Annotated in this window: 57 protein-coding genes, 1 tRNA gene and 1 pseudogene (1 of these 59 running past the window's edge); 23 read left to right on the forward strand and 36 right to left on the reverse strand. The window is 64.6% G+C overall.

The window, feature by feature from the left end:
• The first annotated feature begins 176 nt into the window (after positions 1-176).
• Genes ccmB through FJ426_RS22215 form a run of 4 tightly spaced genes read left to right on the forward strand, consistent with a single transcriptional unit; the run spans position 177 to position 1726 of the window.
• Complete coding sequence (gene ccmB / locus FJ426_RS22205) at positions 177-842, forward strand: heme exporter protein CcmB (RefSeq protein ID WP_140514012.1); 666 nt, start codon at positions 177-179, stop codon at positions 840-842.
• On the forward strand, positions 829-978 hold the full coding sequence (locus tag FJ426_RS31475) for a hypothetical protein (protein WP_181172205.1): 150 nt from the start codon (positions 829-831) through the stop codon (positions 976-978). Before ccmB ends, FJ426_RS31475 begins: the two co-directional genes overlap by 14 nt.
• On the forward strand, positions 975-1148 hold the full coding sequence (ccmD, locus tag FJ426_RS22210) for a heme exporter protein CcmD (RefSeq protein ID WP_140514011.1): 174 nt from the start codon (positions 975-977) through the stop codon (positions 1146-1148). Before FJ426_RS31475 ends, ccmD begins: the two co-directional genes overlap by 4 nt.
• Positions 1145-1726: a DsbE family thiol:disulfide interchange protein gene (locus FJ426_RS22215; protein ID WP_140514010.1), complete on the forward strand. Its 582-nt coding sequence runs from the start codon at positions 1145-1147 to the stop codon at positions 1724-1726. The genes ccmD and FJ426_RS22215 overlap by 4 nt, the downstream gene beginning before the upstream one ends.
• Positions 1727-1740: 14 nt before the next feature.
• Here FJ426_RS22215 and ppa read toward each other — a convergent pair whose 3' ends face one another.
• The 5 genes from ppa to FJ426_RS22240 form a co-directional block, all read right to left on the reverse strand.
• A complete protein-coding gene (gene ppa, locus FJ426_RS22220) occupies positions 1741-2274 on the reverse strand; it encodes an inorganic diphosphatase (protein ID WP_140514009.1) in 534 nt (177 codons plus the stop codon).
• Between the two features lie 190 nt (positions 2275-2464).
• Positions 2465-2971: a GNAT family N-acetyltransferase gene (locus FJ426_RS22225; RefSeq protein WP_140514008.1), complete on the reverse strand. Its 507-nt coding sequence runs from the start codon at positions 2969-2971 to the stop codon at positions 2465-2467.
• A 116-nt stretch (positions 2972-3087) separates the two neighbouring features.
• The gene (locus tag FJ426_RS22230) at positions 3088-3726 is read right to left on the reverse strand and encodes a TPM domain-containing protein (protein ID WP_140514007.1); all 639 of its coding nucleotides are present in this window, start codon (positions 3724-3726) and stop codon (positions 3088-3090) included.
• 8 nt (positions 3727-3734) lie between these two features.
• Positions 3735-4544 carry a YgcG family protein gene (locus tag FJ426_RS22235; RefSeq protein WP_181165206.1) on the reverse strand — a complete coding sequence of 270 codons (810 nt, stop codon included), beginning with the start codon at positions 4542-4544 and terminating at the stop codon, positions 3735-3737.
• Positions 4545-4595: 51 nt separating this feature from the next.
• Positions 4596-5231 carry a LemA family protein gene (locus FJ426_RS22240; protein ID WP_140514006.1) on the reverse strand — a complete coding sequence of 212 codons (636 nt, stop codon included), beginning with the start codon at positions 5229-5231 and terminating at the stop codon, positions 4596-4598.
• A gap of 162 nt (positions 5232-5393) precedes the next feature.
• Here FJ426_RS22240 and FJ426_RS22245 point away from each other — a divergent pair, with 162 nt between their 5' ends.
• The 6 genes from FJ426_RS22245 to FJ426_RS22270 all read left to right on the forward strand — a co-directional run bounded on the left by FJ426_RS22245 (position 5394) and on the right by FJ426_RS22270 (position 10658).
• Positions 5394-5645 carry a hypothetical protein gene (locus FJ426_RS22245; RefSeq protein WP_140524617.1) on the forward strand — a complete coding sequence of 84 codons (252 nt, stop codon included), beginning with the start codon at positions 5394-5396 and terminating at the stop codon, positions 5643-5645.
• A gap of 7 nt (positions 5646-5652) precedes the next feature.
• Positions 5653-6537: a pyridoxal kinase PdxY gene (gene pdxY, locus FJ426_RS22250; protein ID WP_140559231.1), complete on the forward strand. Its 885-nt coding sequence runs from the start codon at positions 5653-5655 to the stop codon at positions 6535-6537.
• Positions 6534-7304 carry a DUF429 domain-containing protein gene (locus FJ426_RS22255; protein WP_140524621.1) on the forward strand — a complete coding sequence of 257 codons (771 nt, stop codon included), beginning with the start codon at positions 6534-6536 and terminating at the stop codon, positions 7302-7304. The genes pdxY and FJ426_RS22255 overlap by 4 nt, the downstream gene beginning before the upstream one ends.
• Before the next feature lie 138 nt (positions 7305-7442).
• Entirely contained in the window at positions 7443-8087 is a 645-nt protein-coding gene (locus tag FJ426_RS22260; protein ID WP_140492485.1) for a carbonic anhydrase, read from the forward strand.
• Positions 8088-8107: 20 nt separating this feature from the next.
• The gene (locus FJ426_RS22265; RefSeq protein ID WP_181168552.1) at positions 8108-8518 is read left to right on the forward strand and encodes a nuclear transport factor 2 family protein; all 411 of its coding nucleotides are present in this window, start codon (positions 8108-8110) and stop codon (positions 8516-8518) included.
• An 85-nt stretch (positions 8519-8603) separates the two neighbouring features.
• Entirely contained in the window at positions 8604-10658 is a 2055-nt protein-coding gene (locus tag FJ426_RS22270; RefSeq protein ID WP_140559232.1) for a M3 family metallopeptidase, read from the forward strand.
• Here FJ426_RS22270 and FJ426_RS22275 read toward each other — a convergent pair whose 3' ends face one another.
• The 4 genes from FJ426_RS22275 to FJ426_RS22290 form a co-directional block, all read right to left on the reverse strand.
• A complete protein-coding gene (locus FJ426_RS22275) occupies positions 10659-12164 on the reverse strand; it encodes a M81 family metallopeptidase (RefSeq protein WP_140559233.1) in 1506 nt (501 codons plus the stop codon).
• A gap of 78 nt (positions 12165-12242) precedes the next feature.
• On the reverse strand, positions 12243-13067 hold the full coding sequence (locus tag FJ426_RS22280; RefSeq protein WP_140492497.1) for a carbohydrate ABC transporter permease: 825 nt from the start codon (positions 13065-13067) through the stop codon (positions 12243-12245).
• Positions 13064-13933, reverse strand: a complete 870-nt coding sequence (locus tag FJ426_RS22285) for a sugar ABC transporter permease (RefSeq protein ID WP_140559234.1) — start codon at positions 13931-13933, stop codon at positions 13064-13066. Before FJ426_RS22285 ends, FJ426_RS22280 begins: the two co-directional genes overlap by 4 nt.
• 460 nt (positions 13934-14393) lie before the next feature.
• On the reverse strand, positions 14394-15626 hold the full coding sequence (locus tag FJ426_RS22290) for a sugar ABC transporter substrate-binding protein (RefSeq protein WP_140492503.1): 1233 nt from the start codon (positions 15624-15626) through the stop codon (positions 14394-14396).
• Between the two features lie 280 nt (positions 15627-15906).
• Here FJ426_RS22290 and FJ426_RS22295 point away from each other — a divergent pair, with 280 nt between their 5' ends.
• The 3 genes from FJ426_RS22295 to FJ426_RS22305 are packed head-to-tail and all read left to right on the forward strand — an operon-like array spanning position 15907 to position 18653.
• A complete protein-coding gene (locus FJ426_RS22295) occupies positions 15907-16677 on the forward strand; it encodes an SDR family oxidoreductase (protein WP_140492506.1) in 771 nt (256 codons plus the stop codon).
• A gap of 2 nt (positions 16678-16679) precedes the next feature.
• Positions 16680-17747 (forward strand): sn-glycerol-3-phosphate ABC transporter ATP-binding protein UgpC, encoded by a 1068-nt coding sequence (gene ugpC / locus FJ426_RS22300; RefSeq protein WP_140825525.1) that lies wholly within the window; start codon positions 16680-16682, stop codon positions 17745-17747.
• A gap of 24 nt (positions 17748-17771) precedes the next feature.
• Positions 17772-18653: a MurR/RpiR family transcriptional regulator gene (locus tag FJ426_RS22305; protein ID WP_140492512.1), complete on the forward strand. Its 882-nt coding sequence runs from the start codon at positions 17772-17774 to the stop codon at positions 18651-18653.
• Positions 18654-18656: 3 nt separating this feature from the next.
• Here the strand turns inward: FJ426_RS22305 and FJ426_RS22310 are convergent, their stop codons facing one another.
• Both FJ426_RS22310 and FJ426_RS22315 read right to left on the reverse strand, forming a co-directional pair.
• Positions 18657-18974, reverse strand: a complete 318-nt coding sequence (locus FJ426_RS22310; RefSeq protein WP_140513996.1) for a DUF167 domain-containing protein — start codon at positions 18972-18974, stop codon at positions 18657-18659.
• A 13-nt stretch (positions 18975-18987) separates the two neighbouring features.
• Positions 18988-19278, reverse strand: coding sequence for a YggT family protein (locus FJ426_RS22315; RefSeq protein ID WP_140559236.1), 291 nt, complete (start codon positions 19276-19278; stop codon positions 18988-18990).
• A gap of 136 nt (positions 19279-19414) precedes the next feature.
• On the opposite strand from FJ426_RS22315, the gene FJ426_RS22320 reads away from it, so the two are divergent.
• The 5 genes from FJ426_RS22320 to FJ426_RS22345 all read left to right on the forward strand — a co-directional run bounded on the left by FJ426_RS22320 (position 19415) and on the right by FJ426_RS22345 (position 22953).
• Positions 19415-19490, forward strand: a tRNA-Ala gene (locus tag FJ426_RS22320).
• Positions 19491-19815: 325 nt separating this feature from the next.
• Positions 19816-20562: a helix-turn-helix transcriptional regulator gene (locus FJ426_RS22325; protein ID WP_140492521.1), complete on the forward strand. Its 747-nt coding sequence runs from the start codon at positions 19816-19818 to the stop codon at positions 20560-20562.
• Between the two features lie 400 nt (positions 20563-20962).
• Entirely contained in the window at positions 20963-22057 is a 1095-nt protein-coding gene (locus FJ426_RS22335; RefSeq protein ID WP_246675581.1) for a SagB/ThcOx family dehydrogenase, read from the forward strand.
• A 68-nt stretch (positions 22058-22125) separates the two neighbouring features.
• Complete coding sequence (locus tag FJ426_RS22340; protein ID WP_140513987.1) at positions 22126-22377, forward strand: hypothetical protein; 252 nt, start codon at positions 22126-22128, stop codon at positions 22375-22377.
• 252 nt (positions 22378-22629) lie between these two features.
• Positions 22630-22953: a hypothetical protein gene (locus FJ426_RS22345; protein ID WP_140492528.1), complete on the forward strand. Its 324-nt coding sequence runs from the start codon at positions 22630-22632 to the stop codon at positions 22951-22953.
• A 74-nt stretch (positions 22954-23027) separates the two neighbouring features.
• Here FJ426_RS22345 and FJ426_RS22350 read toward each other — a convergent pair whose 3' ends face one another.
• The 4 genes from FJ426_RS22350 to FJ426_RS22365 are packed head-to-tail and all read right to left on the reverse strand — an operon-like array spanning position 23028 to position 26216.
• Positions 23028-23972, reverse strand: a complete 945-nt coding sequence (locus FJ426_RS22350) for an energy transducer TonB (protein ID WP_140559237.1) — start codon at positions 23970-23972, stop codon at positions 23028-23030.
• Entirely contained in the window at positions 23969-24436 is a 468-nt protein-coding gene (exbD, locus tag FJ426_RS22355) for a TonB system transport protein ExbD (RefSeq protein ID WP_140554807.1), read from the reverse strand. Before exbD ends, FJ426_RS22350 begins: the two co-directional genes overlap by 4 nt.
• Positions 24437-24448: 12 nt before the next feature.
• A complete protein-coding gene (gene exbB / locus FJ426_RS22360; protein ID WP_140559238.1) occupies positions 24449-25369 on the reverse strand; it encodes a tonB-system energizer ExbB in 921 nt (306 codons plus the stop codon).
• Positions 25370-25424: 55 nt separating this feature from the next.
• The gene (locus tag FJ426_RS22365) at positions 25425-26216 is read right to left on the reverse strand and encodes an ATP-binding cassette domain-containing protein (RefSeq protein ID WP_181172710.1); all 792 of its coding nucleotides are present in this window, start codon (positions 26214-26216) and stop codon (positions 25425-25427) included.
• A 219-nt stretch (positions 26217-26435) separates the two neighbouring features.
• On the opposite strand from FJ426_RS22365, the gene FJ426_RS22370 reads away from it, so the two are divergent.
• Entirely contained in the window at positions 26436-27110 is a 675-nt protein-coding gene (locus FJ426_RS22370) for an isochorismatase family cysteine hydrolase (protein ID WP_140559240.1), read from the forward strand.
• 98 nt (positions 27111-27208) lie between these two features.
• Here FJ426_RS22370 and FJ426_RS22375 read toward each other — a convergent pair whose 3' ends face one another.
• Both FJ426_RS22375 and FJ426_RS22380 read right to left on the reverse strand, forming a co-directional pair.
• Positions 27209-28156, reverse strand: coding sequence for an LLM class flavin-dependent oxidoreductase (locus FJ426_RS22375; protein WP_140559241.1), 948 nt, complete (start codon positions 28154-28156; stop codon positions 27209-27211).
• A gap of 137 nt (positions 28157-28293) precedes the next feature.
• Positions 28294-28449 carry a hypothetical protein gene (locus FJ426_RS22380; protein WP_140492547.1) on the reverse strand — a complete coding sequence of 52 codons (156 nt, stop codon included), beginning with the start codon at positions 28447-28449 and terminating at the stop codon, positions 28294-28296.
• Between the two features lie 292 nt (positions 28450-28741).
• On the opposite strand from FJ426_RS22380, the gene FJ426_RS22385 reads away from it, so the two are divergent.
• A complete protein-coding gene (locus tag FJ426_RS22385) occupies positions 28742-29509 on the forward strand; it encodes an SDR family oxidoreductase (protein ID WP_140492551.1) in 768 nt (255 codons plus the stop codon).
• A gap of 43 nt (positions 29510-29552) precedes the next feature.
• On the opposite strand, the gene FJ426_RS22390 is transcribed toward FJ426_RS22385, so the two are convergent.
• The 8 genes and pseudogenes from FJ426_RS22390 to FJ426_RS22425 form a co-directional block, all read right to left on the reverse strand.
• Positions 29553-30497, reverse strand: coding sequence for an ABC transporter permease (locus tag FJ426_RS22390; RefSeq protein ID WP_140559242.1), 945 nt, complete (start codon positions 30495-30497; stop codon positions 29553-29555).
• Positions 30494-31549, reverse strand: coding sequence for an ABC transporter permease (locus FJ426_RS22395; protein WP_140559243.1), 1056 nt, complete (start codon positions 31547-31549; stop codon positions 30494-30496). The genes FJ426_RS22390 and FJ426_RS22395 overlap by 4 nt, the downstream gene beginning before the upstream one ends.
• Positions 31549-33060: an ABC transporter ATP-binding protein gene (locus FJ426_RS22400; RefSeq protein ID WP_140559244.1), complete on the reverse strand. Its 1512-nt coding sequence runs from the start codon at positions 33058-33060 to the stop codon at positions 31549-31551. The genes FJ426_RS22395 and FJ426_RS22400 overlap by 1 nt, the downstream gene beginning before the upstream one ends.
• A 167-nt stretch (positions 33061-33227) precedes the next feature.
• Positions 33228-34259: a BMP family protein gene (locus FJ426_RS22405; protein WP_140492560.1), complete on the reverse strand. Its 1032-nt coding sequence runs from the start codon at positions 34257-34259 to the stop codon at positions 33228-33230.
• 150 nt (positions 34260-34409) lie between these two features.
• On the reverse strand, positions 34410-35615 hold the full coding sequence (gene pcaF / locus FJ426_RS22410; protein ID WP_140559245.1) for a 3-oxoadipyl-CoA thiolase: 1206 nt from the start codon (positions 35613-35615) through the stop codon (positions 34410-34412).
• Positions 35616-35813: 198 nt separating this feature from the next.
• Entirely contained in the window at positions 35814-37112 is a 1299-nt protein-coding gene (locus tag FJ426_RS22415; RefSeq protein ID WP_181172711.1) for an FAD-binding oxidoreductase, read from the reverse strand.
• A gap of 2 nt (positions 37113-37114) precedes the next feature.
• Positions 37115-38488 (reverse strand): glutamine synthetase family protein, encoded by a 1374-nt coding sequence (locus FJ426_RS22420; protein WP_140559246.1) that lies wholly within the window; start codon positions 38486-38488, stop codon positions 37115-37117.
• A 54-nt stretch (positions 38489-38542) separates the two neighbouring features.
• Positions 38543-38920 (reverse strand): annotated as a pseudogene (locus tag FJ426_RS22425) (nucleotide disphospho-sugar-binding domain-containing protein); the annotation flags it as partial.
• Between the two features lie 222 nt (positions 38921-39142).
• Here FJ426_RS22425 and FJ426_RS31480 point away from each other — a divergent pair.
• Positions 39143-39337, forward strand: coding sequence for a hypothetical protein (locus tag FJ426_RS31480; RefSeq protein ID WP_181167598.1), 195 nt, complete (start codon positions 39143-39145; stop codon positions 39335-39337).
• A 29-nt stretch (positions 39338-39366) separates the two neighbouring features.
• Here FJ426_RS31480 and FJ426_RS22435 read toward each other — a convergent pair whose 3' ends face one another.
• The 6 genes from FJ426_RS22435 to FJ426_RS22460 form a co-directional block, all read right to left on the reverse strand.
• Entirely contained in the window at positions 39367-40071 is a 705-nt protein-coding gene (locus FJ426_RS22435) for a hypothetical protein (protein ID WP_140559247.1), read from the reverse strand.
• 323 nt (positions 40072-40394) lie between these two features.
• Entirely contained in the window at positions 40395-41156 is a 762-nt protein-coding gene (locus FJ426_RS22440) for a glucose 1-dehydrogenase (RefSeq protein WP_140492572.1), read from the reverse strand.
• Between the two features lie 10 nt (positions 41157-41166).
• Positions 41167-41979, reverse strand: a complete 813-nt coding sequence (locus tag FJ426_RS22445) for an ABC transporter permease (protein WP_140559248.1) — start codon at positions 41977-41979, stop codon at positions 41167-41169.
• Positions 41979-42836, reverse strand: coding sequence for an ABC transporter permease (locus tag FJ426_RS22450; RefSeq protein ID WP_140554818.1), 858 nt, complete (start codon positions 42834-42836; stop codon positions 41979-41981). The genes FJ426_RS22445 and FJ426_RS22450 overlap by 1 nt, the downstream gene beginning before the upstream one ends.
• Positions 42837-42913: 77 nt before the next feature.
• A complete protein-coding gene (locus tag FJ426_RS22455) occupies positions 42914-44077 on the reverse strand; it encodes a spermidine/putrescine ABC transporter substrate-binding protein (protein WP_140492580.1) in 1164 nt (387 codons plus the stop codon).
• Positions 44058-45194, reverse strand: a complete 1137-nt coding sequence (locus tag FJ426_RS22460; RefSeq protein ID WP_140513973.1) for an ABC transporter ATP-binding protein — start codon at positions 45192-45194, stop codon at positions 44058-44060. Before FJ426_RS22460 ends, FJ426_RS22455 begins: the two co-directional genes overlap by 20 nt.
• 119 nt (positions 45195-45313) lie before the next feature.
• On the opposite strand from FJ426_RS22460, the gene FJ426_RS22465 reads away from it, so the two are divergent.
• Positions 45314-46120, forward strand: a complete 807-nt coding sequence (locus tag FJ426_RS22465; protein WP_140524652.1) for a LuxR C-terminal-related transcriptional regulator — start codon at positions 45314-45316, stop codon at positions 46118-46120.
• Positions 46121-46147: 27 nt separating this feature from the next.
• Here the strand turns inward: FJ426_RS22465 and FJ426_RS22470 are convergent, their stop codons facing one another.
• The 5 genes from FJ426_RS22470 to FJ426_RS22490 form a co-directional block, all read right to left on the reverse strand.
• Positions 46148-48220: a 3-hydroxyacyl-CoA dehydrogenase NAD-binding domain-containing protein gene (locus tag FJ426_RS22470; RefSeq protein WP_140559249.1), complete on the reverse strand. Its 2073-nt coding sequence runs from the start codon at positions 48218-48220 to the stop codon at positions 46148-46150.
• A 145-nt stretch (positions 48221-48365) separates the two neighbouring features.
• Entirely contained in the window at positions 48366-49313 is a 948-nt protein-coding gene (locus FJ426_RS22475) for an ABC transporter permease (RefSeq protein WP_140513970.1), read from the reverse strand.
• Positions 49314-49316: 3 nt separating this feature from the next.
• Complete coding sequence (locus FJ426_RS22480) at positions 49317-50291, reverse strand: ABC transporter permease (protein ID WP_140559250.1); 975 nt, start codon at positions 50289-50291, stop codon at positions 49317-49319.
• A 1-nt stretch (position 50292) separates the two neighbouring features.
• On the reverse strand, positions 50293-51756 hold the full coding sequence (locus FJ426_RS22485; RefSeq protein WP_140559251.1) for a sugar ABC transporter ATP-binding protein: 1464 nt from the start codon (positions 51754-51756) through the stop codon (positions 50293-50295).
• A gap of 49 nt (positions 51757-51805) precedes the next feature.
• Complete coding sequence (locus tag FJ426_RS22490; protein WP_140492600.1) at positions 51806-52819, reverse strand: ABC transporter substrate-binding protein; 1014 nt, start codon at positions 52817-52819, stop codon at positions 51806-51808.
• A 208-nt stretch (positions 52820-53027) separates the two neighbouring features.
• Here FJ426_RS22490 and FJ426_RS22495 point away from each other — a divergent pair, with 208 nt between their 5' ends.
• Positions 53028-55133, forward strand: the 5' portion of a protein-coding gene (locus tag FJ426_RS22495) for a glucan 1,4-alpha-glucosidase (protein ID WP_140825526.1). 312 nt of this gene lie beyond the right edge of the window; 2106 of the gene's 2418 nt are visible here — the first part of the coding sequence; it begins with the start codon at positions 53028-53030; its stop codon lies off the right edge, out of view.

Here is a 55133-nt window from a genome sequence, read left to right on the forward strand (position 1 = left end):
CCCCTCTGTCCTGCCGGACATCTCCCCCTCGAGGGGGGAGATCGGCTGCCAGCTTGGCTTTCGCCAATTACAACGGTTGAAAGATTGGCGCGCCACCGAAGCTGCCAATCTCCCCCCTCGAGGGGGAGATGTCCGGCAGGACAGAGGGGGGCGCTCAAGCGCGAGTATCTCATATCATGCTAGCCCTCCTCCTCCGCGATATCCGCCTTTCGATTCGGGCCGGCGGCGGGGCGCTGACGGGCGTGATCTTCTTCCTCGCCGTGATCGCCACCATTCCCTTCGGCGTCGGGCCGGACCTGAGACTGCTAGCCCGCATCGGCCCGGCGATCCTGTGGATCGGAGCACTGCTCTCTTGCTTGCTCGGCCTCGACCGGTTGTTCCAGGCCGACCGCGAGGACGGCTCGCTCGATCTCCTGGTGCTTGGCAACGACCGCCACATGCTGGCGCTGACGGTGCTCACCAAATGCCTGGCGCATTGGGCGGGCAGCGTGCTGCCGCTGGTGGTCGCCGCGCCGCTGCTCGGCCTGTTCATGAACATGGAGCCGATCGCCATCGGCGCCACGGCGCTTACGCTGCTGGTCGGCACGCCGGCGATCACCTTCATCGGCGCCGTCGGCGCGGCGGTGGCGGTGGCGCTGCCGCGCGGCGGGCTCCTGATTTCGGTGCTGGTGCTGCCGCTGACCATCCCGGTGCTGATCTTCGGGGTTTCGGCGAGTTACGGCGCGACGGCCAATCCCGATCCGTTCCTGCAACCTTTCCTCATTCTTGCCGCGCTGACGTTGTTTCTTGCCGTGCTCGGACCGCTGGCGGCGGCGCTGGCGCTGCGCCATGGCACGGATTGAGCCGGCCACGACCGGCAAGGGCTGCGGCGCGGCGGCCAATTGCGCGGTCACCGGCGTGGGGCTAAGGGAAGGCATGATCGAGCGCGGCGGAAGGATCGAATTGGCGGGCGGCATGCCGACGAGGCAGCCGGCATGAGCCCGCATGCGCTCTACGTCACCGCCGCCTATGCCGTCACGGCGATTGCGCTGGCCGGGCTGATCGGCTGGATCCTGCTCGATCAGCGGGCCCGCAAGCGCGAACTGGCCGAACTCGAGGCGGCGGGCGTGCGCCGACGCTCCGACAAGGGCGGGGAGCGCGCGTCATGAGCACGGATATGCCAACGCCGGCGCCGCCCCGGCGCCGCCTGTTCGTGCTGTTGCCGCTGCTGGTCTTCCTCGGGCTGGCGGGGCTGTTCCTGGCGCAACTCCTGTCGGGGCGCGACACTTCGGAGGTGCCGTCGGCGCTGATCGGCCTGCCGGCGCCGCCGACCAACCTGCCCCCGCTGGACGGCACGAACCTGCCGGGACTCGATTCGAAATCGTTTGCCGGCAAGGTGACGCTGGTCAACGTCTTCGCCTCATGGTGCGCGCCTTGCCGCGAAGAGCACCCGGTGCTTTTGGGGCTGGCGCAGGACAGGCGCTTCACCATGGCGGCGCTGAACTACAAGGACCGGCCGGAAAACGCCCGCCGGTTCCTCGGCGATCTCGGCAATCCGTTCCAGGCGATCGGCGTCGACGAGGCCGGCCGCACGGCGATCGACTGGGGCGTCTATGGCGTGCCGGAAACCTTCGTCATCGGCAAGGACGGCAAAATAGCCTACAAGCATGTCGGCCCGCTGACGGCCGAGACGGCTCAGACGCTGCTGTTGCCGCAGATCGAGAAGGCGCTGGCCGCGCCGAACTGAGGCGACTGGCCGGCCTACTTGCCTGCCTTGGCCCGCTCGATCGCGTCGACGATCATCTTCTTGGCGTATTTGGAATCGTGCCAGCCCTCGATCTTGACCCATTTGCCGGGTTCGAGATCCTTGTAGTGCTCGAAGAAGTGCTGCACCTGATCGCGGGTGATCTCGGGCAACTGCGTGTATTCGGTGACGTTCTCGTAACGCAGCGTCAGCTTCGGCGACGGCACGGCGATGACCTTCTCGTCCTGGCCGGCATTGTCTTCCATGATCAGCACGCCGATCGGCCGCACATTGATGACGCAGCCGGGCACCAGCGCGCGCGTGTTGCAGACCAGCACGTCGATCGGATCGCCGTCGCCAGACAGCGTGTGCGGAACGAAGCCGTAATTGCCGGGATAGCGCATCGAGGTGTGCAGGAAACGGTCGACGAACAGCGTGCCGGCCTCCTTGTCCATCTCGTATTTGATCGGCTCGCCGCCGATCGGCACCTCGATGATGACGTTAACGTCCTCGGGCGGATTCTTTCCGGTGGCGATGGCTTCAATACGCATGACTTATCCCTCTCTCGATTGGCAGACCGATAGCGGGCGGCGCAAAATGGTGCAATGCGGCGAATGGTGCTCAAGAACGCCCAGCAAGACGCAATGGCATTCAATGCGTTCAATCATTAGCAGAAGATGTTTCAGTGTCGTGATTGCGTAGGTTGCGCTTCGCGCCGCTTACGCGATCGTTCCTCGCCGGTCATTCCCAGACGAAAGCAACCTTCTTCAGCGCCTTCTGCTCGAATATCTCGACGCCTTCGGCGATATCGCGGCCGCCGGCGCCGGAATAGAATGCGAGCGCGTTCTGATTGTCTTCCAGCGCCCACACCACCGTGCCCTTCAATCCGTGGTCGGCAAGCCGCGCCCGTGCCGCCTTGAAAAGCCGGCTGCCGAGCCCGATGCCCTGATATTCCGGCCGAAGGTACAATTCATAGATCTCGCCCTGCTGCTTGAGTTCGCGGGCCCGGTTCTTGCCGATCGTGGCGTAGCCGGCAACCGTGCCGCCAATCTCGATCACCAGGACGATGGCGGCGCGGCGGATGGCATTGGCCCACCAGTCGGCGCCGCGACGGTTGATCATCGATGTCAGGGTGCGGTGCGGGATGATGCCGCTATAGGCGCCGCGCCAAGCCTGCAAATGCACGTCGGCGATCGCCGCGGCGTCGCGCGATTCGGCTTTGCGGATATCGATGCTCAGCGTATTCATGATTTGTTAACCATAAACCCGCATCGCTCGAATGCAAGAGTCCGGGCAGTCCGGAGGACGCTTTCTCACAGGCCGTCATCGCCTGCGCAATGCGCGTTCGAGGCTGTCGGTGGAGCTCAAATCTCGACCAGATGATCGTCGAGCTCGTTGGTGTCGCCCGACGTGACCGGGAAGTGCTCGGCGAGCACCGCTCCAACCGATCGGATCGCCTTGACGAAGCCGTCGGCAAGCCGGTCGTCGCCGGCATGTGCGGTAAGCTCGCGCACCACATCGTCCCAGACATGCTGGCCGACCTTGGCGTCGATGCCTGAATCGGCGACCACCTCGGCGTAGCGCTCGGTGACCGAGACGAAGACCAGCACGCCGGTGCGCGCGGTCGTGCGGTGGACGTTGCGGGCCAGGAACTGCTTCAGTGCGTTGTCATGCGCGGTCTGATAGCGCAGCCGTCTCGGCACCATATGGATGCGCAGCCCCGGAAAGGCCCATAACAGCAAAAGAAAGCAGGCCAGCGCCAGAAGCTGGGCAATGACGAAGTGCGGCAGACGGATGGTGAGCCACCAGGCCTCGAGCCCATAGGCGACGGCGAGGCTGACCAGCAGCGTGGCGAGAGCCGCCACGAAGGCAGCCGGAAAGAAGTAGTTGCCGCTGGCATGCGCCACCACGCAGTAGATTTCGCCGTCGGTCCTTGATTCGGCGGCGCGGATCGCCCCGGCGATGCGTTCATGGTCCTGCGGACTGATCGGTCGTATCGCCATGATCCCTCTCACCAGCTTCCCGAAGAGCCGCCGCCGCCGGAAGAGCCCCCACCGCCGGAGAAACCACCGCCGCTACCGCCCGAGGACCAGCCACCGCCGCCCGACCAGCCGCCGCCACCTGACGACCAGCCGCCACCCGACGATCGCCGGCTCGGCTCGAACGTCATGCCGAGCCAGCGGTAACGGCCGGGACCGATCTTCTGGCCGAAGATCGGCGGCAACACCGAGGCCGCTATGCTGCCGAAGAAGATGAGCGCCCAGATGCCGATGAAGATGGCGAAGAACAAATCGTCGGAATTGAACGGCGCCTGCTGGTTGCGCTTGCCGCGTGCTTCCAGCTCCTCGGGATTGCCGTTGAGCACCATGATCATGTCGTCGACGGCCTTGGTGATGCCGCCGGAGAAATCGCCGGCACGGAAGGCCGGCACCATGTCGTTTTCGATGATCAGCTTGGTGTGCAGGTCGGTCAGCGTGCCTTCCAGCCCGTAGCCGACCTCGATGCGCATCTTGCGGTCGTTCGGCGCGACCAGAAGCAGCACGCCGTTGTTCTCCTTCGCCTGGCCGAGTTTCCAGAACCGGTACAGCCGGTTGGCATAGGGCTCGATCTCCTCGCCGCCGAGACTGGGGATGGTGGCGACGACGATTTGATCGGAGCCTTTCGTCTCGAAATCGGCAAGCTTCTGCGTCAGTGCCGCCCTGGTCGCCGCATCGATGATGCCTGCATTGTCGACGACACGGCCGGTCAGCGCCGGGAGCTCGGCGGCGAGGGCCGCAAATGGCACCACGAGAACGAGGAGCAGGACAGCGACGCGATACATGGCGCGTCGTCCCTCATTGGCGAGCAGGATCACCACGTCGGAATCCGGCAATCATCCGCCCTGTTTCGTGCCGAAATCGACCTTCGGCGTCTGCAATTTGTCCTCCTCGACCGTGAAATTGGCGAAGGGCTCGTTGCCGCGGAACCAGAACGTCGCCCACAGCACCGAGGGGAAGGTCCGCAGCGTCAGATTGTAGTCCCTGACCGCCTGGATGTAGTCACGCCGCGCCACCGCGATGCGGTTCTCGGTGCCTTCGAGCTGCGCCTGCAGCGCCAGGAAGTTCTGGTTGGCCTTCAGGTCCGGGTATGCCTCCGACACAGCGAGCAGCCGCGACAGCGCGCTGGTCAGCCCTGCCTGGGCGTCCTGAAACCTCTTGAGGGCTTCGGGATCCTTCAACGTTTCTGGCGTTACCGTGACCTGCGTCGCCTTGGCGCGCGCCTCGACCACAGCGTCGAGCGTGTCCTTTTCGTGCGAGGCGTAGCCCTTGACCGTCTCGACCAGGTTGGGGATGAGGTCGGCGCGGCGTTGATACTGGTTCAGCACCTCGCTCCACGCCGCCTTGGCGTTCTCCTCCGCCGTCGGGATGGTGTTGTAGCCGCAGCCGGCAAGCAGCGGCAGCATGACGGCCATCACCAGCAAGGCGGGCAGCGTGCGGAATGTCGGGAAAGCAAGGCGCTGGGCAAACATGATCGGTCCCCTCGGTAGAAGTTGCATGCGAAGCATTACCACAATCGGCGCACAAGAAAACGACCTCGGCGCAGACGGTTGTCGATGGGATCACGGTCGGTCGCAAGGCGCTGTAATTGACGGGGCGAACGCGCTAAGGTCGCCACGAAACAGGACAGCATCATGGCGCAGCGCCAGGACAGCGACACCGAATCGCGCCGCATCCTCGAGCGCGTCGCGCGCGAGACCGATCCGGCCGCCACTTCGCTCGCGGCGCGGACCGCGAAGGCCGTTCGCGACCACGTCGCGGCGGCCGATGCCGACCGCGCGGATCCGATCGAAGTCTGGGGCACGCGCATTGGCAGGATAATTGGGCTGCTGCTGGCGCTGGGCCTGATGGTCTGGCTCGTGCTTTTCCTCGCCCGGGGCAGTTAGGAATCCAATGAGCACCGAGCAAGCCGACGCGCCGCGCGCGGTCATCGTCATTTCCAGCCATGTCGCACGCGGTTCGGTCGGCAATCGCGCCGCCGTCTTTGCGCTGGAATCGCTGGGTTTCCCGGTATGGGCGGTGCCGACAATCCTCCTGCCCTGGCATCCCGGCCATGGGCGCGCGACCCGCATCGTGCCGCCGCTCGATCAGTTCAAGGCATTGATGGCCGATCTGGAGCGCGCGCCGTGGCTGGGCGAGGTCGGGGCGGTGCTGTCGGGCTATCTCGGCGAGGCCGGCCAGGCCGAAGCCGTCGCCTCGCTGGTCGCTGCGGTCAAGGCGAGGACGCCCGACGCCGTCTATATCTGCGATCCGGTAATGGGCGATTCGGGCGGGCTCTATGTGCCGGAGCCGACGGCGATCGCCATGCGCGACCGGCTGATGCCGATCGCCGACATTGCTACCCCTAACCGCTATGAGCTGGAATGGATGGCCGGCGTGCCGTTGCCCGACCTGAAGTCGGTGATGGCCGCGGCGCTCCATGCGGGGCCTTCAACCATGCTGGTCACCTCGGCGCCGTCGATGATTTCAGGCGGCACCGGGAATCTTCTGCTCGACGGCAGCCAGGCGCTGCTCGCCGAGCACCGCGTCATCGACAAGCCGCCGAACGGTTTGGGCGACCTGACAGCGGCGGTCTACCTGGCGCGCATCCTCTCCGGCCAGCCGGCGATCAAGGCGCTGCAATCGACGACGGCGGCGGTCTACGAGATCCTGGCGCGCACGGCCAAACGCGGCGGCGACGAATTGCAGCTCGAAACCGATGCGCAGAGCCTGTCGCACCCGATGGCGATGGTGCAGCTTCGCCATCTCACGCATCCGGGGCGGGACCGCCGCGCGTGACATCGGCCGAAGTCGTTGTTGCCGGCGTCGACGGCTGCAAGGCCGGCTGGATCGTCGTTCGACGTGCACCCGGCTCATTGCCCTCCGTCGAAATTTTCGCCAGCTTCGCCATGCTGCTCGCTGCGGTTCCCGACGACGCGATCGTCGCCGTCGACATGCCGATCGGCCTGCCTGAATTTTCGAGCAAGGGCGGGCGCGGACCGGAGGCGCAGGTCAGGTCGCTGCTCGGGCCACGCCAATCCAGCGTCTTCTCGATCCCCTCTCGTGCGGCACTCTACGCCGATACCGCCGAGTTCACTTCGATCGAAGCCTGGTACGCCGCGCACCGCCGGGCGAGCGACGTGGCCAGGACGACATCCGATCCGCCGCGCGGCGTTTCGATTCAGGCATTCGGCATCTTTGGCAAAATACGCGAGATCGATACGTTGCTGATCTCGCGGCCCGAACTGCGTGGCCGCGTCTTCGAATCGCACCCGGAAGTGGCTTTCTGTCGGCTCAACGGCGGGCAGGCCATGCTGCTGCCGAAGAAGGTCAAGGGCAGCATCAATCCGGCCGGCATGGCGGAACGCAAGGCGCTGCTTAGCCGGCACGGCTATGCCATAGACTTCCTCGATCAGGCGCCGCCGCGCGGTGCGGCCGCCGACGATTTCCTCGATGCGGCGGCGATGATGCTGATCGCCGGCCGCATCGCCGCCTGCACGGCACGGCCGTTTCCCGACCCGCCACTTACCGACGGCTTTGGCATACCGGTCGCCATCTGGGCGTGACAACATTGCCCAGCTTTGCGCCTGACGCAGGGCATTTCTCACCAACCCCACAATTCTGCATTGCTCGCGACGGGCTTTTACCGCTAGAGCGTTTTCTCGACCGCAACGAGCTGCCGCCTCCAACCCGGAAAGCCGCCCATGCCTCACCTTCCCGACCACCTTCTTGCCGGCTACCGCAATTTCATGAACGGTCGCTATCTCACCGAGAGCGGCCGCTATCGCGAGCTCGCCCGGGAGGGGCAAGCGCCGGAAACCATGATCGTCGCGTGCTGCGATTCCCGCTCGGCTCCCGAGGCGATCTTCGACGCAGGGCCCGGCGAACTCTTCGTGCTGCGCAATGTCGGCAATCTGGTGCCGCCTTACGAGCCGGACGGCGAGTTCCACTCGACCTCGGCCGCGCTCGAATTCGCGGTGCAGAGCCTCAAGGTCAAGAACATCGTTGTCATGGGCCATGGCCGCTGCGGCGGTATCCGTGCCGCGCTCGACGCCAATTCCGCGCCACTGTCGCCGGGCGATTTCATCGGCAAATGGATGAGCCTGATCGCGCCGGCCGCCGAGACCGTGTCGGCCAGCACCTTCATGACTGCGACGGAGCGCCAGACGGCGCTGGAGCGCATCTCGATCCGCTATTCCCTCGCCAATCTCAGGACCTTTCCCTGCGTCTCGATCCTTGAGGGCAAGGGGCGGCTGTCGCTGCACGGTGCCTGGTTCGACATTTCGACCGGCGAGCTCTGGGTGATGAACAAGGAAACCGGCGATTTCGAGCGCCCGGTGCTGGAGTGACCGAAACGGCACGCCAGGCAATGAACATCCGGCCGGTCATGTTCACCGCCGCCGCACTGCTGATGGCGATCATGGCCGCCCGCGCCGATGACGGCGCCATCATCAGCCGGTGGTATTCGGCCCTGCTGGTCGCCGACCGCACCGAACTTTCCGACCTGCTCGCCGACAATGTGCGCATCGAACTCGACGACCTCGGCATCGTGCAGGGAAAGCAGGAGTTCATCGCCTCGCTCGACGAATGGAAAGGTGCGGTTGCTGGTGCCGCGATCCGACACCGGATCGAGAAGAACGAAGGCGGCGTCACCACGGTGATCGCCTGCTACGACTTCCCCGACAACGACATGCTGATGCATGAGACCTTCGCCATAGCGGGCGACCGCATCACGGCCAGCACGCAGAAAGCGCTTGCGGAAAGCTGCGAAGCCTACTGACCGGCAGCGCTGTTGCGCGCGCCGGACGAGCGCCCTACATCGGTGATTTCAGCCCCTCCCGACCTGCCAGCCCGAAAGACAATCCATGCCCGCCACGAAAGCCGTCGACCTCGCCGCCCATCCGCTGACCACGTGGCAAGGGCCACTCGGCCTGCCCGATTTCGCCCGATTTGGCGACGATGAATTCGCACCCGTCTTCGACGCGGCGCTGAAGGCGCATGAGGCCGAGATCGAGGCCATCGCCGCGAACGAGGATACGCCGACCATCGAGAACACGCTTCAAGCCCTGGAGCTCGCCGGCGAAGCGCTCGACCATGTCTCGTCGATCTTCTGGTGCCGTGCCGGGGCCCACACCAACGAGGACATCCAGGCGCTGGAGCGCGACATCTCGCCAAGGATGTCGAGGCATTTCTCGGCGATCTCGATGAATGAAAGGCTCTTTGCCCGCATCGACGACCTTTACCGGCGCCGCGAGACGCTCAAGCTCGATGCCGAGACGCTGCGGGTGCTGGAAAAGACCTGGAAGGCTTTTGTCCGCTCGGGCGCGAAACTCGACGCCGAGGGCAAGAAGCGGCTGGCAGGGATCAATGAGGAGCTGTCGTCGCTCGGCACCGGCTTCGGCCAGAACGTGCTTGCCGACGAGCGCGACTGGGCGCTGTTCCTGGACGAGGCCGACCTGGCCGGACTGCCGGATTTCGTGAAGAGCTCGATGGCCGAAGCCGCCGAGATGCGCGGCCAGAAAGGCCGCTACGCCGTCACCTTGTCGCGCTCGATCTACGAGCCGTTCTCGACCTTCTCGGAGCGCCGCGACTTGCGAGAGATCGCCTTCCGCGCCTTCACCATGCGCGGCCAGAATGGCGGCGCGACCGACAATACGGCCGTGGTGCGCGACATGCTGAAGCTGCGCGCCGAGAAGGCGAAGCTGCTCGGCTACGGCTCCTTCGCGGCGCTGAAGCTCGACGACACCATGGCCAAGACGCCCAAGGCGGTGCACGACCTGCTCGATCCCGTCTGGGAAAAGGCGTTGGAAAAGGCCGCCGCCGACCAAAAGGAGCTGGAACGGCTGGCGGCGGAAGCCGGCAGCAACGAAAAATTCGCCGCCTGGGATTGGCGTTTCTACCAGGAGAAGCTGCGCGCGGAGAAATTCGCCTTCGACGAGGCGGAATTGAAGCCCTATCTCCAGCTCGACCGGATCATCGATGCCTGTTTCGACGTCGCGACAAGACTGTTCGGCATCACCTTCGAAGAGAGGAAAGGCATTGCCGCCTGGCATCCGGACGCGCGTGTGTTCGTGGTGAAGAATGCCGATGGCAGCGAGCGCGGCCTGTTCCTGGCCGACTATTTCGCGCGGCCGTCGAAACGCTCCGGGGCCTGGATGAGCGCACTGAAATCAGGCTACCGCCTGGGCCCCGGCGCGAGCCCGATCATCTACAACATCATGAATTTCGCCAAGCCGCCCCTGGGCGAGCCGGCGCTGCTGTCGGTGGACGAGGCGAAGACCTTGTTCCATGAATTCGGCCATGCCCTGCACGGCATGCTGACCGACGTCACCTGGCCTTCGGTGTCGGGCACTTCCGTCAGCCGCGATTTCGTCGAACTGCCCTCGCAGCTCTACGAACACTGGCTGACCGTGCCGGCGGTGCTGGAAAAGCACGCTTTGCATGTCAAGACCGGCAAGCCGATGCCGAAGGCTCTGCTCGACAAAATGCTGGCGGCGCGCACTTTCGGGGCTGGCTTTGCCACGGTGGAATTCACCGCCTCGGCGCTGATCGACATGGCCTTCCATGCAAGGCCCGACGCGCCTGAGGAGCCACTTCGTTTCGAGGCCGAAACGCTCGAAAAACTCGACATGCCCGACACCATCGCGATGCGCCACCGCACGCCGCATTTCGGCCATGTCTTTGCCGGCGAGGGCTATTCGGCCGGCTACTATTCCTACATGTGGTCGGAAGTACTCGACGCCGACGCCTTCGCCGCTTTCGAGGAGACGGGCGACCCCTTCAATCCCGCGCTGGCCGAGCGGCTGAGAAAGAACATGTATGCCGCCGGCGGCTCGAAGGATCCGGAAGAACTCTACACCACGTTTCGCGGCAAGATGCCGTCGCCGGAAGCCATGATGGTGAAGCGGGGGCTGGTGTGATCAGCCAATTTCCCCCCTTGTGGGGGAGATCGGCTGCTTCCACGGATCCGCCACCCTTGGCCAGATCGCCCGCTTCAGTTTCCTGTAATCCGTCACCGCCGGATTGCTGGGGTACGCGCTCGGCGCCGAGAGATAGATGATCTCGGCGGCGATCGGTTCGAAGCCGGCGTAGAAATGGTTGGTCGATTTGATCAGCAGCATGTCCTTGGCCAGCGGATCGACGCCGATGTTGGAAAAAATGTCCGGCTCGAAGGTCTGCGTGCGGTTGGTGTTGAGGATGATGTCGACCTCGGTGCCCTCGATGCGGATCAACGCGGCGGGCCCGAGCGTCACCCGGCTCGGCCCGAAGCTCTGCCAACCTTCGGCGAGAACTTTCAGCATCATGACGCGGGCGTCGATCGGCTCGCCGGCCTGGGGACCGGCCTTGCCGCCGAAACGCAGGTCGATGACGGCGCCCTCGCCCGCGGCCCGGCAGAAGGTCACGGCGACCGGATCCCAGATCGTCGCCACGCCGACATTGTCGATGCCGCGGGCCAAAAGCTCCCGCAGCACGATGGTGCCGTCACCCGGCACGCCGCCGCCCGGATTGTCCCAGATGTCGGCGATGACCACCGGCCTGCCGCGCTTTTCAGCGTGCACCGCCAGCGCCCGATCGATGCCATCGCCGGCGCTCAGCATCGTCATCGCCGTCTTTTCGCGCATCGCGTAGAGCTCGCGGCCCAGCGTTTCGGCCAGCGCGTCGCCCTTGGCCTTGTCATTGTCGGTGACGACGAGGATGCGCGTGCCCATTTCGGGCACATCCGCCGCCATGAAGCCATGGATGACCGAGACCGACAGCACGCCGTCCCTGCCGTGCAGCGCCTTGATGCGGTCGACGAAGGAGCGCATCGGTTCGCGGCTGGTCGGCAGCACCTGGATCATGCGGCAGTCGAAGGTCGAGATGACGGGCTTGATCTCCCCGCGCGCCGCGGCGAGGCCAAGCTCGACGACATGTTCGCCGCGCTCATAGAAGTCGGTGTGCGGGAATTCGAGGAAATAGGCCATGACATTACAGGCCGCCACGCGTTTGGGCGTGAGATGGCTGTGCGGATCGAACTCGCAAGCGATCACCACGCCAGGCCCGACGACCTCGCGCACCCGTTCGAGCAGGTCGCCCTCGCAATCGTCGTAGCCTTGCGCCACCATGGCGCCATGCAGGCCGAGAATGACGGCCTCGACCGGCAGCGCCGCCCTGAGCTGGCCCAGAATCTCGTCGCGCAGCGCCTCGTATGTCTGCCGCTGCACCAGGCCGCCGGGTTCGGCCCAGGTGGCGGTGCCCTCGATGACGGTCAATCCCTCTGCGGCCGCGCGCCGGCGCAGCGCGACGATCGGCGAGGAGCACAGCGTCGGCGTCTCCGGATGCTTGCCCGGCCCGGCATAGAAGGCCATCTCGAACGATGCCCTGTCGGTCGGCACCGGCGAAAAGGTGTTGGTTTCCGTCGCCAGCGAGGCGGTGAAGATGCGCATGAAAGCTCCGTGGACAGGTTACTCTTCGTTCTCGCAATTCCGGACGGAAAACCGCCACACACTTTTTCAATGGAATTGCTATTTGACGGCCCCGAGCGCCAGCCCCCGCACGAGGTAGCGCTGCAGCCAGATGAACAGGATCGCCACTGGCAGCGTCGCCAGCAGCGTGGCGGCCATGACGTGATGCCATTCGATGGTGTAGCGCCCGGCGACCAGCGAGAACACCTGGATCGGCAGCGTATAGCTCTCCTGGCTGCGCAGCATGGTGAGCGCCACGACGAATTCGTTCCAGGCGTTGATGAAGGTGAAGATGGCGGTGACGGCAATGGCCGGCAGGCAGAGCGGCAGAAACACTTTGCGCAGCGTCAGCCAGCGGCCGGCGCCTTCCATCCAGGCCGCCTCCTCGAGATCGCGCGGGATGGTGTCGAAATAGCTCTGCAGCATCCACACGGTGAAGGCGACGTTGAAGGCCATGTAGATGAAGCCGAGCGCGGTCGTCGATTCGACCAGCCCCCAGGCGGCCATCAACCGGAACAGGCCGAGCACCAGCACGATCGGCGAGATCATCTGCGAGATCAGCAGGAACTGGCGGAAGGCGCTGTAGCCGGCAAAACGAAAGCGCGACATGGCATAGGCCGCCGGCACGGAGATCAGGATAGCCCCGACGGTGGCGATCACCGAGACATAGAGCGAATTGGCGAGCGCCCGGCCGAAGCCGGTCGCCACCCACATGTCGGCAAAATTCGACCAGCGGAATTCGCTCGGCCACCATGTCGGCGACAGCACCTCCTGCCGCGGCTTGACCGCGGTCAGGAACATCACCGCGAAGGGAAAGATCGTCACCACGATCAAAGGCGCCAGCAGCAGCCAGGCGATGACGGTACGCTTCAGCTTGCTCCTCATGCGCGCTGCTCCCGCATGGCGAGGCGCACATAGATCATGGTGAAGACCAGCAATATGGCGAACATCACCAGCGACACGGCGGAAGCCTCCCCCAGTTTGCCGATGCGGAAGGCAAGCTTGTAGAGGTGAGTGACCAGGATGTCGGTCGAGTTGGCCGGCCCGCCCTGCGTCATTACCCAGATGATCGGGAAGGAATTGAAGACGTAGATGGTGTTGAGCACGATGGCGATGTTGATGAACGGCTTCAGGAGCGGAAAGGTGATTTCGCGGAACTGCTGTGCCGGCGTCGCTCCTTCGAGCGCGGCGGCCTCGTAGAGATCGTCCGGAATCGAAGACAGGCCGCCGAGAAAGATCGTCGTGGTGAACGGCACCGTCACCAATATGCCGATCAGCACCTGCATCGGGAACGCCGTCTCGGCGCTGGCCAGCCATTGGACATTGTGATCGATCAGGCCGAGGCCGAGCAGCGCCGAATTCAGCATGCCGCTTTCGCCGCTCAGCGCCCAGCGCCAGACCACCGCCGTCATGGTCAGCGACACCGCCCAGGGCAGCATGATGATGACGCGGGCAAGGCCGCGGCCGTAAAAATCGGTGTTGAGGATGATCGCGACCGGGATCGACAGAAGCAGCGCGCCGCCAACCACCAGCACGGTCCATATCCCCGTGCGCCACAGTGCCGCGACGAAATCGGGATCGGCGGTGAGGGCGGCGAAATTGGCAAGGCCGCTGAATTCGCGCAGCTGGCCGAAGCGGTTGACGTCATAAGTTGCGATCTGGATCAGGTCCCAGACCGGCCAGAAGATCACGATTGCCGCCAGGAACAGGCTGGGCAAGGTCAGCAGATAAGGCAGGAAACGATTTTGCATCGGCTGGTTTGTACCGTGTTGCGGGTGGAGATTGGATTGCGCTGGCCTAACAGATTGACTTAATCCCGCCTCGTTCTTCTCAGGGGCACAGCTTCAGGACTCCTTGCAAGCGTCGCTGCGCCCCCTGCCTGCCCGTCCTCCGCAGCAGTTGCGGAAGGGGGCCCTTCCTCTCCCCCGTCGACCGGGGGAGAGGCGTCGAGCGAAGCTCGACGGAGTGGGGGTCGACTCTTGGGCGCAAGGCGAGGCGATGCTTGCGCTTCCTATGTCCGTCGCGGCTTTGCCAGGTGGTTCCCCCACTCCGTCTCGGCTTCGCCGAGCCACCTCTCCCCCCTCCGGAGGGAGAGGAAAGGAGCCTGGCTGGGGCGGCGCTGATATCGATGAACTATCTTTCTGCTCGAGTCTGCAAGATGTGGCGCGCCCCGCCTGAGTGGGGCGCGCCACGGGCGCAGGGAGATACGCCCTATTTCTTCAGCACGGCGTTGGCCTTCGCCGCCGCATCCTTCAAACCCGCCTCCGGGTCGCCGCCGAGGTATATCTTCTGGATCGCGTCCGACGTGATCTGGGCGATCTCCTCCCAGCCCGGGATGACCGGCGCGAAGCGGGCGTCGGGCAACAGCGCGGTGAAGGCGGCGAGGTCGGCATTGTTGACGTAATAGTCCATCTTGGCCTCTTCCTTGTTCACCGGCAGGAAGCCTTCGCCTTGCGTGAACTTGGCGCGCTGTTCCGTGGTGAACAGGAAGTCGAGCAGTTTCCAGGCCTCGTCCTTGTTCTTGGAGTTCTTGAACATGATGATGGAATCGGTGACGCCATAGGTGCCGCGCGCGCCCGTCGGGCCGGCGGGTATAGCCGCCACGCCGTATTTCAGGCTCGGCGCCTCTTCCTTGATCTGGTTGGACAGGAAGGGTGCGGTGATCATCATGCCGACCTTGCCCTGCTTGAACAGGTTCTGGACGTCCTCACGGTTGTTGGAGGTGACGCCAGGCTCCGTCAGGCCCTCGTCGATCATTGACTTGTAGAGCTTGGCGGCTTCGAGCGCGCCAGGCGTGCTCAAGCCCGATGTGCCGTCCTTGTTGAGGATCTCGGTGCCGTATGACCACATCGCATAATAATAATAAACGTCGGTCTCGATCTCCTTGCCCTGCAGGCCGAAGCCGAATGTGCCGGACCCCAGCGCCTTGATCTTGCGGGCGTCCTCCTGCAGCTCGGTCCAATTGGCCGGCGGCTTGGCGATGCCTGCCTTCTCGAACAGCTCCTTGTTGTAATACATGGCGCGCGCCGAAGCGGCGATCGGCAGACCGTAGGTCTTGCCGTCCATGATCGAGGGCGACAAGAACGTGTCGATGAAGCGGCCCTTGAAGTCTGGCGTGATGTAGCTGTCGAGCGGCTCGGCGACGTCCTGCTGCACGAAATCGATCAGCCAGCGCGTGCCGATGATCGAGAGATCCGCATTGGTGCCGGCGGTGATGTCGGTGGTCAGCTTCTGCAAGAGCACATCCCACGGCACCACTTCGAACTTGACCGTGATGCCGGGGTTCTTTGCCTCGAACTCCTTCTTGACCTCCTCGAAGTAGGGGCCGGTCTTGGCGCTGTATTCGGCGACGGTGACGCGCACCTCGCCGGCTTGCGCCTGTGCCGCGAAGGCCAGCATGCTCATTCCGGCCATCAAGCCGACAGTCCATTTCGCAATGCTCATCCGATCTCTCCCATTTTGTTCCGCGCTTTTGCGCTCCTCACGCCGATGTTGGCGCAGGATTATGTGACTTTCCTACATTATCGAGGATCTGGCCGCACGCAAGCAGATTATCGTGTTGCTTAATTACATTCCATTCACTAGCCTGCCGACATCTGCCTAGAGCAGTTCACCGTTTCAAGGAAACGGAGAACCACTCTAACTCTTTGTTTTGACGCAATTCCGGACGGAAAACCGTATACACTTTCCTGGAATTGCTCGAACTGCCGGAGGAGCAAGCGCCGTGGTTTCGAAAGCCGAGTTCGAAGGCCGCACTGTCGTTGTCACGGGCGCCGGCGGTGGCCTCGGCTCGGCGATCGTCGCGTTGCTGGCCGGAAGAGGCGCGCGGGTGATCGGCTGCGATCAATCGGAGGAGGCGCTGGCAAGCCCGCACCTCGCCTCGCGTCATGTCTTCAACCTTCTCGACCGGGTTTCAGTCGAGGCAGCCATCGCGGCCGTGCTCGACAAGGACGGCGTGCCCGACATCCTGATCAACAATGCCGGCTGGACGCGCGCGGAGACGCTCGGCGCATTGACGACCGACAGGATAGGGCAGGAAGTCGATCTCAACCTGACCGGCGTGATGACTTTTGCCGACCCGCTGGTCAAGGCGATGGCGGCGCGCGGTTCGGGCAGCGTCGTCTTCATTTCTTCCGTCAACGCCATCGCCCATTTCGGCAACCCCGCCTATGCCGCCGCCAAAGCCGGCATCAACGCCTATGCCAAGGCGATCGCCGTCGAGCTCGGCCGCAGCGGCGTTCGCGCCAATGTCGTCTGTCCGGGATCGATCCGTACCGCCGCCTGGGACCATCGCCTGGCCAAGAACCCGGATATTCTCGGCAAGCTCCAGCGGCTCTATCCGCTCGGCCGCATCGTCAATGCCTCGGAGGTGGCGGAAGCCGTGGCGTTTCTTGCCTCCGACCGGGCGTCCGGCGTAACGGGCGTGGTGATGCCGGTGGATGCCGGCCTGACCGCCGGCTGCCTGCCGTTCATCGACGACATATTGGGAGCGTGACCATGACCGACGTCCAGTTCCGCGGCCTTTCGAAATCCTTCGGCCAGCACAGCATCCTCGAGAACATCGACCTCGACATCGAGAGCGGCGAATTCGTCGTGCTGGTCGGCCCGTCCGGCTGCGGCAAGTCGACCTTGCTGCGCATGCTGGCCGGACTGGAAACGATAAGCTCGGGCGATCTCGTCATTGGCGGCGTGCGCGCCAACGACCTGCCGCCACAGCAGCGCAACATCGCCATGGTCTTCCAGTCGTATGCGCTGTTTCCGCACCTCAAGGCCTCCGACAATATCGGCTTCGGGCCGAAAATCCGCCGCGAGAACCGCGCCGCGGTCGAGGACAAGGTCAAGAAGGCATCCGGCGTCCTCAACCTGTTCTCCTATCTCGACCGTTACCCCCGGCAATTGTCGGGCGGCCAGCGCCAGCGCGTCGCCATGGGCCGCGCCATCGTGCGCGAGCCCTCGGTCTTCCTGTTCGACGAACCGCTATCCAACCTCGACGCGCAATTGCGGGTGCAGATGCGCACCGAGATCAAGGCGCTGCACCAGAGACTGAGATCGACGGTCGTCTATGTCACCCACGATCAGATCGAGGCCATGACCATGGCCGACCGCATCGTGGTGATGGATCGCGGCCGGATCCAGCAGGTCGGGCCGCCACTGGAGCTCTATGACCGGCCGGCCAACAAGTTCGTTGCCGGCTTTCTCGGCTCGCCCTCGATGAGTTTCGTTTCCGGGTCCCTCAAGACGACGGCCACGAACAGCTGGTTCGAATCGACCGGCGGCGGAAAGCTTGCGCTTGCCGGCAAAGAGGTGCGGACAGGCGGCGCGGTGGAGGCCGGCATCCGGCCCGAACATTTTGTCATCGGCGAAGCTGCCGACGCCATGACCATCAAGGTGGACGTCGTCGAGCCGACGGGCTCCGAAACGCATGTCTACGGCGCCATTGGCAGCGATACGGTGCGCGTCGTCTTCCGCGACCGGATGCAGGTGAAGCCGGGCGACCGCCTGCCGGTCTCGGTCGAGCCGCGCAACGTCCATCTTTTCGACAAGGCGACGGGCCTGCCTCTATGAAAGCACAAGCGTGAAGACAACGGCATGAAGACACCGGCCGACATCATCACCCGGTTGCAACTGATGTCGCAGGACGGCACCAAGTCGGATCGTCGGCTGGCGGGCCTGGTCCTGTCCGATCTCGATTTCGCCTCCAAGGCGGCGATCTCGGAGATCGCCGCGCGCGTCGGCGTCAGCGAGCCGACGGTGACCCGCTTCTGCCGCAATCTCGGCTGCGAAGGCCTGCGCGACTTCAAGTTCTACCTGGCGCAGGCGATCGCCATCGGCGGACAGTATCTGTCGCCCGAGCCGCTGAGCCGCGACGCCCGCGAGCAGCGCATCGCATCGGCCATCACCGAGGCGGCGATATCGGCCATCCAGCGCGCCAGCGAAAACCTCGACATGACGACGCTGGTCGATGTCGCCGCGCGCATTGCCACGTCAGGCAACGTGCTGTGCGTCGGCTCCGGCGGCATTTCCTCGATGATGGCGACCGAGATGCAGAACCGGCTGTTCAGGCTGGGCCTGCCGGTGCTGGCGCAGATCGACGGGCAATTGCAGCGCATGTACGCCGCCGTGGCCACGCCCGACACCACGCTGGTCGCCTTCTCGGTTTCCGGCTATGCACGGTCGGTCATCGAGGCGGTGCAGGTCGCGCAGCAATATGGCGCCACAACGGTCGCCGTCACCGCGCCGGACTCGGCATTGGCCAGGGCCGCCGACACCGTCATCCATTTGCAGCCGCTCGAGGACGGCAACATCTACAAGCCGACATCGTCGCGCTATGCGCTGCTGGCGATCGTCGACATGATCGTCACGTCGGTGGCCGAGACGCGCGGCCCGAAGGTGCTGGAGAATTTGCGCCGCATCAAGCAGAGCGTGAACACGCTGAAGGTCGACGATCCGCGTTTGCCGCTGGGCGATTGAACTTCAGGCCGAAGCACTGAGCGCCTCGATGCGCTGCATCAGCACCTGGGGTTCACCCGTCACGCGCAGCGTCTTGAGCCGTGCCGTGCCGCCGGCGACAACCGAAACGGCCGAGGCCGGTACTCCAAGAGTCTTGGCGGCCAGCTTCTCCAGCGCTTGATTGGCGGCGCCGTTTTCGGGCACGGCGCGGACCCGTGCCTTCAAATGGCTTCGCCCATCAGCCGATGTCTCGATGCCTTCGAACCTGTCCATGGAAGACTTCGGTGTCAGCCGGACGAACAATTCGATGCCGTTCTCGCGGATGCGGAACGGGGCACTCATGCGAGCATCGGGTTCACAGCACCAGCGGTGCCACGGTGATGAGCAGGAACTGCCTGAGGAAGAACAGGATCAGCAGCAGGATGATCGGCGAGATGTCGATACCGCCAAGGTCCGGCATGAAACGTCGGATCGGCCTGAGCGCCGGTTCGGTCAGCCGGTAGAGCATATTGCCGATGCTGCCGACAAACTGGTTGCGCGAGTTGACGACGTTGAAGGCATAGAGCCAGGAAAAGATCGCCGAGATGATGATGACCCACCAATAGAGGTCGAGCGCCATGACGATTGTTTGAATGAGGGCGAGCATGCCGGTCTCCAATTGTTGCCGACATGTAGCCATTGCGCGCGAAACCGGCAAGGGCAGGCTTCGGCCGCCAGGATCTCGGCAAAACGTCGCCTTGACAGAAAACTGCCGTGCCCGATAAATGCGCCATCCGCTGGACGGGGCTGTAGCTCAGCTGGGAGAGCGCGTCGTTCGCAATGACGAGGTCAGGGGTTCGATCCCCCTCAGCTCCACCAGCGGGATAGTCGTTTTCTTCTCTTCGCTGCATTGCAACAGCCGAAGCCACGTCGGTGGCTACGGTGCGAAATGTCACGACACTGGCGCCCTTTTCCGTCCATCATGAAGGATTGCGAGAGCCTTCCGGGGCAAACGCCTGTCAATTGGACTTATGGCGGTGATCGCTATGGAATCGCGCTATTTTTTTTGGAATCCACCCCATTAGAGTGACATTACCAAATCAGTTTTTTCTGTGTGTTGTAGCAAGGCGTTTCGGTGGGGGCGGCTGACGGCGCTATACGGATTTGGAAGTCGATATGAAGAACCCGCCCGCGGAAGCAAAACGTGTCAATTCGCGAGTATCTCGCTGCAAATCTCAGACGGCTCTGTAAGGAGCATGCCTCGGTAAGCGCGGTATGCCGGGAATTGGGCATCAATCGCACGCAGTTCGAACGCTACCTTCAGGGACAGACTGTTCCGAACAAAGCGACAGCCAAGCTGATCTGCGACTATTTCCGCATCGACGAAGCCGAATTGTACCGGGAACCGGGCGCGCCGAAGCCTGCGGTTCGCGGCCTGCCACCGATTTCCGAAAGCCTGTTCAACCAAATGATCCGGCCGCCCGCCCCGTCGATCGCGGGCGGCACCTACTTCACCTATTTTTCGATCCCGGCCCGCCCCGACCTGTTGATGCGGTCGGTGACCTTCGTGCGGCGCGACGCGGAGCTGGTGACGTTCCGAAGGGTTACCGGATGGTCGGAGCGCCGGGGAACGACATGGGCGCGGGCGCGCGGCAATCATTACGGCGTGGCGATCTCGCGCCTGAACTGGATCTACTTCAGCGGCGTCAATCGCCGCCAGACCGGTGAACCATCGCTGATCTCGGTGCAGTGGGCTCCCATCTCGGAACCGGTACTGATTGGCAAGGCCATGCTTCTAACGGAAGCCGGGCCGGCCTTCGTGTCGGTCATCATGCGGCAGGACGTATCCATCGGCCCGCGGCAGGCGATCCGCATGGCGCACGTCGTCAAGCTCGACGACCCGAGCCTCGACCACCTCGTGGTCAGCCTCGCTCGGGACGGGCTGGACTGATCGCGTCAGAATCTTCCCTTTTTACGCTAAATAAGAATAACTCTATCCGGAAATAGCGTATGCCGGCAGTCATCTACTCCGTATGTGAGTAAAATCGATTTATTGTACTTTATGGCTAAGAAAGATAATTTAGATTAATGCAGTTTTACTACCATTTTAACAAACCATTAACTCTTTCGATCTTACCTTCCGCCCGTGGATCCCGTTTTTGGGGATCTTTTCAAGAGATCCCATTGGGGTCAGGAAGGGATGAAAATGGCGAAGAAAGTGAACACTGCTCCGAAGCTGACGATTGCCGCAGGCACCCAGACCGTCTTCTTTTCGCAGGGCATGCACTACAACAAGCGCTGAGCTGCCCGAGGCGCCGGCGACGGTTGTTCGTCGGCGCCTCGCCTTCGCAATGACATTTCTGCATTCGGCTTTCGGCATCATGAAAATGCGCTCCGCAAAAACGCTTGTCTTCTACCCCGACGCCAACAAGGTCACGGCGTGCAATTTCCTGACCAGAAGCGTCTTCGAATGCAGTTCCGAGGTGATCGGTCTTCTCGCATCCTGGGACAAATGGGCATCCGCCGCGGAGATCGCGCGGGACCACGGATGGTCGCGATCAGAGCTGGATGCCGTCATCCCCCAATTGCTCGATTTTTCCGCACTGGTGACCGCCGGGTCGCAACTGGCCGAACAGGAGAGCCAATTCTCGGGACAATGGAACTGGGGCATTCCGACCGCGCTGATGCATTTCTGCGTCCAGGACAGCGAGTTCATGACCATCGAACAGGCGGAGGCACGGCAGATCGAACGCGCCGGTCACACCGTGCAGCCCGACCTCGTGCTCAGGAATTCCGCGGCGGCCATCCGGCTGCCGGACGCGCTGGACGACAATGAACTCATTGCCCTGATGGCGCAGCGTCGCACGAACCGAACGGCGGCGGCGCCCACCATCACCGCGAAACAGCTTTCCGACTGCCTGTTCGCGGGCATGGGCATCACCGGCGAGACCAGCAACTGCGTTGGCGCCCTGCCGCTGGGCATGACCCCTTCCGGCGGCGCGAGAAACCCCTACGAAGCCTATGTGGTCGCGCCGGCGGTGGAAGGGCTGGAGCCCGGCGTCTATCACTACTCGGCTGTCGGACACGATCTTGAAAGGATTTCGGCGAACCACCTGCCGAAAATCTCCGAGCTGGTCGGCGGACAGGAATGGGCCGACCCCATGCCCTGCCTGGTCCTGCTCTGCGCAAGGCTCGACCGCACCATGTGGAAGTATGAGGACGCCAACGCCTATCGTGTCGTGCTGATCGAAGCTGGCCATATCGGCCAGAACATGATGCTTGCAGCGACCAGGCACGGCCTGTCGGCCTGCCCGACCGCGGCGCTCAGCCACTCGGCGATCAAGCGCCTGCTCGGCCTCGACCGGCTCACCGACGCGCCCATCTACGCCTTGACACTGTCTATCCCGGAAACCGATCCGCGCCCGGCAGCGGGGTCGATCAATTAGCCGACTGATTATGTTCAGAGTGCCCGGTGAGGGGTCCCCTGAATTCCACCACATCACAGGAGCAGCAAGTGGCCAACCAATCCCTACGCCAGTCCGAGATCGACAGTCTCCAATATATCGCGTCGATGGCCAATGAGCTGGTGCAGATGGCCGAAGCAAGCCGTTTCCCCATGATGTCCTATCTGCTGGGCATGGCTTATGCCGAGGCTTTCGACGTCCTTCGCGGCGCCCGGCCGGCGAGGCATCCGCAGCTCAGCGGCAATTCGATGCACCCCAGGACGCAGGCGAAAGACAATCGCGTCCAGCCGAGGAGAGCATAGCCAGATCCGGCCATCATCTCGGTGCGCAATGGCGTGCCCCGGGACGTGCGCGGCAAGGCCTGCTGCCGTCCTTGAGGAAGGCCGCCGTCGGCTTGACCGCATCGAGATGGCCTATTGGTTTGGTTGGAACACGCGGGCGCAGAGGCAACATCATCCAAGGCCGGCCGGCCGATGTCGCCGCGATCGCTGCAATGATCGCCCGCAGCCCGCCGAACCGGCCTTTATGCACGACGACCTGAGGGGAACCCACAAATGAACATGATCGCAGCCATCAAAAGCGCCGATGCCGGTGAAAGTGTCTTCAGCCGCCTCCATGCCCTGATCGCCAGCCGGCCGGCATCGCCGGATGCGGCGCGCCTTCAAGCGCGCCAACTGGTTTCCACGGCGATAGCCGACACCTGGCACGCCGACAGTCTCTGGGGCGCGGTGGATGCCTTCCATGCCCATTTCGACTTCATGATGCAGACCATCGAGATCAACGGCGCCGGCGATCCGAACCTCAGGATCCTGCGCATGAGATGCCGCTTCTACCTCGAGCAGGTCGAGGCCCTGTGTCTGTCGATGAGCTATCGGTAGGCCGACCGTTCGACCTTGCTTTGATCCGTGGACGTCGTTTCTCCCGAACCGGGTTCAGTCTTGGGCGGCATGCGTCAATTCCGAAGGCTGAATACGAATGGCGCCGTGCGGCTGACGCGCGAACCCAGCTCCGGCGGCGGCGGCGGCACGGTGGCGCCCTGCAGCACGGCGAGCGCGGCGCGGTCGAGGTCGGGATCGCCCGAGGAGCGGACGACGCGCGCCGACGTCACCCGGCCTGAGGCGTCCACCGTGAAGGTGACGTTCGCATTGCCTTGCGAGCGTCGCGATTTCGCGGCGCTCGGATAGCGCGTATGCCGCTTGATCCATGACAGCAGCCGCGATTCCCACTTGGCCGGGCTGACGCCGGACGCCCCGGACGCCGATTTCGGCGCCGCTGTCCTGGGGGCGGGCTTTGCTTCCGCGCTCGCGGCGGTTATCGTCTTCGGCGGCGCCTTATCCTTTTTCGGCTTGGGCTTCTCGACCGGCTTTTTCACCTTGGCCTGGACGGGTTTCTTTTCCGTGGGCGTCTCGACCGGCTTCGGCTGCGGCAGCGGCACGACGACGTCAGGCGCGACCGTCTCGACCATGTCAGGGACGATCTCTTCAAGCGGGGGTTGGTCGGCCGGCTCAGCCCGCGTCGTTTCAGTCGGTTCGGTCGTGTCAGGCGGCGTTGCATCCGGCTCGGCAACGGGCTCCGCTTGCTCGGCCATTTTCTCGGGCTCGGCTTCGGCGGCCTTTTCGGTGTCCTCGACCGGCTCGGCCTGGTCGGGCACAGCGGCGTCCAACATCGCGGCTTGTTCGGGCACGGCCGGCGTCGCGACCATCGGCGCCATCTCGATGGCCAGCGCCGGCGGCGCCCCGCCATCCGCCGGGTCGACCGGAGTGAAGCTCTGTACCGCATAGGCGACCGCAACATGCGCCCAAAGCACCAGCGCGGCCGCAACCGCCCACAGGCCGAGGTCGCGCCAGCCGAGGCGCGACAGCTCCACCGTGGGCGAGGCGGCCGCTTGCCCGGTCATGGACCAGCGGCTCCGCCTGGATCCGCTGCGGGAGCACCGCCGGCGGGCGCAGCCTCCAGGCCGACCAGGGCGATCTTCAGATAGCCGGCGCCGCGCAGCAGGTTCATTGCCTCCATAAGGTCGCCATAGGCAACCGCCTTGTCGGCGCGAAGGAAGATGCGCGTCTGCTTGTCGCCTTTGGTCCTGCCGTCCAGCGTGGCGGCGAAAACCTGGCGCGGCACGGTGTCATTGCCGATCGCCAGCGAGAGATCATCCTTCAACGTCAGGAACAGCGGCGTCTCCGGCCGCGGCGCCGGCGTCGCGGTCGAGCCCGGCAGGTCGACATTGACATCAACCGTCGCCAGGGGTGCTGCGACCATGAAGATGATCAGCAGCACCAGGATGACGTCGATGAAGGGCGTGACATTGATCTCGTGGCTTTCCTCGAGATCGTCGTCCATGGCTTGACGGATGCGGCTGCCCATGGTCTTGCCCCGCTACTGCGCCGCCAGCGCCGTTGCCGGCGCCACCGTGCGGAAATCGAGGTCGCGGCTGACCAGCCGCTCGACGCTAGCCGAGGCGTCGGCGAGGATCTGCCGGTAGCCGGCTATCGAGCGCGCAAAGACGTTGTAGATGACGACGGCCGGTATCGCGGCGACGAGCCCCATTGCGGTGGCGAGAAGGGCTTCGGCAATGCCCGGCGCCACCACCGCCAGATTGGTGGTCTGCGCCTGCGAAATGCCGATGAAGGCGTTCATGATGCCCCATACCGTGCCGAACAGACCGACGAAAGGCGCGGTCGAGCCGATCGTCGCCAGCAGGCCGGTGCCGCGCGACATGCGTCGCGCCGCCGCCGCCTCGATGCGTGTCAGGCGCGAGGCGACCCGTTCCTTCAGCCCGTCGCCGCCGGCATGGTCGAGCGCGCCGGCCGAAAGTGCCGCTTCTTCCTCCGCCGCCCGCACCAGCAGGGCGCCGGTGCCGCCGTTGCGGCCGAGCGCGCGGCTCGCCTGCTTCAGCGTCGCGGCATTGCCGATGGCCCGCGCGGCGCGACGAGCGCCAAGCTTGCCGGCAAGCACTTCCAGCGACTTGGCCAGCCATATCGTCCAGGTGACGAGCGAGGCGAAGGCCAGCCCGATCATCACCGCCTTGACGATGATGTCGGCAGCCATGAACATGCCCCATGGCGACAGATCATGCGGCAAGCTCAGCGCCGGCGAGGGCTCGGCCGCCGTACCGGCCCCGGCTTGCGGCTGTGCAGGCGCTAGGGCTCCCACGGGAGCGGCGGGCGCGGCCGGCGATGGTGCTGGCGCCGTAATGGTAGCGGGCGTGCCGCTTGCCGGCTGCTCCTGCGCCGGCGCGCTGGCGGCCGCCAGCATGGCGGATGCAAACAGCGCTGCGACCAAACCGGTTCTCGACATCGTCTTCTTCCTCGTTCTCACAGCCGCCAGTCTTCCCCGCCGTGGCGCTGAAGCGTCACTGGACGTAGCCGACGGGCTGGCCTGTGACGGGGTGCGCGAACACGCCCATCTCCACTCCGAAAATGCCCTTGAGCACATCGCCTTGCATGATTTCGCCGGGCGTGCCGCGCGTCAGCAGCCTGCCGTCCTTCAGGGCAATCAGCTCGTCGCAATAGCGCGCCGCCATGTTGGGATCGTGCAGCACCACGACGACGCAAAGGTCGCGCTTGCGGCTGAGATCCCTGACCAACCCAAGCACCTCGACCTGATGGGCGATATCGAGCGCCGAGATAGGCTCATCGAGCAGCATGACGCCGGCATCCTGCGCCACCAGCATGGCGAGCCAGGCGCGCTGGCGCTCGCCGCCCGACAGCTCGTCGACCAGCCGGTCGGCAAAGCCGGCCATGTCGGTCAGGGCCAGCGCCTCCTCGACATGCCGTCTGTCGTCCTGGCCGAAGCGGCCGAGCGCGCCATGCCAGGGATAACGTCCGAGCGCCGCCAGCTCGCGCACGGTCAAGCCGGTCGCCGCCGGCGTCGTCTGCGGCAGATAGGCAAGCGCCCGCGCCAGTTCGCGCGCACCCCACTGGGCCAAAGGCCGCCTGGCGAAGGTGATGGCGCCAGAGCTTGCCGGCTGCTGGCGCGCCAAAAGCTTGACCAGCGTCGACTTGCCGGACCCGTTGTGGCCGATCAGCCCGTAGACGCGCGCGCACTGCAATTCGAGCGAAACCGGACCGAGCAGCGTCCGCTCGCCCACGGCAAAGCGCACCGCGTCGATGTGGAAAGCAGTCTGGGTGTCAATTCCGGTCAAGGTCCGTCTCCAGTACGGCTGCGGGCATGTCATCAATCCGGTTTTCGGCAGCCGTGCCCGGTTGACTATGAAACATGACTTTACTAGTCAACAATGAAGTTGAGTTTTTGCATCAACAAAACATCGTGACGCCTGACGCCGCTTCGAATTTCAGGCAAGGAAGCGTTTCCGTGAAGCGATGAACCGCTCTAAGGTCTTCGTTGAAACAGGAAACCGCGCATGATCAAGGCGACACCCTTCGATTTTCCCTACGACGGCAGGCTGGTGGCCGAGAACACCGCGCTGGTCGTGATCGACCTGCAGCAGGATTTCCTGTCGACGACGGGCTACTTCGCCAGGAAGGGATATGATCCGTCGCCGTTGAGAGCGATCCTGCCCGCGGTGAGCCGGCTGATCGCCGCTGCCCGCGAGGCGGGCGTCAGCATCGTCCATACAAGGCAGGGCTACCGGGCCGACATGGCCGACATGACGCCTTACGAGAAATGGCGCCGCAGGCGGGCCGGCCTCGACGGCACCGAAATCCTGCTTCGTTCGGGTCCGGGTTTTCAGATCGTTCCGGAGATCGACGTCGCGCCGCGGGACATCATCGTCGACAAGACCTGCAACGGCGCCTTCACCTATACGGATTTCGAGCTCGTGCTGCGCGCGCGAGGCATCACGCATCTTCTGTTTTGCGGATGCACGACGGATGTCTGCGTGCACACGACGCTGCGCGAAGCCTGCGATCGCAACTTCCAGTGCTTGACGATCTCCGACGCCTGCGCCAGCGGCGACAGACGGGCGCATGAGGCGGCCCTTCACATGGTGACGGTCGAAGACGGCGTCTTCGGCGTGCTGGCGGATTCTGGTGCAGTCATTGAAGGCCTGTCACGGCTGGGTAACAAGGCGCGTTAAAGGATTAGGTACCGCAGAGCAGCCTCGCACGTCATAGACACGGCAGGATAGCACCCTCCGGCAGGCCAGAGCGGTTGGAAAGGAAATTTCTCCGCAGTTCAGCCCGTTGCCCGTGTTTCCAGTCCCGTGCGCTGCGCGAAAGCCCCATGCTGGAACTCGCCGCTTTCACGCCGCGCCAGCGAATTGCGCAGCAGCGCGATCGTCTCGCGGCCGACTGTCGCGATCTCGCGCGGCGTGTCGACACCGACGATCATGAATTCATCGATGCCGAGAGCCGCGTAAGCAAGCAGCGACAGGGCGGCCTGGGCCGGCGGACCGGAGACATCGACCGCCTTGTGCCCTGCCGAGGAAATTCCCCGGTGGATGCGGACCGGAAGGGCGAAGCGTAGTCTGGCGGCCCGGCCATGTTCGGCGGCGGCGCCGCGCACACGCTCCATCAACTGCCTGACATCGTCGATCGAACCGGGCGCCAGTTCGAAGACGTCGGCATGCCGGCCGGCCATTTTCAGTGCCGTGCCGGACTGCCCGCCCATGCGGATGACGAGGTCGGCACCATGAGGCCCCTTGCGCGGAACATAGCCGCCCTTGATGCTGTAGAACGCGCCTTCGTGGTCGAAAGGCCGCTCGTTCGACCATAGCCGCTTCAACAGAACCAGATATTCGTCGATGCGCTGCCAGAGGACACCGTGTCCGACCGGACGCGCTTCGGCATCGTCGTCGCTTAACGGCTCGCTGATCATCCTGAGCGCCAGGCGGCCGCCGCTGCGGGCGTCGATCGAGGCAAGCTGCCGCGCCGCCACGGTCGGTTCGACCACGCCGGCCCAATGGGTGAGGACCACTTCCAGCGACGAGCTGCGGTCCAGCACCTGGGCGGCAAGATCCATATTGGTCAGCAGGCCGGCCGGATCGTCGACGACGAGGTTGCGGAAACCGCCATCCTCGATCAGCGCCAGCCTGGTCGCCGTCTCGGCAAAGTCGTAGAAAAAGGAAACTGCGCTATCGGCAGGATAGGTCTTGCCGGGCACATGCGTGAATTCGATCGGCATTGCCATCTCCTCCATCTCTGGAATCACGGATGCGGTCAAATACGAATCAATGGCGCACGCGAAGGCGCACCGCGATCCGGTTCATTCAACTCCGATTGCCTGAAGGCGGTGGGTCGTCAGCCTGGCCGGACCACGGCTCAGGGAATGAGGCCCAGAACAACAGCCCCGGTGAACACGAACGCAAGGGCAAAGACGACATAGGCGAAAGCACCGGCATAGGCCGGGCGGAAGCTCTGGGCATTGGCCAGCCTCTGGCCGCTGCTGCGGGTCTCGGTGTTCTGCATATAGGACATGTCGACCTCCGTCTCGCCGGTTAATCTATAAAAGTTGTAGACTTTGTCGATTGCTATTTTTCGGCCATGCGCAGAATTTTTTTCTAACAGCGCCGTGAGAACTGGCGCTGAGTTGCTGCAGAGCGGCATCGGCGTGATCGACGGACATGGCAGCATCGGTTTCACTTCCGGCGCTCGACGGCACTTCACTTGCCGATCCATTCGTGCATTGGCCGCCCCGCGCGGGCAGGATAGCATCGCGGCAGAGCGACAATGCGAGATCGTCCAAAGGACATTTGGGAGGAGCAAGGAAATGGGAGCAAGACTGGCCGGCAAGGTCGCCATCGTTTCGGGCGGCGCGACGGGAATGGGCGGGGCGGCCTCGGAACTGTTCGCGGCGGAAGGCGCAAAGGTGGCGATCATCGACCGCAATGGCGAAGCGGCGGCAGCCACCGCCGCGGCGATCCGGGCGCGCGGCCAAATCGCGGAGCATTTTGTCGCCGACGTTTCCGACGAGGCGCAGGTCGAGGCGGCCGTGAAGGGCGCGGCCGAGAAGTTCGGCGCGGTTACCGTCCTGTTCAATCATGCCGGCACCATCGTGATAAAGCCGTTCCTGGAGACCAGCGTGCAGGAATGGGACTGGCTGCATGCCGTCAACGTGCGCTCGATGTTCCTGATGACCCGCGCCGTGCTGCCCGGCATGATCGCGGCCGGCGGCGGCTCGATCGTCTGCACCTCGTCGATCTCGGCGGTGGCGGCGACGCCGAACGAAGTGCTCTATGACACCACCAAGGGCGCCTGTCACATGTTCGCGCGCGCCATCGCCGTGGAATTCCGCGACCGCAACATCCGCTGCAACGCCGTCTGCCCCGGCTTCATCCGCACACCGCATGGGCTGCGCGAGGTCGCCGATCTGGGTAAGCTCGGCGTCGATGTCTCCGACGCGGCGCTGGCTGCGCAGCAGGGGCGGATCGGCGAACCGGAAGAGGTGGCAAAGGCGGCGCTGTACCTCGCCAGCGACGAATCGAGCTTCGTCAACGGGGCCCATCTGTTCGTCGACAATGGTTTTACCGCGATGTGAGGTGTCCCAAAGGTCCAGGGTCTTCGTCCCAAGCCCTACTCGTCTATCGTTCTTCCCGTCGAAACGGCTTCAGCAGCGCCGACGGCGCCACCGCGTTGCGCGACATCACCGCCATGGCGACGATGGTGAAGATGAAAGGCAGCATCAGGAACGCCTCGTAGGGAATATGCCCGAGACCACTCGCCTGCATGCGCAACTGCAAGGCATCGACAAAGGCGAATAGCAGCGCGGCGCCCGCCGAGCGCCACGGGTCCCAGCGGCCGAACACGACCAGGGCGATCGCCACCCAGCCGCGCCCCGAGACGACGCCGAAGGTGAAGGCGTTGAACTGCGCCATCGACAGAAAGGCGCCGGCCAGCCCCATCAGCGCCCCGCCGAGAATGACCGCCTGGAAGCGGGTGACAATGACGCTGACGCCGGCGGAGTCGGCGGCGCGCGGGTTTTCGCCGACCATGCGCACCGACAGCCCCCATGGCGTGCGGTAGAGCACGAAGGCGGCGATAGGGATGGCCAGGATCGCCATGTAGACCAGCGCGAACTGGTTGAACACCGCCGGCCCAAGCACGGGAATGTCGGAGAGGACCGGGATCGGCAGCGTCTGAAAACCCTTGATGCTCGGCGGCACCGATTGCTGGCCGAAGATCAGCCGGTAGAGGAAATAGGCCAGGCCCGACGCAAGCAGCGTCACGCCGATGCCGCAGACATGCTGGCTTAAGCCCAGCGCCACCGTGAACAGCGCATGCAGCGCCCCCATCAGCATGCCGGTCAGCACCGCCGCCAGGACGCCCAGCCATAGGTTACCGCTGAGGCTGGCGGCGGTGAAGCCGGCCATTGCCGACAACAGCATGATGCCTTCGATGCCGAGATTGAGCACGCCGGCGCGCTCGGAGAACATTTCGCCAAGCGTGGCGAAAGCCAAGGGCGTGGCGATGCGGATGATGGCGGCCAAGAAGCCGACCTGGAAGATCTGTTCGAACACCGCGCTCATCGGGAGGCTCCGACGCGGCGGATGCGATAGGCGGTGAACAGCAGCGCCACCAGCATGGCAAGCAGTGCCGTGCCCTGGATGACATCGCTGAGGAAGGCCGGCACGCCGGTCGCGCGCGACATCGCCTCGGCGCCGGTCATCACGGCAGCCAGGAAGATTGCCGCCGGCACCACGCCGAGCGGGTTGAGCCGCGCCAGCATTGCAACGACGATGCCGGAATACCCGTAGCCCGGCGAGATGTCGCTCATCACCTGAAAATGCACGCCGCCAACCTCGCCGACGCCGGCGAGCCCGGCTAGCGCCCCGGACAGCAACGCCGTCGAGAGCAGCACCCGCTGGACATTGATGCCGCCATATCTGGCCGCTTCCGGATTTTCGCCGGTGACCCGGATCTGGAAGCCGAGCGTGGTGCGCACGATCAGGAACCAGATCAGCGGTGCCGCGATAAGCGCCACGATGACGCCGAGATGCAGCCGCGTGCCCTCGATCAGCACCGGAAAATTGGCCGAATCCTCAATCGGAGGCGAGATCGGATAGCCACTGAAACTATCCTTCCATGGCCCTTCGATCAGCGCCATCAGCGCGTAATAGATGACCGAATTGAGCAGCAGCGAACTGACGACGTCGTCGACCTTGAATTTCACCCGCAGCGTTGCCGGCACGAGCGCGACGGCTGCACCGGCCGCGGCGCCTGCCACTGCCATCAAAAGCATGGCGAGCGGTCCCGGCATCGGGATCGCGCCGACGAAGCAGCTCGCCACCGCGCCGGCAAGCAGTTGCCCTTCGGCGCCGATGTTCCAGAATTTGGCGCGGAAGGCGACAGCCACCGCCAGCCCGGTGAAGATCATGGGCGCGGCGCGCACCAGCGTTTCGGTGATCGCATAGCTGTCGCCGAGCGACGCCGTGAACATAACGCCGTAGGATTCGAGCACGCCGGCGCCGGCCAGCGCGATCAGGCCGCTGCACAGCACAAGCGCGGCACCGATCGCCAGCAACGGCAGAGCCAGGTTGAACCAGGCGGGCGTCGAGCTGCGGACTTCGAGGCGAAACATCAGCTATGGCCCTCCGCTCCGGTCATCAGCAGCCCCAGCCGTGCGATCGTCGCATCGGCGCTGGGAAGCGTGCCGGCGATGCGGCCCTCATACATCACCGCGATGCGGTCGCAGAGCACGAGCAACTCTTCCAGATCCTCGCCGATGACGATGATGCCGCAGCCCTTGGCGCGCATGTCGAGGAATTTTTCATGGATGAAGCGCGCGGCTCCGATGTCGAGGCCGCGCGTCGGCTGCGAAACGACAAGCACCTTCGGATCGAAGGCGAGCTCGCGCGCCAAAAGCGCCTTCTGCAGATTGCCGCCGGACAGGGCGCCGGCGCGCGTCATCGGCCCGGGGCATCTGATATCATAGGCCTTGATCTGCGCCTCGGCGAAGGCGCGGATCGCATCCGGCTTGAGCAGGCCCTTGCTGCTGAAAGCGGCGGTGCCAATGCGCGGCAGCACCATGGAATCGGCGAGCGGCAAGTTGGTGACCAGTCCCGTCGTCATGCGATCTTCCGGGATGCGGCCAAGGCCCAGCGCCTGCACCTCGCGCGGCGAGAAGCGAGACACTTTCTGCCCCGCAATCGTCATCAGACCGGCATCCGGGGCTCGCACACCCGAGATCACCTCCGCCAGTGCCCGCTGGCCATTGCCGGAGACACCGGCAATGCCGAGGATCTCGCCGGCGCGCACGGAAAGCGACACATCGCGCAGCGGCGTGCCCGAATGGCTCGAGGTGGAAATGCCGTCGAGAGTGAGCACCGCTGCCCCCGGCGTCGACGGCCCCTTGGCCGGCGGCACGATCTCGTGGCCGCACATCAGTCGCGCCATTTCCGCCGATGTGGTGTTGGCCGGATCGTCGACGCGGCCGGCGACGCGGCCATGCCGCAGCACCGTGCAGCGATGGGTGAGCGCGCGCACCTCGTTGAGCTTGTGCGAGATGAAGATGATGCCCAGACCCTGCGCCGCCATCGACCGCAAGGCCGAAAACAGCCCGTCGACTTCGCTCGGCGCAAGCACCGCGGTCGGCTCGTCGAGAATCAGCAGTTTTGCGCCGCGAAACAGCGCCTTGACGATCTCGAGACGTTGCTGCTCTCCGACAGACAGCGCCGAGACCGGCAGGCTGGGATCGAGTGTCAGCCCGTGCTGGCGGCTGATTTCAACCAACCGCGCCAGTCCGCCGGCGCGGTCGATCCGCCCGGATTTGCCCGGTATGCCGATAAGCAGGTTTTCCAGTACCGTGAGCCGTGGCGCCAGGTGAAAATGCTGGTGCACCATGCCGATGCCGGCGGCCAGCGCATCGGCCGAACTGGTGATCCGCACCTTCCGGCCCTGGATGAGGATCTCGCCGGCGTCGGGCGCATAGGCGCCGAACAGCACGTTCATCAGCGTCGTCTTGCCGGCGCCGTTCTCGCCCAGCAAGCCGAGGATCTCGCCGGGCGCCACGCTGAGGTCGACGGCTTCGTTCGCCTTGACGGCGCCGAAACTCTTGGTGATGCCACGCATTTCGATGAGGGGGGCGGGCAAGGGCGCTCCTGCGGAGATGGCTCTGCTTCACCCTCCCCCTTGTGGGGAGGGTTCGGCTTGCGATCGCAGCGAAGCGAAGATCGTAAGACGGGGTGGGGTGCGGCGCCGACCCCAACCCGCTCCGCTTCGCGGATCGACCCTCCCCACAATGGGGAGGGTTAAGGAACTCAATCCGAAACCGGTGTGTTCTCGTCCACGTCGACGCGGAAATTGCCTTCGAGGATTTCGGCCTTCTTCTTCTCGACCATGTCCTTGACCTCGGCCGGCAGCGTCTTGTCGAACTTATGGTAAGGCGCCAGGTGAGAACCGCCCTTGGCCATGCGCGAGAAATCGCCATAGTCCTGCGCCGTGAAGACGCCGGCCTTGACCAGTTTTATGGCTTGTTCGACGGTGGGATACATATCCCAGACCGGGCCGGTAATGACGGTGTCGGGGCCAAGGCTCGACTGGTCGGACATGTTGGAGATGGCGTAGATCTTTTTCTCCACCGCCGCTTCGATGACCCCGAAACGCTCGGCATAGATGACGTCGACGCCGGCGTCGATCTGCGCCACCGCCGCTTCCTTGGCCTTGGGCGGATCAAAGAAGGAACCGATGAAGGCGACCTTCTTCTTGATGTTCGGATTGACCTCCTTGGCGCCGGCGAAGAAGGCGTTGACCAGCCGGTTCACTTCCGGAATGCCCATCGCCGCGACGGCGCCGACCGTGCCCGACTTCGACATCTTGCCGGCGATCATGCCGGAGAGATAGGCGGGCTCGTGGATCCAATTGTCGAAGACGCCGAAATTGGGCTCCGCCGGCCCGGCGCCGGAGCCGAACAGCCAGGCAGTCTTCGGGAACTGCTTGGCGGTGCGGCGCGATTCACGCTCGGCGGCGAAGGCATCGCCCAGCACCAGTTCATAGCCGCCCTGTGCATATTCGCGCATGACGCGGCTGAAGTCGGCGGTCTGCACCTTCTCCGACCATTTATACTCGATGCCGAGTTCCTTCTCGGCCTTCTGCAAAGCGACATGGATCTGGTTGTCCCACGGCTCCTCGATGGGCGTGGCGAAGATCGCCGCTACTTTCAGCTTCTTGTCCTTGGCGAAGGCGGCGCCCGGCAGCATCGCCGCGGCCAGGCCAAGCGCGCCCAGTTCCAGCACGTTGCGCCGCGAAAGGCCTTCGCGCGTTGAATGAGATTTGTTCTTCCGGTTTTCCATTGCAGTCCCCTCTGTTCGACAGCCGTGTCGAGCCGGCCGTTCTAAAAATCAGACGAGGAACTATGGAACGGGTCCGGACTTTTGTCCACATGGTCAAATTTGGCAGATCGATCATATCCACTCTCCTGGACTAGCCGGGAGAGCGGTTGTTCAGACCCGTTCGAGCACGATGGCGATGCCTTGGCCGACGCCGATGCACATGGTCGCCAGCGCATAGCGGCCGCCGCGTTCGCGCAGCTCCAGCGCCGCCGTGCCGGAGATGCGCGCGCCCGACATGCCCAAGGGGTGGCCGAGCGCTATGGCGCCGCCATTCGGGTTGACGTGCGGCGCATCCACCGCGATGCCGAGCTGGCGCAGCACTGCGATGCCTTGCGAGGCGAAGGCTTCGTTGAGCTCGATGACATCGAACTGTTTTGGCGTCAGGCCAAGCCGTGTGCACAGTTTTTGCGTCGCCGTCGCCGGGCCGATGCCCATGATGCGCGGGGCGACGCCGACGGCGGCCCCGCCGAGGATGCGGGCGATCGGCGTCAGGCCGTATTTCCTGGCCGCCGCTTCCGAAGCGACGATCAGCGCCGCCGCCCCGTCATTGACGCCCGAGGCATTGCCGGCGGTCACCGTGCCGCCTTGCCGGAACGGCGTCGGCAGCTTGGCCAAGGCCTCTATCGTGGTGCCAGCGCGGGGGTGCTCGTCCTTCGAGACGACAACCGGATCGCCCTTGCGCTGCGGAATGGTCACCGCGGTTATTTCCTTGGCCAGCCGGCCATTGGACTGCGCGGCGACGGCCTTGTCCTGGCTGCGCACCGCGAAAGCGTCCTGGTCCGCGCGGGAAACCGAAAAATCCTCGGCGACATTTTCGCCCGTCTCCGGCATGGAATCGACGCCATACTGACTCTTTATCAGCGGGTTGACGAAGCGCCAGCCGATCGTGGTGTCGTAGATCTCGGCATTGCGTGAAAACGCCGTCTCGGCCTTGGGCATGACGAAGGGCGCCCGGCTCATCGATTCGACGCCGCCCGCGATCATCAGCTCGGCCTCGCCGGCCTTGATTGCACGGGCGGCGATGGTCAGCGCATCCATGCCCGAGCCGCACAGGCGGTTGACGGTCGAGCCGGGGATTTCCTTCGGCAGGCCGGCCAGCAGCAGCGCCATGCGCGCCACGTTGCGGTTGTCCTCGCCGGCCTGGTTGGCGCAACCGTAGACAACGTCGTCGACCGCCTGCCAGTCGACGCCGGCATTGCGCTCGATCAGTGCCTTCAGCGGAATGGCGCCGAGGTCGTCGGCGCGTACCGAGGACAGCGAGCCGCCAAAGCGGCCGATCGGCGTGCGGATATAGTCGCAGATATAGGCTTCGGCCATGTCAGTCAGCTCTCCCGTTTCCCTCATGCGCCGCCTTGGTGCGACGCGTGCAGGTCGCGCAATGTCGTAGCTCGGTTCGCTTGGCGCCGGCATTTCGTCAAGCGCCTGCGCGAACTTAACCACCCAGCCACAGCTCTCCTGCCCTGCTGGCGAATCACGCTTGGATGCAGCGCCACGATCAGCCGGTTGGCCGCGAGCTCAATGCTTCATCCGATCCCTCATCGCATACCACAGCATTCCCAGCACATAGAGCGGCCCGCGCAGCGCCGTGCCTCCGGGGAAGGGCATCGGGGTCAGCGTCGAGAACAGGTCCAGCCGCGAGGCGTCGCCGGTGATGGCTTCGGCGAGCAGCTTGCCCGACAGCGTCGACAGGATGGCGCCCTTGCCGGAATAGCCGTGCGCGTAATAGACCTCGCCATAGTGCCCGACATGCGGCAGTCGCGACGTCGTCACCGACACCAGCCCACCCCAGGCATGGTCGATCCGGCAGCCCTTGAGCTGCGGAAAGGTGCCTTCCATGTGCGGCCGCACGAAACCGGCAATATCGGCCGGCGGCGACGGCGTGTAGCGCTCGCCGCCGCCGAACAGCAGGCGACCGTCGGCCGACATGCGGTAATAGTTGACGACGAAGCGCGTGTCGGACACCGCGACATTGGCAGGAATGACGTTGCGGGAGCCCTCCAGCGGCTCGGTGGCGACGATGTAGTTGCCGACCGGCATGATGCGGCTGTTGACGCGCGGCTCCAGCCCATTGAGCAGCGCGTCGCCAGCCAGCACGACATGCTTTGCGCGCACCGATCCTTTTGACGTCGAGACCCGGATCGAAGGCTCGCGCTCAAGCTGCACGGCCACCGAATTCTCGTGGATGACGACGCCGGCCGCGCTGGCAGCGCGGGCAAGCCCGAGCGTGTAATTCAAGGGATGCATGTGGCCGCCGAGCGGCTCGTACATCGCGCCGTGATAGGGCGTGTCGACCTTGGCCCGGGCCTGCGCCGCCGACAGGATCTCGAGGTCGCGGAATTTCATCACGCTCTCGAGGCATTTCGCCTCTTCCTCCAAATCCCTGAGATCGGAGCCGTTGACCGCGCCGACCAGATGGCCGGTCAGCCTGAGATCGCAGTCGATCGTATGGCGCTCGATAATGTCGAGCACCAGGCTGCGCGCCTCGAAGGCGAGATCGAACAGCGCCTTTGCCCGTTCAGGCCCATAAAGCTTGATCAGGCCCTTGGCGCCCTTGCGCAGGCCGGGGATCATCTGGCCGCCATTGCGGCCCGAAGCGCCCCAGCCAATCTTGCCGCCTTCCAGCAGCACCACCTTCAAGCCGCGTTCGGCGGCGTGAAGAGCGGCCGACAGACCGGTGCAGCCGCCGCCGACGACCACCAGGTCGGCCTCGACATCGCCGATAAGTGCCGGATGGTCCGGCGCCGGATTGGCGGTGGCGACATAGTAGGACTTGCCGATGTCGAGACCGGAATTGAAACCCGTTGAAGATGCCATGATCACACCTTCAGCAGCAGGTGGTCGCGTTCCCAGCTCGTCACCACGCTCTGGAACAGGTCGAGCTCGACGCTTTTCACGCGCAGATAGGTCTGGAAGAAGTCCTCGCCGAGCAGTTTGCGCACCGGTTCACAGGCCTCGAAACGATCCAGCGCCTCCTCCATCGTTTTCGGCAGCGTGCTCTTGATCTTGTAGGCATTTCCGGATGCTTCCGCCGAGCGCGCCAGCTTCTGTTCGACGCCCAGATAGCCGGCCAGAAGCGAGCCGGCGATCGCCAGATACGGATTGCAATCGGCACCCGGCAGCCGGTTCTCCACCCGCCGCGCGGCGCGCCCGCCGGCCGGCACGCGCAGGCCGCAGGAACGGTTGTCATGCGACCATTCGATGTTGGCCGGCGCGCTGTGGTTTGGTCTAACGCGTCGGAACGAATTCACGTTGGGCGCGAACAGCGGCATGATTTCGGGAATGTATTTTTGCAGGCCGCCGATGAAATAACCGAACATCGCGGTATCGGCATCATCGCTGCCGGCAAACAACGTGTTGCCGGCCTCGTCGATGACGGACATGTGCAGATGCATCGAGCTGCCGGCCTGTGCGGCAATCGGCTTGGCCATGAAGGTGGCGTGCATGCCGTCTTGCTGGGCGGCCTGGCGCGTCAGCCGCTTGAACAGCAGCACCTTGTCGGCCAGCGGCAGCGCGTCGCCATGCAGGAAGTTGATCTCCAACTGCCCCGGTCCCGATTCATGAATCAGCGTGTCGAGCGGCAGTCCGGCCGCCTCCGCATAGTCATAGACGCGCCGGACCACCGGTTCATATTCCTCGAGCGCCGCCATGTCATAGGGATGCTGCACGGCCTCGGCGCGGCCATTGCCGCCGGTCGGCGCGGTCAGCGGCTTGTCGGGATCGGGATTGGGCGCGGTCAGGTAGAATTCGAGCTCCGGCGCCACTACCGCCCGCCAGCCGCGCTGCCGGTAGAGATCGAGCACGGCGCGCAGAACATGGCGCGGCGAGGCCATCCATGGCCGGCCGTCCATGTGGAAGGCGTCGGCGAAGACGTAGGCCTTGCCAGCGCCGGCGCCCGGCGCCAGGCAAAGCGTCGAGACATCGGGCACCATGCGCATGTCGGGGTCCGAATACGCAAAACCCTCGTCGATGGAACCGGAATAGCGCCCGTCTATGCTGACCAGGAAGGCGCTGCTCGGCAGATAAAGCGCGCGGTCTTCCAGCGCCGTGAGGAATTTTGCCGTCGGCAGCGCCTTGCCGCGCAGCACGCCGTTCATGTCGGGCACCAGGCATTCGACCTCGTTGATGCCGTGCTGCGCCAACCATGCCTTGGGATCGCTGAAGGGCGCGGTATTCGTGTTCTTCTCAAGCATTTCGTTCAAGTCCGTATTAGAGAGAGTATGGCTTGCGCGGCCACGTTCTGGGTGTCAGCGCCATCTGGCTGCATTTCCCTTGAGGCGGGCGCGCATGGCGTCGTCGGCCAGCAGGCCGGGAATGGCTCTCTCCAATCCTCCTTCGGTCCAGCCGTCACGGCCGATATGGTCGCCGGTGCCGGTCTCTTCGGCGCGAGGTGCATTGTCGTGGCCGTCCCGGCAATAGGGCATGATCAGCGACGCCACACAGAAGCGCAGCGCCTCGCAAAAGCCGGTGTTGCCGCCGTGGTGGATGAACAAATCCAACTTCGCCACCGCCGAGGACTGCGGAAACCAGGCGCCGAGATAGACATTGTCGGGCACCGCTCGGTAAGCGTCGCGCTGGCCGCCGACATTGACGATGAAGCGCGCCGGCAGCTTGTCGGCAAAGACGCCGGAAAGGCCGGCATGGAAGATGAAGGCGGGGCCCCGCACGGCCCGCGCGATGCCGACGCAATTCAGCGCCGCGCCGAAGCCTGCTTCGGGGAACAGCGCGATGGTCGGGCTGGCTTTACGCGTCAATTATTTCCTCTTCATTCCGGCCGGCTGATCATGCCGAACGGCGCGGGAGCGCCGCGGCCGGCCGCTTGCGGTCGCAGTTTGCGAGAGCCGCAGATGGACGCGAAGCAGATCGGCAGTAACCTAATACTGCCGGCTTTCGAGCTGGTCGAGTGCTTTCAGATGTTCGCGCAGCGATTGCCGCAGCCGAAAGACATTGGCGACCACCGGCATAGATGCCGGCAGCCGCCGCAGCTTAAGGTGATCGGACAAGGCATCGGCCACGAAGCGATTGGCCGCAAACGCGTGTGAGGCCGGCTGCCCCGTTGTCGCTGGCGATGCTACGGCGTCGGTTGCATGGCAGCGGCCGTCTCGTCGATCTTGCCGGCAAGGACGCCTTGGGCCCAAGCGGTGACCTCGGCGTCGACGGGCTTGTTGGCCATATCGGTCAACGCCGCATCGAGCGTGGCCGGGTCGGTACCGACCGCCGCCGCGTCGACCACTTCCTGCTGGGCGGCGATCTGGTCCTGCAGAGCCGATATCTGTCCAGGCAGGGCCGCCTGCTCCTCGGGGGTCATGGCGGCGATCTGGTCCGGCGTCAGCGATGTCAGTGCGTCCAGCTGTGAATTCAGGGCATCCAGCTGAGTTTGTGCGACCTTGGCTTTTGCCGACTGCGTCACGAAGGCCTGAAGCGCAGCGAATTTCCTGCTCTTGGAATTCATATAGGCGTTGACGTTGCGCTGGAGCGAGTTCAGCCGGCCGAGCTTGGCGTGGAGGTTCTTTTCCTTGGGCAGGGACGAGACCTTTGTCTTCTTATCGACCGTGGTCATTGTGTCCGTTGTCGCCTTGGCTACCTGCCCCCGGGCCGACGAGGACTTGCCGTGCGCAGCGCCGCTGTTGCCGTGGGCGCCACCATTGCCATTGCCGTTGCCGCCGCTGTGACCACCACCATTGCTATGCCCGTTGCCGCCGGCTTCGGCGAGCGCCGGAGAAGCCAGAAGCGCCAGTGCGGCTAACGCCGCGAAAACAGTTTTCCGGTTTGTCATGATGTCTCCTCGGGAAACGCCGCCCTGCGCCCGCTGCTATGGTAAGTTCGTATGAGAAGCCGCTAATTATGCGCAGTAAACTTTGGACAAAGACTGTCTCAATAAGAGAGCTGGGCAACCTGTCGGCACAGTAACTTGTTGATGTTCAAAGGAAACCTATGTCTTTGAACGGCTGCGGTACTGAAGTCCCATGCCGGTCGGACCATGGTCCGAACTGTCGGTCAGAGTTGATTTCGGCGCTGCCGGCCGGCGACGCGGCTCTGGCCCAGAACGCGCAGGCCACGGCGCTTTTCACCAATCGGCCGAAGGCCCAGACGGCTGATTCAGCCGATGCTTTCGCCACCGTCGATCACCAACGCCTGGCCGGTCATGAAGGATGACCGATCGGACACGAGGAAGAGGATCGCCTCGGCGATCTCCTCGGCGCTGGCCCAGCGCCCCATCGGGATCTTGGTGCGGACATAGGCTTCGATTGCCTCGCGTCCGCCCATCTGGGCGATGAACGGTCCATTGAACGGCGTGTCGACCCAGCCGGGGCAGAGCGCGTTGACGCGCACATTGTGGCGGGCATAGTCGAGCGACATCTGCCTGGTCATCGCCACCACGGCATGTTTCGAGGTCGCATAGGCGATCATCTCGCGGTCGTAGAACACGCCTGAATTCGAAGCCGTATTAAGGATGACGCCGCCGCCCTGTGCGACCATCGATGGCATGACGATCCTTGCCGCCAGGAACTGCGCCCGCACATTGACCCGCCAGGAAGCGTCCATGCCGCCGGTCTCGACCTCGGTCAGCGTGCCGCCGACCTGGATGCCGGCGTGATTGTGCAGGATGTCGATGCGCCCATGCCGGTCGAGCGTACCGGCAAGGAGCTGCTCGACCGCGTTGTCGTCCGAGACGTCGGTGGCGACCGCCTCCGCCCGGCCGCCCGCGGCGCGTATATCTGAAGCCGTCGCCTCGCCGCTGGTCCGATCCCTGTCCGCGATGACGACCACCGCGCCTTCCCTGGCCATGATCATGGCGCCGGCGCGCCCGATGCCGGAACCGGCGCCTGTCACCACGGCGATGCGGTCTTCGAGGATCATGATGCGACCTTCAGTTTGACAGCTTGCGCTGGCGCAGCTGCCATTGGGCAAGCACCACGAGCAGGACGGACGCGACGAGCACGATCGTCGCGATGGCATTGATCTCCGGCGTCACCCCGCGCCGGATCGACGCAAAGACATAGATTGGCAGCGTCGTCTGCGCGCCGGCGACGAAGAAGGCGACGATGAAATCGTCGAAGGAGAAGGTGAATGCGAGCAGGAAGCCGGCGACCACCGCCGGCATGATCTGCGGCAGGACGATGGAACGGAACGTCGTCAGCGGCGTGGCGTAGAGATCGCTGGATGCCTCGACCAAGTTGCGATCAAGGCTGCCCAGCCGCGTGCCGACGATCATCGTCACCAGCGCCATCGAAAACAGGCCGTGCGCGGCGATGATCGAACCATAGCCGAGCGACAGGCGCGGCGGCTGATCGTCCGGCCAGATCGAGGCGAGGAACGGGTTGATGACGGCGAACAGCTGGACGAGTGCGACCAGTGTCGAAATGCCGATGACGACGCCGGGAACGACGATTGCGGCTCCAAGCAAGGCGTCGAAGACGGCGCGGGTCCGCACCCCGACGCGTGCCAGGCCGAGCGCGGCCGCGGTGCCGAACACCGCCGCAAGCAAGGCGCTGGTGGTGGCGATGAACAGGCTGTTCTTCAGCGCCTCGACCAGGAACGGGTTCGCCAGCGCCTTGCCGTACCATTGCACCGAAAAACCGGTGAACTCGCTGGCATGATGACCGGCGTTGAAGGAGAACAGCACGACCAGTGCGATCGGCAGGTAGAGGAAGGTGAAGACGGCAATGACGAAGGCGCGCATCAGATCAAATCCACCCGGCGGGCGCCCGAGACGCGGGTCGAGATGCGGTTGGCGGCAATCAGCACCACAACCGAAACCAGCACCAGCGTGATTGCGATGGCCGATCCGAACGGCCAGTTGCGCGACTGCAGGAACAGGTCGACCAGCGCATTGCCGATGAAGAACACCTTGCCGCCGCCAAGCAGCGTCGGGATCAGGTATTCGCCGAGCAGCAGGATCATCACCAGCGAGAAGCCGGTCATCACGCCGGGCAGCGACAGTTTCAAGGTCACGCCCAAGAAAGTGGAGAGCGGCGTCGCGCCGAGATCGGCGGAGGCCTCCAGCAGGAGGCGATCGAGCCGCTCGAGGCTGACATAGATCGGCAGGATCATCAGCGGCAGATAGCCGTAGACGATGCCGAGCAGGACGGCGCCCGGCGTGTTGATCAGCCTGACATCCTCGATGCCGGCAAGCGCGAGCAGCGCCGGGATGCCGCGTCCGCCCAAAATGTACATCCAGGCATAGGTACGCATCAAAAGGCTGGTCCAGAACGGTATGACGACCAGCGCGAGCAGGATCAACCGCCAGCGCTGCGGCGCCCGCAGGGCGAGGTAATAGGCGACGGGATAGGCCACGAGCAGACAGGCGAGCGCGCCCACCGGAGCCAGCACCATCGTGTTCCAGAACGCGGTCGCCCGCGCCGGAAGATTGGCATATTGCGCCAGCGTGAAGGCCGCCCGATAGCCGCCCTCCGGCGCCCGCTCGCCGACGCTGAAGACGGCGATGGCCATGAACGGCAGCACCAGGAACACGACGAGCCACGCGGCCGCCGGCCCGAGCAGCATGGCCGTCAGCAGATTTTTGCGAATGCCGCGCATCGAAGGATTGCCCCGGTGCCGGCGGGTCTGGGCCCGCCGGTCAAGTTGTCTCGAATGGGATTTGTTGCCCGCCTAGCTCAAGCCGACTTGAAGCGCGCCATCAGCTCGGCGCGGCCCGGATCGGTCAGCGTTGCAGCAGCGCCGAATTCCAGCGGCGTCAACAGGTCGGCCGCCGGATAGAGGATCGGATTGTCCAGCACCTCCTTCGGCAGCAGCTTGTTGACGCGGGCGTCGGTGGAAGGCGCGCCGTTGGCGAGGTGCTCCTTGACCGCGACCTGCGGGTTCATCAGATAGTTGAGCAGGGCGTAGCCGGCCGGCTTGTTCGGCGCGTCCTTCGGGATGGCGTAGAAGTCGGTCCAGATCTCGCCGCCTTCCTTGCCCAGCACATAGGCAATCTCCGGAATGTCGCGATGAAGCTGCGCACCGTCATTGGTCCAGCACATCGTCATCCAGGCATCGCCCGCGCGCATGCCCGGCTGGTAGTCGGAAGACACCGCGAACAGATGCGGCTTGACCTTGAGCAGCAATTCCTCGGCCTTGGCGAGTTCGTCCTGCTTCAGCGAGTTGAAGGAGTAGCCGTAATATTTCAGCGCATTGCCGATGGTGGTCAGCTGATAGTCGTGCACCATAGTGCGGCCGTCGCCCTCGGTCATGGCGGTGTCCCAGAATTCCTTCCAGCTCGTCATCGGCTTGGTCAGCTTCTTGGTGTTGACGGCAAATCCTGTCGTGCCCCAATTCTTCGGCACGGCGTAGATCGTGCCGTCGATCGTGCCTTCCGAGGTGAAGCGCGGGTCTTCCTGCGTGCCGTCGAAATTCGGCAGCTTGGCCATGTCCAACGGCTCGATGATGCCGAGCTTCTTGTAGGTCGAGATGGTGTAATTGGTCGGCACGAACAGGCTCCAGCCCGACGCCCCGGCCTGCAATTTGGCCAGCATCTCCTCATTCGAGCCGAACACGTTGACCTCGACGGCCACGCCTGTGTCCTTCTTGAAATTCTCGAAGGTCTGCGGGTCGTGATAGTTGGGCCAGGTGGCAATCGACATGCGGTCGCCGAGGTTCTCGGCGGCAAAGGCCGGCGTCGGCATGATGCCGATCTCGCGCGCCATCACCGCCGTCGCGATGCCGAGGCCGGTGAGGCCAAGGAAGTCGCGGCGGCCGATCGAGCCGCGCTTGAGGCGCATTAGCTGGTCGACGAAATTCTCGGGGCTTATCGGCAGTCCGTCACGATATGATTTCGACATGTTTTTCTACCCTCTGGTTGGTCCCGTTGTTCTTTGGATCCGCGAACGCCAACGGCGTTCCGGCGGCAAAGCCGATGGCGACGGGTTCACCCGGCTTGAAGAGATTGCCCTGGCCGATCATGTGGTCGGCCTTGGCCAGCAGCGTTCCGATGCCCTGGACCTCGACTGCGTATTCCGCCGTGGAGCCCAGAAAGATCCGGTTGCGGACGATGCCCTTGAGCGGGCCGCTAGTCGGGCCACCGAGACTGAGCGATTCAGGACGCAGGCTGACCGAAACGGTTTCGCCCTGCCGCAAATCCACCCGCTTGCGCGCCGCGATGACGGTGCCATCGGCCAGCTTCACATCCACCAGATCGCCCGAATGCCCTGCGACGGCGCCGCTCAAGAGATTGGTCTTGCCGACGAAATCGGCGACGAACAGGTCGGCCGGTTCGTCATAAATCTCGCTCGGCTGCCCAAGCTGAACGATGCGGCCGCCATTCATGACGCAGACGAAATCGCTCATCGACAGCGCTTCCTCCTGGTCGTGGGTGACCAGCACGAAGGTGATGCCGATCTCGCGTTGCAGGTTCTGCAATTCGATCTGCATGTCGGTGCGCAGCTTCTTGTCGAGCGCCGCCAGCGGCTCGTCGAGCAGCAGCACCGCCGGTTTGTTGACCAGCGCGCGGGCGAGAGCGACACGCTGCTGCTGGCCGCCGGACAGTTCGTGGACCTTGCGGCCGCCATAACCGGCGAGCCGCACCATTTCCAGCGCTTTGCCTGCCCGCAGGCCGATCTCGCGCGACGACAGCCGCGGTCGTGCCTGGCGCAACCCGTAGGCGACATTGTCGTTCACGTCCAAATGCGGGAACAGTGCATATTGCTGGAACACCATGTTGACAGGCCGCCTGTAGGGCGGCGTGTCGGCCATGTCCTGGCCGCGGATGAGCACCTTGCCCTCGCTCGGCTGTTCGAAGCCGCCGATCATGCGCAGGCAGGTCGTCTTGCCGCAGCCGGATGGTCCGAGCAGGGCGACGAAGGCGGAGGGCGGCACGGCCAGATCGATGCCGCTGACCGCGGTCACCGCGCCATAGCGCTTGGTGACGCCGCGAAACTCGATGTCGGGCACTGCGGTCAAGGCTGCGGGCTCCAGCGACAGGACGATGCGATTTCGGGACGCTACCAGAGCCAATGGCAGCTAGTATATACCTCGCAGGTGGTATATCTGACCTATTTTCTTGTTTAAGGGGGTATTGGATGTCCCGCAGCGACGACTACAGCCAGCTCGCCGCGCTGGTCGCGGCGACGCGGGAGACGAGCGGCGACGTCTTCGGCAAGGCGATGGTCGCTTGGCTGCGGCAGCATGTCGGCTTCGACCACTGCGTGGTCTTCGGCTATCGCGGCGCTGCACGCCCGCCGCTGCTGTTCGAGACCTTCTCGTCGGCCGAGAGCCATGTCTTCGTTGCGCTTTACCAGGAAGGCCCATACCTGCTGGATCCGTTCCACCATGCGGCGGTCGAGCGCAAGGAAGGGTTCTGGCGCATGCGCGAGCTGGCGCCCGACCGCTTCTACGCCAGCGAATATTTTCGCTCCTACTACAGCCAGACCAGGCTGGCCGAGGAGGTCGGCTTCTTCGTTCCGCTGCCGGGCAAGGATGCGCTGGTGCTGTCGCTGATGCGGCTGCGCGCTTCAGGTCCGTTCGGGACCGCCGACGCCAGACTGCTGCGCGACATGGCGCCGGCGGTGGTCGCCTTCGCCCGATTGCGCTGGCCCGCCCTTCCCGCCGACGAGCCGGCCGAGGCCAGGCAAGACGATGCATTGGCGGCGGTCAACGAGTTCGATCGCGCCCATATCTGGAAGAGCCTGTCCCTGACGCCGCGCGAAAAGCATGTCGTCGATCTAGTGCTGCAAGGGCATTCCACCGAATCAATCGCCCGGGCCATGCGCATCGTGCCGGGGACGGTGAAGGTCCATCGCCGCAACATCTATCGCAAGCTCAAGATCAAATCGCAGGCCGGCCTTTTTGCCCGCTTTGTCGAAATCATCGACGCGCGGATAAGATAATTCCGACGGCCTTCAACCGCCTTTCGATCAAGGTCTTGCGCCAGCCTCCCAGGAGCCGGTCTCGGCCATCCGTTTCAGCAGCCGCGCCGGCTTGAAAACATCCTTGCCCGTCCGCTGGTGCCAATATTCGAGCCGCTCGACGATCCTGGGCGCGCCTTCGAGGCCGGCCCAGAACATCGGACCGCCCTTGCCGATGGGAAAGCCATAGCCGTTGACCCAGATGACATCGATGTCGGAGGCGCGGGCGGCTATCCCTTCTTCCAGAATCTTGGCCCCCTCGTTGACCATGGGATAGAGCGTGCGCTCGATGATTTCTTCCGCGCTGATTTCGCGCGACGCGATGCCCTTCTCGGCTGCCTTACCGCGGATCAGCGCATCGATCTGCGGGTCCGGGACCGGCATACGTGACCCGTTCTCGTAAAGATAATAACCTCGACCGGTTTTCTGGCCGAAACGCCCCTGTTCGCACAACGTGTCGGCGATCACGGCCGTCTGGCCTCGCGCCTTGCGGTTGCGCCAGCTAATGTCGAGGCCGGCGAGATCGCTCATCTGGAAGGGCCCCATCGGCCAGCCGAAATCGGTGAAGGCCTTGTCGATCTGGCTGGGCGTCGCGCCTTCCAGCAGCAAGGCTTCCGATTCGGAGCCGCGCGCGGCCAGCATGCGGTTGCCGACGAAGCCGTGGCAGACGCCGACGACGACGGCCACCTTGCCGATCCGCCGCGCCAAGTCGACTACGGTTGCCAGCGCGTCGGGCGCGGTCTTGTCGGCGCGCACGATCTCCAACAGCTTCATGACGTTGGCCGGCGAGAAGAAGTGCAGGCCGAGCACGTCTTGCGGGCGCGAGATCGAGGCGGCGATTTCGTCGATGTCGAGATAGGAGGTGTTGGTGGCGAGTATCGCTCCCGGCTTGGCCATGGCATCGAGCTTGCCGAACACCTCTTTCTTGACCGCCATGTCCTCGAACACCGCCTCGATGATCAGGTCGCAATCGGCGAGGTCGGAATAGTCGGTGGAGCCCTTGAATTGAGCGAGGCGTTGGCGCTTGGCGTCTTCGGTCAAGGAGCCACGCGAGACCGAGACGGCATAGTTCTTGTCGATCATGCCGAGCCCGCGCTGCAAGGCTTCCTGGCTGGTCTCCAATAAGGTGACTGGAAAACCGCCATTGACGAAGGCCATGGCGATGCCGCCGCCCATCGTGCCGGCGCCGACGACGCCGACGCGGGCGATCCTGCGCCGGACAAGATCCTTGCCCGGGACCTTTGCCGCTTCACGCTCGGCGAAGAACAGATGCCGCTGCGCCCGCGACTGATCGCTGGCGACCAGCTTCATGAACAGCGCGCGTTCGGCAGCCAGAGCTTCCTCGAACGACATCGTGACGGTATTGCGCACCGCTTGCGCGCAAGCGATCGGCGCGTCGAGGCCGCGCGCTTTCCTGGCGAGATCCGCCGCCTCGGCATCGAAAGCGGCCAGCTCGGTTTTCTTGATCTCGTCATCGCGATCGCGCACCGGCGTGAACGGCCCGCCCTTGCGAGCGATCTCCCTGGCGAAGTTCACGGCATGCGTGATCACGTTACTCTCGAACACAGCATCGACCAGTCCGGCTTCATGCGCCTCATCAGCACCGACCAGCGCACCGGAAACGATCATCCTGAGCGCTTTGATCGCGCCGACGAGGCGCGGCAGCCGCACCGTGCCGCCGCCGCCCGGCAGCAGTCCAAGCTTCACCTCGGGCAGGCCGAGCCTGGCGTCGGCATCGGCAACGCGGAAGTGACAGCCGAGCGCCAGCTCCAGCCCGCCGCCCAGCGCGGTGCCGTGGATGGCGGCGACCGTAGGTTTGGCGATGGTTTCCAGCGTCCCAATGATGACACGCAGCTCGGGCTGCTGCACGGGCTTGCCGAATTCGGTGATGTCGGCGCCGGCGACGAAGGTCCGGCCCGCGCATGCGACGACGATGGCTCCGACCGATGCGTCGTCACGCAAGGCAGCCAGCGCGTGCATCAGTGGTTCGCGGACATGAAAGCTCAGCGCGTTGACCGGCGGGTTGTCGATGGTGACGATGGCGACGTCGCTGTCCCTGGCGACGCTGACAAAATTGGACAAGTTGACCCTCCCGACACCGGCTGCGATCCGGAGGGTTTACTAGGCTGCGCCGCGAATGGGAACCGCGTGCCGCACTGGCACAGGACTTGTCAGGACAGGCTGTAAGACGGCACGCTGGCGAGTTGCGGTTGAAGAGAAGCGAATATCACCGCACCGCCTTCTCCCCGCCTGCCGCCGTGATGACGCCGACGATGATCAGCCCGGTCAAAAGCAGGCGCACGCCGGCGCTGAAGCCGAATGTGTTGAGCATGGTCAAAAGCAGCACCAGGAACAGTGCTGCGCCCCAGACGCCGGGGACATTGGCCTTGCCGCCGGCCACCGAGGTGCCGCCGATGACCACCACGGCGATCGAAGCCAGCAAATACTCGTTGCCGATATCGACATTGGCGCCGCGGAAATAACCGGCGAGCAGCGCGCCGTCGATGCCGCCGAGCGCGCCCGACAGCGTGTAGGTGAGGAAACGGACGCGGCCGACATTGACGCCGGCGAGCCAGGCGGCGCGGATGTTCTGGCCTATCGCCAGCACCGAGCGGCCATAGATCATGCGCTGCAAGGCGATGGCCGCACCGATGGTAAACAGCACGGTGAGAACCGCCAGCACCGGAATGCCGAGAACCTGCCGGTTGGCGAAATCGGCAAAGCCCGGCGGCGGCTTGATCTGCAATCCGCGCCCATAGCTGATGTCGACCGACTGGATGATGAAGCTCGCCGACAAAGTGGCGATGATCGGCGGTATTCGCAGCGCCCAGATCAGCAGATAGTTGACGGCACCGATCGCGGCACCACAGGCAAGCGCGGCCAGCAGCCCGACCACGATCATGGCATCGCTGCCGCCCATCACCTTCATGGCCACCGCGCTGGCGAGCCCGATATTGGCCGGCAGCGACAGGTCGACATTGCCCGGCCCAAGCGTGATGACGAACATCTGGCCGACGCCGACGATGACGGTGAACACGGCCAGCGACAGCGCGGCGGTGACCATGCCGCCGGCGCCATAGCCGCCGGTGAAAGCGATGGTCGCCAGCCACACCACAAGCGCGCCGACGAACGACCAGATCCAGGGCTTGGCGGTCAGCGACCTCAGCAATATCATCGCTCACCTCTCCTTGCGGCTGATCAGCACCCGCGCCGCCAGCACGATGATCAGGATGGCGCCGTTGGCCGCCACCTGCCAGTCGGGCGGGATGTGCATGAAGGTAAGCAGCGGCGATGCCGCCAGCGCCAGCGTCAGCGCGCCGATTACCGCTCCGATCGGCGACACGCGGCCGCCGACGAATTCACCGCCGCCGAGGATGACGCCGGCGATCGAAAGCAGCGTATAGCCATTGCCGATATTGGCATCGGCCGAAGTGGTGATGCCGATCAGCGCCATGCCGGACAGCACGCCGAACAGACCCGTCAGCGCGAACAACACGACCTTGGTCTTGAGCAGCGACCAGCCGGCGCGTTTGAGCGCAGCCGGGTTGCCGCCCGAGCCGCGCAGAATCACGCCATAGGAGGTGCGCATCAGGCCGAAATGGACGATGAGGCCAATCAGCAGCGCCGCGATGATCGGGAAGGGCACAAAGGGCGGCTTGAACGCCATGATCGCCAGCAGCCAGTCCGGCGCCTTGCCGCCGGGCTTGGGCAGCACCAGGATGGCCAGCCCCTGCCAGACGAAACTCATGCCCAGCGTCACCACGATCGATGGCAAATTGCGCAGATGGATCAGCGCGCCGAGCAGCGCATAGACACCGATCGATCCGAGCAGGACGAGGACGCCGATGAGCGGTGCGTCCTTCAACCACGTCGCGGTGACGCAACCGACGAAACCGACAAAGGTGCCGATCGACAGGTCGAGCTCGTTGCCCGATATGACGAACATCTGCGCGATCGTCGCCAGCGCGATCGGGATCGCCAGGTTGAGCATCAGGCCGAAGCCGAAATAGCTGATGGCGCGCGGATTGAGCCAGGCGATGGCGAGCAGCACCAGCACCAGCGACAGCGCCGGCAGCAGCCCACGCAGTAGGCGGGCGCGTGCCGCCCCGCTCCCAAAGGTCTTCGAACCGTTTTGAACAGAGACGGCCGTCATCTCAGGCCGCGTCGCCGAAGGAGGACTGGATGATCTTTTCTTCCGTCAGCTCGTCGCGCGTCAGATTGGCGACGATGCGGCCGTTCTTGAAGACATAGACATGGTCGCAATTGTCGAGTTCTTCCGTTTCCGTGGTGTACCAGAGGAAGGTGCGGCCCTTGCCGGCCTCCTCGCGCACGAGATCGTAAACCTCGAGCTTGGTGCCGATGTCGACGCCGCGCATCGGGTCGTCCATCAGCACGATCCCGGCGTCGGAGCCGAGAGCCCGGGCGAACAAAGCCTTCTGCTGGTTGCCGCCCGACAGCGAAAAGATGTTGTTGTTCATATCCGGCGTGCGGATGCCGATCTTCTTTTGCCAGAACCCGGCCAGTTCGGCCTCTCGCCGCGGCGAGATCAGCAGCCCGTTGCGCAGCCGAGCCAGCGAGCGGATGCCGATATTTTCAGCGATCGACCACTGCGGAAAGATGCCGTCCGCCTGGCGGTCGCCGGCCACAAGCGCCACCGGTGCGGTGACCTCGACGCCGGCCTTGGCGCGCGATGCCGCGGCGAAGATCGCCAGCAGCAGGTCGGTCTGGCCATGGCCGGCCAGGCCGGCAAGTCCGATGATCTCGCCGGCGCGGGCCACCAGCTCCTTGCCGTCCTGCTGCCGCGCCGGCCGGGCGCGCACGCGCAACGGGCCGGCCTCGGCTTTCCGGATTTCGGTGGCGGTCCTCCGATGTCCTTCGGCGCCGCCCATGGTGGCGACCAGCCTATCGCGGTCGAAAGCGTTCGCCGCGTCGGCGCCGACAACCTTGCCGTCGCGCATCACGACGATGCGATCGGCGTTCTGCAGCACTTCGCCCAGCACGTGGGAGATGAGAATGCAGCTCCCACCCGACGCGACGAAGCGGCGCACGAAGGCAAGCAACTGCCCCGCCGTGTGCGCGTCGAGCGAGGACGTCGGCTCGTCGAGGATGACCAGGTGGAGCGGCTCGCGGGTCAGCGTGAACGCGCGCGCCACCTCCACCATCTGTCGCCGTCCGATTGAAAGGTCACCGGCGATGTCGGCCGCCGAAATGCCATGGTCGGGAAAGATTTCGTCCAGCTTGGCCGTGATCAGCTCGGCCGCCTTGCGCCGCCAGCCGAAGCCGGTGAGCGAGGCGTGGTTGATGCGCGTGTTCTCGGCGACGCTGAGATTGGGGCACAGCGACAATTCCTGGAACACGCAGCGTATGCCGAGCTGCTGTGCCCGCGACACCGAGTAGTTCTCCTCGGCCTCACCATGCACGCCGATCGTTCCGCTGTCGGGTGTCAGCGTGCCCGCCACCATGTGCATGAGCGTCGATTTGCCGGCGCCGTTGTGGCCGACGAGGCCGACGCACTCGCCGGGCCCGACAGTGAAGTCGACGCCGCCAAGCGCGCGAACGGCGCCGAAGTGTTTTTCGGCGCCGCTCAGTCTGATGATGTCCGCGTTCCCTTCAGGCATGCTCAACGATATCCGGTCGGCGATGTGCACGGCAACGCGTGTGCGACATTCACTTGATATTGGCTTTGATGGCCGCGATGGCATCTTCCTGTGTGTATTCGTGCGTGGCGACACCGCCCTCCTTGATCTTCGGCAGAGCGGCCTCGAAATCGTCCTGAGTGAAGGCGAGATACGGCACCAGCAGGTCGTGCGGAATGTCCTTGCGGCCATCGAGCACTTGCTGCGCCACCCAGAAGGCGAGCGTCGAGACACCGGGCGCGATCGAGGCCGACCAGGTCTGGTAGCCGTCCTTTTCCTTCTGTTCCTTCCACCATTTCAGCTCGTCCTGGCGGTTGCCCATGATGATGGTCGGGCGCGGCTTGCCGGCGGCGGCGAAGGCTTGCGCGGCGCCATAGCCGTCACCGCCCTGGTCGACGATGCCGACGATTTCGGGCAGCGAGGGCAGGATGGTCGCCACCGCCTTCTGCGCCGTCGTCTGGTCCCAGTCGCCGGTCACCGAGCCGACGATCTTGAACTCGGGATGGGCGGCCACGCCTTCGAGGATGCCGGCATGGATGGCGTCGTCGATCGAGGTGCCGGCGAGGCCACGGATCTCGAGCAGGTTGCCGCCCTTGGGCTGGAACTTGGCCATATGCTCGACTTCCTGCTTGCCCATGTCCTTATAGTCGACGACGACGCGGTAGGCGCAGGGTTCGGTGACGATGCCGTCGAAGGAAACGACCACGATGCCGGCGTCGCAGGCCTGCTTGATGGCACCGTTCAGCGCGTCGGGCGAGGCGGCGTTGATGACGATGGCGTCATAGCCCTGTAGAATCAGGTTTTGCACCTGGGCTGCCTGGGTCGGCACTTCCTTGTCGGCCGTCGTGAAGACATCGGCGGCCCCGACCACCTTGTCGGCCACCGCCTTCTTGGTGACGGCGTTGTAGCTGTCGAGCATCGCCTGCCGCCACGAATTGCCGGCGTAATTATTGGAGAAAGCGATCTTCTTGCCGCTGGTGTCGGCAAACGCCGTACCGGCTGCGAGCACCGCTGCAAGGGTGCCCAGGACGAACAGTTTCTTCATGTCATACTCCTCCCGAGTTGCTGGTCTTGATGGCTGCTGGTGACTATCGCGCTTGCGTACCTGTTTTTTATCTATTGTCAGACAAAAGTGCAGAAGGCCGGCGAGCTGTCAACTGCAATCCATAAGATGCCGCTGATCACATTGCGGTGCGACGATTGAAAAGGCTTCGGTGGATGGGCTAGGCATGCGGGCAGGAGGCCGCAGACGTATGGCAGTGACGCCGATCGTTCCCCCGGGGGCTCCGGGAATTCCGGCGCGCTGGACGTCAAGCGCCAAAAGCGGCGTCGGCGCGGCGCTTTCGCCGTCGAGCCGCGTCTGGTTCACGCTCAGCCATGGCATCCTGAACGAGATCTACTATCCCGGTGTCGACAGTGCCTGCACCCGCGACCTCGGCCTGATTGTCACCGGCCCGAACGGATATTTCTCGGAAGAAAAACGTGATGCCTCGCATGGCATCGAACCGTTCGAAGAAGGCGTGCCAGCCTACAGGCTGGTCAACACCGCTGATGACGGCGCCTACCGGATCGAGAAGCGTATCCTGGCCGACCCTGCACGACCCACCTTGCTGCAGGAGATCACCTTCACGCCGCTCAAGGGCGCGCCGGGCGACTACCGCGTCCACGCCTTGCTGGCGCCGCATCTGGTCAATGCCGGCATGGGCAACACCGCCTGGGTCGGCGACCATGAGGGAGAGCCTGTGCTGTTCGCCTCGGGCCGCGGCACTTGCCTTGCGCTGGCCTCATCGCTGCCCTGGCGGAACGGCTCGGCCGGCTATGTCGGCGTCTCCGACGGCTGGCAGCAACTGCGCAACACCGGTCGGCTCGATCCAGCCTTTCAGCAAGCCGAGGACGGCAATGTAGCGCTGACCGGCGAAATCGGGTTTTCCGCCAACAGCACCAAAACGGTACTGGCGCTGGGCTTCGGGGCGACGTCCGAAGAGGCCGCTCGAAATGCCTTCGCCAGCCTCAGGCAGGGTTTCGCGGCGGCGGCGACGTCCTACGCCGAACAATGGCGCGAATGGCAGGCTGGCCTGCTGCGGCTGGACCGCCGTGGCGCGTCCGGAGTGAACAGCTACAGGATCTCCACCGCCGTCCTGGCGACGCACCGGTCATCGCTCATGCCGGGCGCGGCGGTCGCCAGCCTGTCTATCCCATGGGGCTTCGACAAGGGCGACGACGATCTCGGCGGTTACCATCTGGTCTGGCCGCGCGATCTGGTCGAGACGGCGGGCGGCTTTCTCGCCGCCGGCGATGCCGCTTCGGCCCTGCAAACCCTCGACTATCTCTGCTCCATCCAGCAGCCGGATGGCCACTGGCCGCAGAACGCCTGGCTCGATGGGACAGCTTATTGGCCGGGCATCCAGATGGACGAATGCGCCTTTCCGCTGCTGCTGGTGGATGCGCTGCGGCGCCAGGGCCATTTGCCGCGCGCCAGGCTTTTGGCCTTCCTGCCAATGATCGAGCGCGCCGCAGCCTATGTCGTGCGCAATGGACCCGTCACCGGCGAGGACCGTTGGGAGGAGGATTCCGGTTACAGCCCGTTCACGCTCGCCGTTGAGATCGCGGCGCTGCTTGCCGCCGCGGATATGCTGGGGGCCTGCGGCAAGCAGGACGCAGCAAGCTATCTGCGCGAGACCGCCGACGGCTGGAACGACCAGGTCGAGCGCTGGACCTATGTCACCGGCACGGCAGGCTGCGAGGCGACCGGCGTCGCGGGTTACTATGTCCACATCGCACCGCCCGACAGCGCCGAGGCCGGTTCGCCGAAGGACGGCTATGTGCCGATCAAAAACCGCCCGCCTGGCGATGCCGACCGGCCGGCGCAGGAAATCGTCAGCCCGGACGCATTTGCCCTGGTGCGCTTTGGCCTCAGGGCAGCCGACGATCCGCGCATCGTCGACACGGTCAAGGTCATCGACGCGCAGCTGCGCCGGCAACTGCCGCAGGGGCCGCTCTGGTATCGCTACACCGGCGACGGCTATGGCGAGCACGAGGACGGCGCGCCATTCGACGGCACCGGCCAGGGCCGCCCCTGGCCGTTGCTCGCCGGCGAACGGGCCCATTACGAGCTGGCGGCCGGACGCAAGGACAAGGCGACCTCGCTGCTGGCGGCAATGGAGGGCTCGTCCGGACCGGGCGGCCTGTTGCCGGAGCAGATCTGGGACGGCGCCGACCTCCCCGAGCGCGAACTGCTGCATGGCAAGCCCTCGGGCAGCGCCATGCCGCTGGTCTGGGCGCATTCCGAACATATCAAGCTGCTGCGCTCGCTGCGCGACGGCGCGGTGTTCGACATGCCGCCGCAAGGCGTCGAACGC

Source organism: Mesorhizobium sp. B2-6-4, assembly GCF_006441495.1.
In the GTDB taxonomy this organism is placed as follows: Bacteria; Pseudomonadota; Alphaproteobacteria; order Rhizobiales; family Rhizobiaceae; genus Mesorhizobium.

What these genes read in the sequence shown, in the direction of transcription:
- ccmB (WP_140514012.1), top strand. Translation starts at nt 177, where the DNA reads ATGCTAGCCCTCCTCCTCCGCGATATCCGCCTTTCGATTCGGGCCGGC.
- FJ426_RS31475 (WP_181172205.1), top strand. Translation starts at nt 829, where the DNA reads ATGGCACGGATTGAGCCGGCCACGACCGGCAAGGGCTGCGGCGCGGCG.
- ccmD (WP_140514011.1), top strand. Translation starts at nt 975, where the DNA reads ATGAGCCCGCATGCGCTCTACGTCACCGCCGCCTATGCCGTCACGGCG.
- FJ426_RS22215 (WP_140514010.1), top strand. Translation starts at nt 1,145, where the DNA reads ATGAGCACGGATATGCCAACGCCGGCGCCGCCCCGGCGCCGCCTGTTC.
- ppa (WP_140514009.1), bottom strand. Translation starts at nt 2,274, where the DNA reads ATGCGTATTGAAGCCATCGCCACCGGAAAGAATCCGCCCGAGGACGTT.
- FJ426_RS22225 (WP_140514008.1), bottom strand. Translation starts at nt 2,971, where the DNA reads ATGAATACGCTGAGCATCGATATCCGCAAAGCCGAATCGCGCGACGCC.
- FJ426_RS22230 (WP_140514007.1), bottom strand. Translation starts at nt 3,726, where the DNA reads ATGGCGATACGACCGATCAGTCCGCAGGACCATGAACGCATCGCCGGG.
- FJ426_RS22235 (WP_181165206.1), bottom strand. Translation starts at nt 4,544, where the DNA reads ATGTATCGCGTCGCTGTCCTGCTCCTCGTTCTCGTGGTGCCATTTGCG.
- FJ426_RS22240 (WP_140514006.1), bottom strand. Translation starts at nt 5,231, where the DNA reads ATGTTTGCCCAGCGCCTTGCTTTCCCGACATTCCGCACGCTGCCCGCC.
- FJ426_RS22245 (WP_140524617.1), top strand. Translation starts at nt 5,394, where the DNA reads ATGGCGCAGCGCCAGGACAGCGACACCGAATCGCGCCGCATCCTCGAG.
- pdxY (WP_140559231.1), top strand. Translation starts at nt 5,653, where the DNA reads ATGAGCACCGAGCAAGCCGACGCGCCGCGCGCGGTCATCGTCATTTCC.
- FJ426_RS22260 (WP_140492485.1), top strand. Translation starts at nt 7,443, where the DNA reads ATGCCTCACCTTCCCGACCACCTTCTTGCCGGCTACCGCAATTTCATG.
- FJ426_RS22265 (WP_181168552.1), top strand. Translation starts at nt 8,108, where the DNA reads ATGAACATCCGGCCGGTCATGTTCACCGCCGCCGCACTGCTGATGGCG.
- FJ426_RS22270 (WP_140559232.1), top strand. Translation starts at nt 8,604, where the DNA reads ATGCCCGCCACGAAAGCCGTCGACCTCGCCGCCCATCCGCTGACCACG.
- FJ426_RS22275 (WP_140559233.1), bottom strand. Translation starts at nt 12,164, where the DNA reads ATGCGCATCTTCACCGCCTCGCTGGCGACGGAAACCAACACCTTTTCG.
- FJ426_RS22280 (WP_140492497.1), bottom strand. Translation starts at nt 13,067, where the DNA reads ATGAGGAGCAAGCTGAAGCGTACCGTCATCGCCTGGCTGCTGCTGGCG.
- FJ426_RS22285 (WP_140559234.1), bottom strand. Translation starts at nt 13,933, where the DNA reads ATGCAAAATCGTTTCCTGCCTTATCTGCTGACCTTGCCCAGCCTGTTC.
- FJ426_RS22290 (WP_140492503.1), bottom strand. Translation starts at nt 15,626, where the DNA reads ATGAGCATTGCGAAATGGACTGTCGGCTTGATGGCCGGAATGAGCATG.
- ugpC (WP_140825525.1), top strand. Translation starts at nt 16,680, where the DNA reads ATGACCGACGTCCAGTTCCGCGGCCTTTCGAAATCCTTCGGCCAGCAC.
- FJ426_RS22305 (WP_140492512.1), top strand. Translation starts at nt 17,772, where the DNA reads ATGAAGACACCGGCCGACATCATCACCCGGTTGCAACTGATGTCGCAG.
- FJ426_RS22310 (WP_140513996.1), bottom strand. Translation starts at nt 18,974, where the DNA reads ATGAGTGCCCCGTTCCGCATCCGCGAGAACGGCATCGAATTGTTCGTC.
- FJ426_RS22315 (WP_140559236.1), bottom strand. Translation starts at nt 19,278, where the DNA reads ATGCTCGCCCTCATTCAAACAATCGTCATGGCGCTCGACCTCTATTGG.
- FJ426_RS22335 (WP_246675581.1), top strand. Translation starts at nt 20,963, where the DNA reads ATGACATTTCTGCATTCGGCTTTCGGCATCATGAAAATGCGCTCCGCA.
- FJ426_RS22345 (WP_140492528.1), top strand. Translation starts at nt 22,630, where the DNA reads ATGAACATGATCGCAGCCATCAAAAGCGCCGATGCCGGTGAAAGTGTC.
- FJ426_RS22350 (WP_140559237.1), bottom strand. Translation starts at nt 23,972, where the DNA reads ATGACCGGGCAAGCGGCCGCCTCGCCCACGGTGGAGCTGTCGCGCCTC.
- exbD (WP_140554807.1), bottom strand. Translation starts at nt 24,436, where the DNA reads ATGGGCAGCCGCATCCGTCAAGCCATGGACGACGATCTCGAGGAAAGC.
- exbB (WP_140559238.1), bottom strand. Translation starts at nt 25,369, where the DNA reads ATGTCGAGAACCGGTTTGGTCGCAGCGCTGTTTGCATCCGCCATGCTG.
- FJ426_RS22370 (WP_140559240.1), top strand. Translation starts at nt 26,436, where the DNA reads ATGATCAAGGCGACACCCTTCGATTTTCCCTACGACGGCAGGCTGGTG.
- FJ426_RS22375 (WP_140559241.1), bottom strand. Translation starts at nt 28,156, where the DNA reads ATGCCGATCGAATTCACGCATGTGCCCGGCAAGACCTATCCTGCCGAT.
- FJ426_RS22380 (WP_140492547.1), bottom strand. Translation starts at nt 28,449, where the DNA reads ATGTCCTATATGCAGAACACCGAGACCCGCAGCAGCGGCCAGAGGCTG.
- FJ426_RS22385 (WP_140492551.1), top strand. Translation starts at nt 28,742, where the DNA reads ATGGGAGCAAGACTGGCCGGCAAGGTCGCCATCGTTTCGGGCGGCGCG.
- FJ426_RS22390 (WP_140559242.1), bottom strand. Translation starts at nt 30,497, where the DNA reads ATGAGCGCGGTGTTCGAACAGATCTTCCAGGTCGGCTTCTTGGCCGCC.
- FJ426_RS22395 (WP_140559243.1), bottom strand. Translation starts at nt 31,549, where the DNA reads ATGTTTCGCCTCGAAGTCCGCAGCTCGACGCCCGCCTGGTTCAACCTG.
- FJ426_RS22405 (WP_140492560.1), bottom strand. Translation starts at nt 34,259, where the DNA reads ATGGAAAACCGGAAGAACAAATCTCATTCAACGCGCGAAGGCCTTTCG.
- pcaF (WP_140559245.1), bottom strand. Translation starts at nt 35,615, where the DNA reads ATGGCCGAAGCCTATATCTGCGACTATATCCGCACGCCGATCGGCCGC.
- FJ426_RS22415 (WP_181172711.1), bottom strand. Translation starts at nt 37,112, where the DNA reads ATGGCATCTTCAACGGGTTTCAATTCCGGTCTCGACATCGGCAAGTCC.
- FJ426_RS22420 (WP_140559246.1), bottom strand. Translation starts at nt 38,488, where the DNA reads ATGCTTGAGAAGAACACGAATACCGCGCCCTTCAGCGATCCCAAGGCA.
- FJ426_RS31480 (WP_181167598.1), top strand. Translation starts at nt 39,143, where the DNA reads ATGGACGCGAAGCAGATCGGCAGTAACCTAATACTGCCGGCTTTCGAG.
- FJ426_RS22435 (WP_140559247.1), bottom strand. Translation starts at nt 40,071, where the DNA reads ATGACAAACCGGAAAACTGTTTTCGCGGCGTTAGCCGCACTGGCGCTT.
- FJ426_RS22440 (WP_140492572.1), bottom strand. Translation starts at nt 41,156, where the DNA reads ATGATCCTCGAAGACCGCATCGCCGTGGTGACAGGCGCCGGTTCCGGC.
- FJ426_RS22445 (WP_140559248.1), bottom strand. Translation starts at nt 41,979, where the DNA reads ATGCGCGCCTTCGTCATTGCCGTCTTCACCTTCCTCTACCTGCCGATC.
- FJ426_RS22450 (WP_140554818.1), bottom strand. Translation starts at nt 42,836, where the DNA reads ATGCGCGGCATTCGCAAAAATCTGCTGACGGCCATGCTGCTCGGGCCG.
- FJ426_RS22455 (WP_140492580.1), bottom strand. Translation starts at nt 44,077, where the DNA reads ATGTCGAAATCATATCGTGACGGACTGCCGATAAGCCCCGAGAATTTC.
- FJ426_RS22465 (WP_140524652.1), top strand. Translation starts at nt 45,314, where the DNA reads ATGTCCCGCAGCGACGACTACAGCCAGCTCGCCGCGCTGGTCGCGGCG.
- FJ426_RS22475 (WP_140513970.1), bottom strand. Translation starts at nt 49,313, where the DNA reads ATGATATTGCTGAGGTCGCTGACCGCCAAGCCCTGGATCTGGTCGTTC.
- FJ426_RS22480 (WP_140559250.1), bottom strand. Translation starts at nt 50,291, where the DNA reads ATGACGGCCGTCTCTGTTCAAAACGGTTCGAAGACCTTTGGGAGCGGG.
- FJ426_RS22485 (WP_140559251.1), bottom strand. Translation starts at nt 51,756, where the DNA reads ATGCCTGAAGGGAACGCGGACATCATCAGACTGAGCGGCGCCGAAAAA.
- FJ426_RS22490 (WP_140492600.1), bottom strand. Translation starts at nt 52,819, where the DNA reads ATGAAGAAACTGTTCGTCCTGGGCACCCTTGCAGCGGTGCTCGCAGCC.